Below are 56,708 nucleotides of genomic sequence, written 5' to 3'. Positions count from 1 at the left end.
CAGGCTCCCCCGGCGCCGCTTCATGACGTGCGCGGTCTGCCAGGTGCGCAGCACGACCTCGCCGATGCGGCCCATGGCCTGGGCGTCCGAGGCGATGATCGAGATGGCGCCGAGGTCGTGCAGTATGTCCTCCGCCGCGATGGTGGAGGGCCGGATCCGGGACTCGGCGAAGGCGAGGTCCTCGGGGACGGCGGGGTTGAGGTGGTGGCAGACCATCAGCATGTCGAGGTGCTCCTCGACGGTGTTGACGGTGTGCGGCCGGGTCGGGTTGGTGGACGCGGCGAGCACATTGGGCTCGGAGACCATCGCGATCATGTCGGGCGCGTGGCCGCCGCCCGCGCCCTCGACGTGAAACGCGTGGACCGAGCGGCCGGCGATGGCGGCGAGGGTGTCACCGAGGAAGCCGGCCTCGTTCAGCGTGTCGGTGTGGATGGCGAGCTGGGCACCGCTCTCCTCGCAGACGCCCAGGCACGCGTCGAGGACGGCAGGCGTCGCGCCCCAGTCCTCGTGAATCTTGAAGCCGAGGATGCCGGCGCGCAGTTGGTCACGCATCGAGGCGACGGACGTGGTGTTGCCCTTGCCGAGCAGTCCGACGTTGACGGGCAGGGAGTCCATCGACTCGAAGAGCCGGGCGATGTGCCAGGCCCCGGGGGTGATCGTGGTGGCCTTGCTGCCCTCGGCGGGCCCGGTGCCGCCGCCGATGAGCGTGGTGACACCCGAGGCCAGGGCCTCGTCGACCTGCTGGGGGCAGATGAAGTGGACATGGGTGTCGATGGCGCCGGCCGTGAGGATCTTGCCGTTGCCCGCGATGATCTCGGTTTCCGGACCGATGACGAGGTCGGGGTGGACCCCGTCCATCGTGTCGGGGTTGCCCGCCTTGCCCAGGGCGGTGATCCGGCCGTCGCGGATACCGACGTCGGCCTTGACGATGCCCCAGTGGTCCAGCACCACCGCGCCGGTGATCACGGTGTCGGGGGTGCCCTCGGCGCGGGTGGCGCGGGACTGGCCCATCGATTCGCGGATCACCTTGCCGCCGCCGAAGACGGCCTCGTCGCCTGCCCGTCCGGGCCCTCCCGAGCGGTCCTCGGTGATCTCGATGACCAGGTCGGTGTCGGCGAGGCGGATCCGGTCGCCGACGGTCGGTCCGAAGAGGTCGGCGTACGCCTGGCGGGTCAGCTCAGCCATCGAGGGTGCCTCCGGTCTCGCCGCGCAGACCCACGACGATCCGCTTGCCCCCGAGGGGGACGAGTTCGACTTCGGTGGGGATGCCGGGCTCGAAGCGCACGGCGGAGCCGGCCGCGACGTTCAGCCGCTTGCCGTGCGCGGCCGCGCGGTCGAAGTCGAGACCGGGGTTGGCCTCGGCGAAGTGGTAGTGGGAGCCGACCTGGACGGGGCGGTCGGCGGCGTTGAGGACGGTCAGGCGCGTACGGGGGAGGCCCTCGTTGAGGCGTACCGGCTCTTCGGCGGGAAAGATCTGTCCCGGGATCATCGTCTGGTCTCCCGCGGTCAGTTGATGGGCTCGTGGACGGTGACGAGCTTGGTGCCGTCCGGGAAGGTGGCCTCGACCTGCACGTCATGGATCATCTCGGGCACCCCTTCCATGACGTCGTCGCGGCCGAGCACCTTGCGCCCCGAGGACATCAGCTCCGCGACCGTACGACCGTCCCGCGCGCCTTCGAGGATGTGTGAGGTCAGCAGCGCGATGGCTTCCGGATGGTTCAGCTTCAACCCCCGAGACCGTCGCTTTTCAGCCACGTCCGCCGCCACATGGATCATCAGGCGTTCCTGCTCATGCGGGGTCAGTTGCATACGGTTCACCTCACAATTATTCCCGCCCGGACGCATTTGCCCAGGTCACGGGCGTGGGCACACCCGTATCGATAGATGTATCACACAGTAATTAAAGGAGGAGCAAACCGGTCACCAGCGCCTGGCCATCAATCGTCCCCACCACCGGAGGCTAGTTCGGCGGGATTTCAACGGCGTTACATCCGGGGACCTCTGTGCACCTCTTCTTACGCCCGCCGTAACACGGCGTCCACGACCGCCCGTTACGGCGCGCCGGGCGCCCATATCCCCTCGGGCCGCAGACCGAGTGCCCCCGGCGCAACGCGGTGGCGTATTCCGTTCCACGGAGAGCCGTAGCCGCCCGGCGCACGCAGAGACGCACGCCACCCGGGCGGACCTGTCCCCGCAATCCGGACATGCCCCGCTCTGCGAACGCCGTTGTCCGGTATCCGCTCTTGACGAGGCCGGACGCGATCGCAATTCTCATGTGCGCGTCAAATCACGCTCCGCACCACCCCCCACACATGTATCGGAGCCCCACCGTGATTCGCTCACTTCGTCCTGCCCGCCGCGTGGTCATCGCCGCCGGCGCCTGCACGGCCGTGGCCGCCCTGCTGGGCACCGCCGCCGTGGCCCAGGCCGACAACACCCAGCCGCTCGCCGCGCCGGACATCCCGATAGCCGGCGTCAAGGGACACCTTGACAAGCTGCAGTCCATAGCCGACGCCAACGGCGGCAACCGCGCCCACGGCCAGCCCGGTTACAAGGCGTCCATCGACTACATCAAGGGCAAGCTGGACGCGGCCGGCTTCACCACCAAGGTCCAGGAGTTCGACTACAGCGGCAGCAAGGGCTACAACCTCATCGCCGACTGGCCGGGCGGCGCGGAGGACAAGACCGTCATGGCCGGCGCGCACCTGGACTCCGTCGAGGACGGGCCCGGCATCAACGACAACGGGTCCGGCTCCGCCGGCATTCTGGAGACCGCGCTCGCCGTCTCCCGCGAGGGCCTCAAGCCCACCAAGCACCTGCGGTTCGGCTGGTGGGGCGCCGAGGAGTACGGCATGGTCGGCTCGAAGAACTACGTCGAGAGCCTCGGGGCCGACACCTCGAAGATCGACTCGTATCTGAACTTCGACATGATCGGCTCGCCCAACCCCGGCTACTTCGTCTACGACGACGAGCCCCGCCTGGAGAAGGTCTTCAAGGACTGGTACGCGACCAAGAACATCACCACCGAGATCGAGACCGAGGGCGACGGACGCTCCGACCACGCCTCCTTCAAGGACGCCGGCGTCCCGGTCGGCGGGCTCTTCTCGGGCGCCGAGTACGAAAAGTCCGAGGAGCAGGCGAAGGCGTGGGGCGGCACGGCGGGCAAGCCCTTCGACTCCTGCTACCACGCCTCCTGCGACACGGCGAAGAACATCGACGACACCGCTTTGGACACCAACAGCGACGCCATCGCCAACGCCCTCTGGGAGCTCAGCTCCTGACCCGCACGCAGTACTGAACGGTCAGCTCTCGCGACCCGGCCGCCGATCCCCGGCGGCCGGGTCGCGGTGCTCTGCCGCGATGCCGAACCGCCGCCGTTCGCCCGGAGCGGACGGCAACTGCCGCACGGCGGAGACCGTGCTGATCACCTGCTCCTCCTCCGCGCCCTCCTCGCGCTTCCCCAATTCCTCGAGCAGTTGCAGGTCAGCCGCGGATACCAGCGCCACCAGAGGCTTGCCGTGGCGCGTGACGACCACGCGCTCACTGCCGTAGACGACGCGGTTGATCAGATCCGCGAGCTCTGCCCGGGCTTGCGTCACCGGAATTTCGTAGGCCATGCTCCCATTCTAACGGGATGTACGTCCTGTACATTTTTTACGGAAGAGAAGGAGCAGACATGCTGCGACCGACGGCCCGCTATGTCCTTCCGGAGTTCACCGAACGCACCTCTGCGGGAACCCGCACCCTCGATCCGTACTCCAAGCTGCTCAGCGAACGCATCGTCTTCCTGGGCACACCGGTCGACGACGCCTCCGCCAACGACGTGATGGCGCAGTTGATGCACCTCGAACACGCCGCGCCGGAGCAGGACATCTCGCTCTACATCAACTCCCCCGGCGGCTCCTTCACCGCGATGACCGCCATCTACGACACGATGCAGTTCGTCACCTGCGACATCGAGACCGTCTGCCTGGGGCAGGCCGCCTCCGCCGCCGCGGTCCTGCTGGCCGCCGGCGCCCCCGGCAAGCGGCTGGCGCTGCCCGGCGCCCGGGTACTGATCCACCAGCCGTCGTTCAGCGAGCCGGTCCAGGGGCAGGCCACCGACCTCCAGATCCAGGCAGAAGAACTGCTGCGCACCCGCGACCTGCTGGAGGAGATGCTGGCGCGGCACACCGGGCAGCCGCGGGCGCGGATCGCCGCGGACATCGAGCGCGACAAGATCTTCGATGCCCCCGCCGCCGTGGAGTACGGCCTGATCGACGCCCTCACCCGCAACCGCAAGCAGTCCTCCGCCGCACTCGGCGCACGGTGAGCGGCGGTGCTGCCTCCCGAACTCCCGCCACTGCCCGCGCTGACGCGGGCCGAGGGTGAGCTGATCGACCGGTACCTGGAGGTCGTGGACCTGCTGGCCCGCATCAACCCGGCACGCGGCGGCTCCACGTACGGCGGCCTGCGCGCCGCCCAGGCCCTGGTCAGCAAGAGCGCCGAACTGCGGGACGCCCTCACCCTGATGCACCAGCGAGGGGAGAACGAACTGCATCACGAAACGCTCACCCGGGCGCTGCGGGTCCTGGACGGCGAGCGCCGCGCACGGCTCGTCGCCGTGCCGCCGCCACCCCCTTCTTGACGCGAACTCCCCTCTCCTGACGTTCGCGGACCCCTCTTCCGACGTTCGCCGACCCCACGTGGCGTTCGCCGGACCGCTCTCGGCGCGACACGAGCCGGCCTTGCTCGCACGTACGGCTCAGCGTCGACACCGATTGCGGGGAGGCGACGAATTGCGCCGAGCACCGCCCCCTTCCCGCGGCGCTCGGCGTTTTCTCCCTGGTCCCGACCCCGTCGACCGTCACAGCGTTCGCGACAAACACCCCCAAATCACCATTTAGCCGGTATGTGGCGAATGTCACATACGGCAATTTCAACTCGGAATTCGGCTGGTGGATGCGTGACGATCCCTTCGACGACAAGACCCCGCCACAGCGACGGGGCGGTTCGGGCGGGCGCCTAATCCTGCCGCCGTCCGGATGTCCGGTCGACGCTGCTTGGACCGGCAGGAGCGGAGGACCCGAGCACGACGGGGCCCCGGCCATCACGGCCGCGGACCCCTTGGGGTGAAGCCGTACGCACGGCCGGGCATCTTCGCCTGCCCGAACCCGACAGGTCTTCCTTCGCAGGCGGCTGACGAAGGGTTGCGCATGAACGTGCGCAGGAATGTCGTGAATCTGCCGGCACGTGCCGGCATCATCTGCGCCCTGGCTCTGATCACCGTCGGAGGCACGACGCTGGTACCAGGAGCGGCCGAGGACGCCGAGGCCGCGCAGCGCTCCACCAGGGCGTTGCGGATCGCCGCCTCCAAGCAGGGCTCCCCGTACCAGTACGGCGCTCAAGGGCCCTACCGCTTCGACTGCTCGGGCCTGACACGCTATTCGTTCAAGCGTGCGGGCAAGGTGCTGCCCCGCACCGCCGCGCAGCAGTACCGCCACACCGAGCGCATCTCGGCGGACGTCCGCAAAACCGGTGACCTGGTCTTCTTCCACTCCTCACGAGGCATTTACCACGTCGGTATCTACGCGGGCCGCGGCAGGATCTGGCACGCACCCAAGGCAGGCGCGGTGGTGCGGCTGGAGAAGATCTGGAGCCATGCCGTTCGCTACGGGCGGGTGGGCTGACCTGCACCGTTATACGACAACCTGTCAACTGTCGGTGACCGTCGCGCAGGTGACCGGGTGAGACGAGTCGTCTCCTGCCCGGTCCCTGCGGTGGGTTCGCCCGGCGACCGCGGGCTTGGGACGGTGCGTGCCCAGGCCCTCTGCGTGGGCCGTGGTGGGTGGGATGGTGGCCGGTTCAGGCGGCGAGTGCCAGCTCTACGAGCAGGATGCCGCCCAGCGCGGTCAGCAGGGCCCCGGTGGCGACCTCCAGGGCGCGGGTCACCCGCGGCCGGCGCAGCCAGGTGCCGAGGCGGTCGACGAGCAGTGCCACGGCCGGGAACCACACCAGCGCGAGGCCGACGACCATGGTCGCGAGCAGCAGGGTACGCGGCAGTGCCGGTTCGCCCGCGGGAACGAACTGCGGAAGCAGGCTGAGGAACAGTACGGGCGCCTTGGGATTGAGCGCGTTGGTCAGGAAGCCCTGGCGCAGGCTGCGTGCGGTGCCGTGGTGGGCAGCCGCGCCTCGGGGGGCGCCCTTGGGTGCCCGGGAGCCGGCCGAAGCGCTCGCCTCGCCTGCCGGGGCGGGGCGGCGGAAGGCCGCCCCCAGCGCGCGGACGCCGAGATAGAGCAGGTACCCGCCGCCGAGGAGTTGAACGGACTCGAAGAGCGCGGGCACGGCGACGAGCACCGCCGCGAGTCCAGCGACCGCCAGCGTGGTGTGCACCAGCAGCCCTCCCGCGACGCCGACCGCGGTCGCCACCCCCGCCCGGCGCGAGTCGAGTGCGTTGCGCACCACGACCGCGAAGTCCGCGCCCGGCATGGCAACCATGCCCGCGGCGACTCCGGTGAAGGTGATCAGCTGTCCGTCCATGGGATCAGCTTCGCCCGTCCGGGCCTTTAATGGGTATTGGCAATCTTCTGGGCCTGCCTGAAGAGGTTCTTATGTACGACCCCACGCGGCTGGCTGCGCTGGTAGCGGTGGCGGAAGCCGGTTCGATCACCCGGGCCGCCGCCCGACTGGGCTATACCGCGCCCGCGCTCTCCCAGCAGCTCGCCAAGCTGGAGCGGGAGGCGGGTGCGGCGCTGCTGGTGCGCCACCACCGCGGGGCGCGGCTGACCGCGGCCGGCGAGCTGCTGCTCGTACGGGCCCGGCGGGTGCTGGACGAGATGGATCTGGCGCGGCACGAGCTGGCCCGGCTGACGGGGCTGTCCGGCGGCCGGCTGCGGGTCGGCACCTTCATGACGGCGGGCACGCATCTTCTGCCGCCCGCGCTCAGCGCGTTCCGGCGCGCCCATCCCGATGTGGAGCTGAGCGTCACGGAGTACCTACCGCCCCAGGGGATGGTGGCGGTCGCGCTCGGCGAGGTCGATCTGGCGCTGACGCATGCGTATGTGCCGGGCGATCCGATGCCGGCGCCGGACGGGGTGAGCCTGGAGCCGCTGCTGACCGAGGAGCTGGTGCTCGTCACGGCGCCCGGCCATGCGCTGTCGTCCGCCACCGGTCGGCTGTCGCTGACCGAGCTGGCCGGGCAGCCGCTGGTCAGTATGGCGCCGGCCAACCCCAACCGGCGCGGGGTGGAGGCGGCTCTGGTGGCAGCGGGGGCGAGCGTGGCGGTGCGCTGCGAGTCGCCCAGCTATGCGGTGGTGTGTGCCTTGGTGAGCGCCGGCCTCGGAGTCGCGGTGGTGCCGGAGATGATGGCCGAGGGCTCGGTGACTCCCCTGGGGGTCCGCCGGCTGGAGCCCGGCGACCTGCGGCGCACGATCTCGGTGGCCTGTCGGACCGGGGGCGGCGCACCGGCCGCGGACACCTTGCGGGCGTTGCTGCGCGGTGCCTTCACCCGGCATGCGGGGGCGGCCGCGCAGGCGACGCCGGCGTCGTGAGGGGGCAGGCCCTCAGGCGACGGTGACCGTCCACGGCATGGTGATCCACACGGTCTTGCCGCCGCACTCGGTGGGTACGACCGTGAGCCGGCCGCCCGCTTCCGCGGCGAGGTAGCGAATGATGACCATGCCGCGGCCGTTGTCCTGCTGTACCGCGGCCGGCAGCCGCCGCGGCCAGCGGGGATGACTGTCGGTGACGCCGATGCGCAGGTGTTCGTCGCGGTCCAGCCGCATCTCGACGGTGAAGGTCGGCGACTGGCCGAAGGTGTGCTGGACGGCGTTGGTCGCCAGTTCGGAGACGATCAGGCGGAGCGAGTCGGCGATGTCGGCGTCGGCGGGCAGCCCCCATTCGCCGAGCACTTCGAGGACGTATCTGCGGGCGGCGGTGACCGAGGCCGGGTCGCTCGGCAGGGTCAGTGTGGATTCCTGGTGGTCTGCCATGCGCGACGCCGTCCTTTTCCCACCGAGCTCCGGCTCCGGCGCACTGCCCAGGGAGCCGAGATGCCGATCGGGATACCGATGGGCCTCGGGCTGCTGCTTGCGACAGCCTGCCATCCGCGATGCGGTGGAGTGGGCGATCCACCAAGATATGGATATATCTGTCGCTCGAAGCAGTGAACTCTGCTAAGTGGGAACGTATTTGAGCGACAGGACGGGTCAACGGGCTCTGCGGTAAACCCTCGTCCGCGCCCTCGGGCGGTGCGCCGACCAGCAGCGGAGTGGGCAGCCCCGCATCTCGCTCAGGAGACCGGAGCGGTCGCCACAATCGTGTCGACGGCCCTGGCGATCTGTGCGTCCGTCAGGTCCGCCCGGGCGGTGAGCCGGAGACGGGAGATCCCGTCGGGCACGGACGGCGGGCGGAAACAGCCGACCGCGAGTCCGGCCGCGCGGCAGTCGGCCGCCCACCGGAGCGCCTGTTCCGGCGACGGAGCCCGTACGGAGACCACCGCGGCGTCCGGTCGTACCGCCGCGAGTCCGGCCGCGGTGAGCCGGGCGTGCAGCTCGCCGGCGACCTGCCCTGCGTGGGCGGCGCGCTGCGGCTCGCGGCGCAGCAACCGCAGGGCGGCGAGTGCGCCGCCGACTGCCGCCGGCGCCAGTCCGGTGTCGAAGATGAACGACCGGGCGGTGTTGACCAGGTGCTCGATGACGCGGGCCGGGCCGAGTACCGCGCCGCCCTGGGAGCCGAGCGACTTGGAGAGCGTCACCGTGGCGACCACATCGGCGTCGCCCGCGAGCCCGGCGGCGGCCGGTGCGCCCCGGCCGCCCTCGCCCAGCACTCCCAGTCCGTGCGCGTCGTCGACGAGGAGGCCCGCGCCGTACGCCCGGCATGCCTCGGCGAGGCCCGGCAGCGGTGAGGCGTCGCCGTCGACGGAGAACACCGAGTCGGTGATCGCCAGCGCTCTGCCGTCGTGGCCGGCCAGGGCGGCGCGCACAGCCGCCGGGTCGGCATGCGGCACCACGGTGGTGCGGGCGCGGGAGAGCCGGCAGCCGTCGATGAGGGAGGCGTGGTTGCCGGCGTCGGAGACGAGCAGCGCGCCGGGGCCGCTGAGCGCGGTGACGGCGGCGAGGTTCGCGGCATAGCCGGAGGAAAGCACCAGGGCCGCCTCGAAGCCGCAGAACGCGGCGAGTTCCGTCTCCAGCCGGGCGTGCAGTTCGGTGCTGCCGGTGACCAGACGGGAGCCGGTGGCGCCGGCGCCCCAGAGCCGCGCCGCCCGGGCGGCGCCGTCCGTGATCTCGGGATGCCGGGCGAGCCCGAGGTAGTCGTTGCTCGCCAGGTCGAGCAGCGGGGACTCGGCGGGGCGGGGCCGCAGGGTGCGGACGAGTCCGGCGCGCCGGCGTTCGTCGCGCGCCGCGTCGATCCAGTCGAAGGCCGCGCCGCCCGGCCACGGGCCCGGGGCGGCGGGCGGCTCGGCGGGTGCGGCCGGCACGGCCTGGCGCGGCAGCGGCGGCGCGGAATCCTGCGGCATCGGCTTCCTTCTCGATTGTCGGCTGTCGATAGACGTTAGCGGTCGTTCCGCCCACACACGGTGTGGCGATACACACACCCCGATCGGCCCTCGTTGTGGGAATCCTCCTTGGCCGAGGGCGGTGGCGTACGTCAGGATCAACGCCATGGACCTGCTGAACACACTGGTGGACAAGGGACTGCGGCGCGAGTTGCCGACCCGCGAAGAGGCACTCGCCGTGCTGGCGACCTCCGATGACGAACTGCTCGATGTGGTGGCCGCGGCCGGGAAGGTCCGCCGCCAGTGGTTCGGGCGGCGGGTCAAGCTCAACTACCTCGTCAACCTCAAGTCGGGCCTGTGCCCCGAGGACTGCTCGTACTGCTCGCAGCGCCTGGGCTCCAAGGCCGAGATCCTCAAGTACACCTGGCTCAAGCCCGATGACGCCTCCAAGGCGGCCGCCGCCGGGGTGGCCGGCGGCGCCAAGCGGGTGTGCCTGGTGGCCAGTGGCCGCGGGCCCACCGACAAGGATGTCGACCGCGTCTCGGAGACCATCTCGGCCATCAAGGAGCAGAACGACGGCGTGGAGGTGTGCGCCTGTCTCGGGCTGCTCTCCGACGGCCAGGCCGGCCGGCTGCGCGAGGCGGGCGCCGACGCGTACAACCACAACCTGAATACCTCGGAAGCCACATACGGCGACATCTGCACCACTCACGACTTCTCCGACCGGGTCTCCACCGTCCAGCAGGCCCAGGCTGCCGGCATGTCGGCGTGCTCCGGGCTGATCGCCGGGATGGGCGAGAGCGACGCCGACCTCGTCGATGTCGTCTACGCGCTGCGTGACCTCGACCCCGACTCGGTCCCCGTCAACTTCCTGATCCCGTTCGAGGGCACCCCGCTCGCCAAGGAGTGGAACCTCACCCCCCAGCGCGCGCTGCGCATCCTCGCGATGGTCCGATTCGTCTGCCCGGACGTCGAGGTACGCCTGGCCGGCGGACGCGAGGTCCACCTCCGCAGCATGCAGCCGCTCGCTCTGCACCTGGTCAACTCCATCTTCCTCGGTGACTACCTGACCAGCGAAGGCCAGGCGGGCAAGGACGACCTCGCGATGATCGAGGACGCCGGGTTCGAGGTCGAGGGAACGGACACCACCACCCTGCCGCAGCACCGCGCGTCCGCCGAGGGCGACGCCGACGCCGGCCAGGACGGCGCGGCCGCCGAACCCACCGCGACGGTGCCCGCGCCGGCACCGGTCGACGAGACCCGCCGGGACCTGGTCTCGGTGCGCCGCCGCGGCGCCGGCACCGACCTCCCGCCCAATGCCTGAGCCGCTCACTCCCGACGCACTGCTCGCCCTCGACCGGCAGCATGTCTGGCATCCGTACGGGCCGATGCCCGGCCGCGCCGAACCGCTGCTGGTCGAGTCGGCGTCCGGCGTACGCCTTCGCCTGGCCCAACCGGTCGAGGGCAACACCGAGTTGGTGGACGGCATGTCGTCCTGGTGGTCGGCGGTGCACGGCTACAACCACCCGGTGCTCAACGACGCCGCGCGCGGCCAGCTGGAGCGGATGAGCCATGTGATGTTCGGCGGGCTCACCCACGAGCCCGCCGTGCGGCTGGCCAAACGCCTGGTCGACATCACCCCGGAGCCGCTGCAGCATGTCTTCCTCGCGGACTCCGGTTCGGTGTCGGTCGAGGTCGCCGTCAAGATGTGCCTGCAGTACTGGAGGTCGGTGGGAAAGCCGCGCAAGCAGCGGCTGTTGACCTGGCGGGGCGGTTACCACGGCGACACCTGGCAGCCGATGTCGGTCTGCGACCCCGAGGGCGGGATGCACGAGCTGTGGCAGGGGGTGCTGCCGCGCCAGATCTTCGCGGACGCGCCGCCGGCCGGCTTCGACGCCGCGCCCGACGAGGCGTACACCGCGCAGCTGCGCGAGCTGATCGGCCGGCACGCCGAGGAGCTGGCCGCGGTGATCGTCGAGCCCGTGGTGCAGGGCGCGGGCGGGATGTCCTTCCACTCCCCCGCGTATCTGCGGGTGCTGCGGGAGGCGTGCGACGACCACGGCGTGCTGCTCATCTTCGACGAGATCGCGACCGGGTTCGGCCGCACCGGCGCGCTGTTCGCCGCCGAGCACGCCGGTGTCGCACCCGACGTCATGTGCCTCGGCAAGGCTCTGACCGGCGGTTATCTCACGCTGGCGGCGACGCTGTGCACCGCGGCGGTCGCGGAGGGCATCTCGCAGGGTGAGCTGCCGGTGCTGGCGCACGGGCCCACCTTCATGGGCAACCCGCTCGCCGCGGCCGTCGCGGACGCCTCGATCGACCTGCTGCTGTCGCAGGACTGGGCGCAGGAGGTCAAGCGGATCGAGGGCGGCCTGCGGACCGGCCTGGCGGCCGCGGAGGGCCTCCCCGGCGTACGCGAAGTCCGGGTGCTCGGCGCGATCGGTGTGGTCCAGCTGGACCACGAGGTCGACATGGCCGCCGCGACCCGGGCCGCGATCCGGGAGGGGGTATGGCTGCGCCCGTTCCGGGATCTGCTGTACACCATGCCGCCCTACATCACCGGCGACCACGATGTGGCGCGCATCTGCGCCGCGGTGTGCGCCGCCGCCCGCGAGGGCTGAAAGCCGAGGTGTCCGGGCGGGCCGGAACGGCCCGCCCGGACACCCCCACAGGTCCATATCTTTCAACGCGCCGCCATCGGCGCGGAGTTCGGAGGCACACCATGTCGGTGCTGTTCGTGACAGGCACGGGCACGGAGATCGGCAAAACCGTCACCACCGCCGCGATCGCCGCGACGGCGCTCGCCCGGGGCCGTTCGGTGGCCGTGCTCAAGCCGGCCCAGACCGGGGTCGGCGCGCAGGAACCGGGCGACGTGGCGGAGGTCGAGCGGCTGGCCGGCCCGGTCACCACCGTCGAACTCGCCCGCTACCCGGAGCCGTTGGCGCCCGCGACGGCCGCGCGGCGGGCGGGCCTGCCGCCGGTGCTGCCGCACGACATCGCCGAGGCCGCGGCCAAGCTGGACGCCTCGCACGACCTGGTGCTGGTCGAGGGCGCGGGCGGCCTGCTCGTGCGCTTCGACGCGGAGGGCCACACCCTCGCCGACGCCGCCCGGCTCGCGGACGCTCCCGTCCTTGTCGTCGCCCAGGCCGGTCTCGGCACCCTCAACGCCACCGCGCTGACCGCTCTCGCGCTGCGCTCGTACGGCCTCCGCTCGCCCGGCGTCGTCGTCGGCAGCTGGCCCGCCGCGCCGGATCTGGCGGCCCGCTGCAACCTCGCGGAGTTCGCGGAGGTGGCCGGCGCCCCGCTGCTGGGCCTGGTACCGGAGGGCTCGGGCGCGCTGCCCCCGAGCACCTTCCGCGCCACAGCCCCCGACTGGCTGGCCGACGAACTCGGCGGCACGGGAGCCTTCGGCATCACGGGCTGACGCCCGACGCGGGTGCCGCCGTCAGCGGCGGCCGTACGCAGATGCCGTGAACAGGACGGCGGGCGCGGCGGGCGGTGTCAGGTCCCCGCGACCAGTGTGGAGTATGCCCACTCCAGGCCCTGCGTGTACCCGGCCCCCAACTCGACGTAGACATGGCCGCCGGCCGCACACGCTTCACGCAGGGCAGTGCTCTGGTCCCTGACCCACCCGGCGATCTCCCCGTAGGTGGCGTCATCGGCTCCCTCGAGCCAGTCCGGGGCGGCCCGCAGGCGTTCGGGGGTCAGCTTCGTATTTCCGAGGAACACGGCGGTCAGCGGCAGCCCGAGACCGGCGGCAGCCGTGGCGGCCGCCGGTGTGACGATGTCGCCCTCGACCACGTAGCCGTCTTCGGGATCGGAGTCGTCGAGAGCCTCCGCAGCCGCACGGATGAACTCGACCAGGAACGGCTGGGCGGGCACGGCCTTGTCCGGATGCGTGCCGTGCCGCACGCCGTGCTCGGGGGCAACGCGCTGCAGCATCGACACCAGAGCGTCGGTCGGGCATCCCGGGAGGCCCGCTCGGTCCAGCAGCATCCACGCGAGGGTGCTCTTGCCCACCCGTGGCGGGCCACCGATCAGGTAGATCACCCGAAGACCGTATCTCGGGCGACGACTTGGGGCCCTGGAATATCACCGGACATCATCACGGACGCCGGGCCGCGCCCCGCTCCGTGAGCCGCGCGGAGGCGGGCGCGGGGTCGCGAGGGGGCGGGGCCTGCGCCGCTCAGACCGTCCAGGTGCGCAGTTCGTCCGCGATGGCGTGCACGTCGGCGTCGCCTTCCTTGACGAGGCGGGCGAGGTCGCGGACTTGCTCGGGGGAGGTGGCTATCTTCAGCCCGCTCGCGACGAGGTAGCCGTAGGCCACGGCGGTGGCGAACATGGCGTTCGAGCGCTCCAACGCCGGCACCCGGAGCAGGAGTTGGAGAAGCGCCGCGGCGCGGTCCTGGGGTTCGGTGTAGACGGGGACGCCGAATATCTCCGCTTCGTGGCGGCCCACGGCGGCCACCAGCGCGCCCCAGTCGGTGACCTGGGGGTCTCCTGGGGTGTGGTGTTCGGCGATCAGAAGGAGCCAGGCGAGATCGATGCGCAGTGTCACGTGGTGCCCGGCTGTCCTTCCCGGTCGGTGGTGGCGGCTCTGCCGCTGCCCGGTTCCAGGCCGAATTCCTCGGCGAAGACCCGTTCGTACTGCTTCATGAAGTCGGAGGCGGCCTCGACGAAAGTCTGGCCGACCTCTCCGGCGTCCTTCAGGACGAGCTCCTCGATATAGCGGTTCACGCTGACTCCCCGCTGCAGGGCGCGCTCCCGCGCCGTCTCGGCGGTGGCTTCGTCCACACGGACGTTCAACTGTGTCTTCGCCACCCCTTCACGCTAGCGCGCAACCGCTAGCATCGGCAAGCGCCACCGTCCGCTTCATCCCTTTCGCCCGGCCAGTGCCGCAGCCCGCGCAGCAGGTCGAGAAAGGCACGCTCCGCGGGCGAGAGCAGACGGTCCCGGCGACGCACGAGGCTGATGGGGCGCGGCTGCGGGGCCGGTGCGGCGGGCAGGGTCAGCAGGGTCCCGGCCCGCACCTCGTGGACCACGGCGTGCTCGGAGATCAGGGCGAGGCCCATGCCCGCGGCCACACACTGCTTCACCGCCTCAGGACCCCAGATGTCCGCCCGCGGCGCCTCGCCGAGGCCCCACTCCGCCAGGACCTGTTCCTGCAGCTCACGCGTCTGGGAGCCGGGCTCGCGCAGCAGAAAGCGGGCACCGGTGAGGTCGTCCGGGGCGATCGTGGCGCGGTCGGCGAGCGGGTGACCGGGCGCGGCGATCAGGACCAGCCGCTCGTCCAGGACGGATTCGACGACGAACCGGTCGCCGTGCGGGGTACCGGCCACCACCGCGACGCCGATACCGCCGCCGAGCAGCTGTTCCTGCACGGTCTCGTTGTTGCCGACGAAGACATCGCAGTCGATCCCCGGGTACCGGCGCTGGTAGCGGGCCAGCAGGGCGGGCAGGAGGTAGGTCCCGACGGTGGTGGAGCCGCCGATCAGCAGCCGGCCGGCGACCAGGCCGCCGACCTGCTGGACGGCGGCGACGGCCTCCTCGGCGAGCAGGAAGACCCGCTTGCCGTACTCGGCGAGGACCTCCCCCTCGGCCGTCGGTCTGGCGCGGGTGCCGGAGCGGTCGATGAGCGTGACCCGCAGCGACTGCTCCAGCCTGCGCACCTGGTTGGAGACCGAGGGCTGACTCATGTAGAGCTTCTGCGCCGCCGCGGAGAAGCCCTGGTGCTCGACGACCTGCATGAAGATCCACAGTCGGTGGAGGTTGAGTTCCACGGCCCTCCCGCGATGGTCGGCGGCCGGCGGCCCGCACCGCGCGGCAGCCCATGATCGACAGCGCGGCGAGCCTAGCCGGGTACGTCCTCGGTGGACAGGGGGCGGGCGCATCCCGACGAGCAGCACCAGCACCACTCCGCTCCGCAGGGCCATCGAACGAGACGACCTGCTCGCCCCGCCGAGCCCTGTACATCGACGACTGCCGACACCGTGAACTCCGTTGCCGGCTGGGCGGGTTGGAGATCGTGGGTGAGGTTCGCCCGGTCGGCATGATGCTCGCCGTCGAGCTGGTCGCCGACCGCGACACCCGCGCGCCGCTACCGATGCTGCCGGAGGGGATGCCGCACGATGTGATCGGCGTGAGACCGGGGTGATCGTGCGGGAGGCGCGGCGCACAACATCGTGCTCTCACCGCCGCTGGTGACGACCGAGGCGGAAGCGAAGGAGACCGTCGGCGCGCTGCGTTCCACTCTCGCCCGCACCCGCCCCACCTGCGAGATCAGCGGCTGACCGGACCGCTCGCCCCGACCGCTGCGACCTCAGGAGGCCCACTTTCGTGTCCGTCCCAGCCCCCGTCCCCCATCTGAAGCGCAGTCTGCGCCGCTTCGACATCATGGCGATGGGCGTCGCCGCCGTGATCTCCTTCGACGTGATCGGGCAGATCGCCACCGGCGGCGGCGAGGCCGTCACCTGGATCGCCGTCGTCGCGGTGACCTTCCTGACTCCCTACGCGCTGATCTTCGCCGAGACCGGCGCCGCCTTCCCGCAGGAGGGCGGCCCGTACGTCTGGGTGGAGCTGGCCTTCGGCCGGCTCGCGGCCGCCCTGACCACGCTGTTCTACTGGGTCACCAACCCGGTCTGGCTCGGCGGCTCCCTGGTGTTCATCGCCGCCCAGGCCTGGGACGGCTTCGTCTCTCCGCTCGGCTCCGGCACGGTGGCCGACTACGCCTTCAAGCTGGTCTTCATCTGGACCGCCATCCTCACCGCGGTCGTCTCGCTGCGCCGCGGCAAATGGATCACCACGGCCGGCGCCGGGGCCAAGGTCCTCTCGTTGGCCTTCTTCACCGGTACCGCCGTCGCGTACGGCGTCCAGCACGGCTTCCCGGGCCTGGACGACGCCGGGTTCTCCCCCACCGGCGCCGGATTCCTCGCGCTGGTGCCCGTCCTGCTCTTCGCCTTCGTCGGATTCGAGGCGCCCAACGCGGCGGGCGACGAGATGCACGACCCGCAGCGCGACATCCCGGTCGCGATCGGCGCCTCCGGGCTCATCGCCACCTGCTGCTATCTGCTGCCGGTGCTGGCCATCCTGTCCGCCGCGCCGGCCGGACGGGTCACCGGCATCGGCGGCTTCCTGGAGGCCTCCCGGCTGGTCTTCGGGGTGTACGGGGACTGGCGCGGCCCGCTGCTGACCACCGTCGCGGTGCTCTTCGTCTTCGGGCTGTTGACCCAGGGCAGCGCATGGATGATCGTCGCCGACCGGATGCAGGCGATGGCCGCCGCGGACGGCGGGTTCTTCAGCCGCCGGCTCGGCGAGTTCCATGCGCGGCTGGGCACGCCGGTGCTGATGAACCTGCTCTCCGGGGTCACCGCAACCGTCTTCATGGTCGCCGCGATGCAGCTGGCGAGCGGGGACACCGGCGCCATCTTCGGTGTGGTGCTGACCGTCGCGATCACCACACTGCTGCTGTCCTACCTCGCCGTGGTGCCGTCGCTGCTCGCGCTGCGGCTGCGAATGCCGGAGGTGGACCGGCCCTACCGCGTCCCCTTCGGCACCCGGGGTTTCACGGTGGCCACACTGCTGGTCTACGCCTGGATCCTGCTCGGCTCCTGGGTGGCGCTGTTCCCCGGCACCCTGGAGCCCGTGGTCGGCATCGAGTACGACTTCCGGGACACCTGGGGCGTCTCCAGGGCCGCCTTCGAATCGTTCACGCTCGGCACCGTCATCCTGCTGCTGGCCGTCGGCGCGGTCGGCTACCTCACGCAGCACAGGCGCCGCCGGCTCGACGCCGAGCGCGGGACCGGGCCGACCGAATAGCGGGCACACGCGACGCGCGCCGAGCCGTCCGGGGGGCACGGCCGACGGTCCGGCGAGCGAAGCTCCTTGCCGGTGCACCGGCAGGCGGCCGGGCCGCGCGCAAAAAGCTATGGCCGGTATAGCGATTTCGGTGGTTCTGCGGCGCTGACGGCCGGTGCTACCCATGAGGGGCGGGCGGATCGGACCGCCCGGCGACATCGACCTCAGGGGTGGATCCGTACATGAACGTAGCCGGTGCCGAGCAACTGCGGGTGAACGGCCGCGACTACGCCTGGCCGCAGCGCCCGGTCGTCGTGGTGTGCATCGACGGCAGTGAGGACGCCTATCACGAACGGGCCGTCGCGGACGGCCGGATGCCCTTCCTGGAGCGGATGCTCCGCGCCGGCAGCGATCTGCGCGCGGACTGCACGATGCCGTCCTTCACCAATCCCAACAACCTCTCGATCGCGACCGGCGTGCCGCCGTCCGTGCACGGGATCTGCGGCAACTACTTCTACGACCCGGCGGCGGACGCCGAGGTCATGATGAACGACCCCGCGCTGCTGCGCGCCCCGACCCTCTTCTCGGCGTTCTCCCAGCAGGGCGCGCGGGTCGCGGTCATCACCGCGAAGGACAAGCTGCGGCGGCTGCTGGGCCAGGGGCTCCATGGCGGGATCTGCTTCTCGGCGGAGAAGGCCGACCAGGTCACGGAGGCCGAGCACGGCATCGACAAGGTGCTGGAACGGGTCGGGATGGAGCTGCCCTCGGTCTACAGCGCCGAGCTGAGCGAACTGGTGCTGGCCGCCGGCGTCGACGTCCTGGAGCGGGACCGCCCGGAGCTGATGTATCTGTCGCTGACGGACTACATCCAGCACAAGCACGCGCCCGGGTCGCCCGTCGCCAACGACTTCTACGCCATGCTCGACCGCTACTTCGCGCGGATCGACGCGCTCGGCGCCGTCCTGGTGGTCACCGCGGACCACGGGATGAACGCCAAGAGCGACGGCGCGGGCGAGGCCCAAGTGGTCTTCCTGCAGGACCTGTTGGACCGTGCGCTGGGCGCCGGCGCCGCGCGGGTGGTGCTGCCGATCACCGACCCGTACACGGTGCACCACGGGGCGCTCGGCTCGTACGCGACGGTGCATCTGCCGGCCGCGACCGACGCGGCGGCCACCGCGGCGCTGATCGCCGAGCTGACCTCCGTGCCGGGCGTGTCGACGGTGCTGACCCGGGACGAGGCGTGCGCACGCTTCGAGCTGCCGGCTGACCGGATCGGTGAACTCGTCGTGATCGCCGAGCGGAACACCGCACTGGGCACCACACCCGACCGGCACGACATCTCCGGCTTCACCGAGCCGCTGCGCTCGCACGGCGGACTGACCGAGCAACGGGTGCCCTTCCTGGTGAACGCGCCGACCGGGCCGCTGCCCGACGGGCACCGGTTGCGCAACTTCGACAGCTACTGGGTGGGGACGGCGCTTGCCGCGGGACGGCCGCTGACCGGCTGACGGTTCCGTTCCGTTCGGCAGCGTCCTCCCCCTCACCGTCCTCCGCGCCCCCTCCACCGCTCCCCCGGCCCCGGCGTGCCGCCGAGGCGCGCGCCGGGGCCGAGCCATGTCCGTTCCTCCCCCGACCCTCCACCCAACCCCCCGCGCTGCCTCCCGACCCGTCACGCCGAGGACAGGACGCCACGATGGCCGACCTCGCACCGCAGCCCGTTCCCCACGGTCCACCGCCGCCGACCAGCACCCGCGACGCCCTCAGGAGGACCCTGCACTGGCGCCGCCGTATCTTCGCGATCACCTGGCTCGCCTACGCGGGCTTCTACTTCGTCCGGCAGGCGTTCTCCGTCGCCAAACTGGGGATCCTGGACGACCCCGCCGTCCATACCGTGCTGACCGAGCAGGTGCTCGGGGTGATCGACGCGGTGTATCTCGCCGCCTACGCCGTGGGGCAGTTCCTGTGGGGGATGTGGGCCGACCGTTTCGGACCGCGGGTGGTGGTGGTCGGCGGCATGATCGGGGCGATCGCCGCGTCCTGCCTGATGGGTATGAGCAGCGCCCTGCTGGTGTTCGGCGGCGCCATGGCCGTCCAGGGACTCGCGCAGTCGGCGGGGTGGGCGCCGCTGTGCAAGAACATGGGCAACTTCTTCCCGGTGCGTGAACGCGGCCGGGTGCTCGGCGTCTGGAGCAGCAACTACGCCTTCGGCGGGCTGGCCGCGCCGCCCTTCCTTGGCTGGTGGGCCTATTCGGTCTTCGACAGCTGGCATGCCGCGTTCCTGGCCGGGGCGGCGACGCTGGCCGTCGTGCTCGCCGCCTTCCTGGTCTTCCAGCGCGACACTCCACCGGACGCCGGGCCGGCCGACCTCCGCCCGGCAGACACGGAGGTCCGGCCAGGGGATACGCATGCCGGTCCCACGGAGGCAGGCTCTGCTGACGCCCACCCCTCGGGCCCCACACGTCTCGCCGAGGAGCCCCCGGCTTCGCGGCCGGGCGCGAGGCGTGCGCCGCTCGCGCTGTACCGGGAGACGCTCCAGGACCGGATGGTGCTGACCCTCGGCGCCGCCTACTTCCTTCTCAAACCGGCCCGTTACGCGATTCTGCTGTGGGGGCCGGTGATCGTCAGCCGACGGCTGCCCGAGGTCGGCAACCTGGGCGCCACCCTCATCCCCGTCGCCTTCGGCGTGGCCGGCGTGCTGGCCCCGGTGCTGATCGGCTGGCTCTCCGACTCCGTCTTCGGGTCGCGGCGGGTACCGCCGTGTGTGCTGGCGCTCGGGCTGCTGACCGTGGCGCTGGTCCTGTTCATGCCGCTGACGGCGACCGGCAGTGCGGGCGTGATGATCGCCGTGCTCGCCATGATCGGCCTGTCCGTCTACGCCGCCGACGCGATGATCTCCTGCGTCGCCGCCGTCGACTTCGGCAGCGCCGGCGGTGCGGGGACGGCCGCCGGGCTGGTCAACGGCTGCGGCTCGGTCGGCGCGATCCTCGGCGGTCTGCTGCCCGGCTTCCTCTCCGGCACCACTCTCTTCCACGGCTTCGCGGGTGCCGCGCTGCTGGCCGGTCTGCTGATGCTCCCTCAGTGGAACCGCGTTCCGGCCCCCGCCTGACGCCCGGCCGCCGTCTTTGTGCCACCCCCTCGCTCCTGGAGTGGCATCTCTTCGTGACCACCTGCCCGCGTTTCAGAGAGGGATACACCCAATGGCGATCACCCATGTGGACACCGCCGTCGTCGGCGGCGGCATCGTCGGCCTCGCGCACGCCCTGGCCGCCGCCCGGCGCGGCGACCGGGTCGTGCTCTTCGAGCGCGACGAGCATGCTGTCGGCGCCTCGATCCGTAACTTCGGCATGATCTGGGCGGTCGGGCAGCAGCGCGGCGCGATCTACCAGCGGGCGCTGCGCAGCCGCGAGATCTGGCAGGAGATCAGCGACCGGACGGGGCTGTGGGCGGCGCCCACCGGCTCGCTGCATCTGGCCCACCACCCCGACGAGTTGGCGGTCCTGGAGGAGTTCGTCGCGACGACCGCACCGGCCCGCGAGCGGGGCGCCGCCATGATCACCGCGGCGGAGGCGGTCAAGCGCGGCCCCGCGGTGCGCGAGGAGGGGCTGCTCGGCGCGATGTGGAGCCCCACCGAGGTCAATGTCGATCCGCGGCGGGCGATCCCGGCGGTCGCCGGCCATCTCGCCGAGGACTACGGCGTGGACGTCCGGTTCGGGACGACCGTGCGCGACATCGCGGCGCCGCACCTGTCCACCACCGCCGGGCAGTGGCGCGCGGACCGCATCCTGGTGTGCAGCGGCAACGACTTCGCGACGCTGTATCCGCAGGTCTTCGCGGAGAGCGGACTGGTGCGCTGCAAGCTGCAGATGCTGCGGACCGGGGTGCAGCCCGGCGGCTGGCAGCTGGGGCCGATGCTGTGCGGCGGGCTGACGCTGCTGCACTACGCCGCGTTCGCGGACTGCACTGCGAGGGCCGCGCTGGAGGCCAGGCTCGGTGAGGAGCTGCCGTTCCACCGCGAGCACGGGATCCATGTCCTGCTGTCGCAGACCGCGGACGGCCGTCTGACGATCGGCGACAGTCACGCCTACGCCGCCACCCACGATCCGTTCGCCGGCGAGGAAATCAACGAGGCGATCCTCGGCTATCTGCGGACCTTCGCGCGGCTGCCCGCCCCGCGCATCACCGAACGGTGGACGGGCTGCTACCCGTCGCTTCCGGACGGCCGCACCGAACTCGTCGTCGATCCGGAGCCCGGTGTGACGGTCGTCAACGGCGTGGGAGGCGCGGGCATGACCCTGTCGTTCGGGCTGGCGGAGGAGGTGGGCGCCGGTTGCGCGGCCCCGCCCCCGCCCGGCCCCCGGCCGCCGTCCGGCGGCCGGGGCCCGGTCGTGCGCGGGTCAGTAGCTGATGCAGGCCGAGTGCCATTGGGTGTAGAAGTCCCAGACCTGCGGGGAGCATTCGGGCGGGCCGTACTGGGATGCCTTGGCCCCGACGTGCGGCAGGTGGGCGTACGCCCCCACACCAGGGCGGTTGACGTGCAGCATGCCTGCCTCGAAGCGGTCCACGGCCTCGAAGGCGCGGGCCTGGGAGGCGGTGAAGATGGTGCCGGACATCCCGTACCTGACCGAGTTCGCGATGCGCATGGCGTCGTCGAAGCCGTCCGCGTCCACGACCGCCAGGACCGGCCCGAAGACCTCTTCCTGTGCCAGCTCGCTGTCCCAGGGCACATCGCGGATGACGGTCGGCCGAACGTAACAGCCTTCCGGCAGCCCAGGGTCGTCGGCGCGCTCCCCGCCGCACAGCACCTTCCCGCCGTCCCGCCGCGCCCCGGCGACGGCGCGCAGCGCGGCCTCCATCCGGGCGGTGTCGACCACCGGGCAGATCTGCGACGCGGGGTCGTCGCCCGGGCCCACACGCATCGCCGCCACCCGGTCGACGAGCCGGTCGAGGAAGGCGTCCCGCACCCGGTGGTCGACGACGGCGCGGCTGGTGGCACTGCAGCGCTGCCCGGCCTGGCCGAAGGCGCCGAGCACCACCGCGTCCACCGCCCGGTCCAGATCGGCGTCGTCCAGCACGATGACCGCGTTCTTGCCGCCGAGTTCGAGCTGGGTGCGCAACAGGCGAGGGGCGCCGCCGGTGTGGATGGCGGTCCCGACGGCGAGCGAGCCGGTGAAGCTGATACCCGCCACGTCCGGGTGCGCGACCAGCGCCTCACCGGCCGCCGCGTCGCCCTGGACGAGGTTCAGCACGCCGTCGGGGAGACCGGCCCGCCGCCCGGCGTCGACGAGCAGCGCCGCGGTCAGCGGCGTGAGCGGGGACGGCTTGAGGACCGCGGTACAGCCGGACAGCAGGGCCGGCGCGACCTTCCACACCGGGATGGCGAGCGGGAAGTTCCACGGCGAGACCAGTCCGACGACGCCGATCGGGCGGCGGAAGGTGTAGGCGAAGGTACGGTCCTCCTCGGCGGGTGCGGTGACCCCGCCGAGGAGCCGGGCCTGGCCGGCGGTGAAGTCGAGCACCGCTCGAGCGCGGGCCACCTCGCCCCGTGCCTCGCTCAGCAGCTTCCCCTGCTCGCGTGTGATCGACGCGGCGAACTCCTCGCTCCGCTCGGCGAGTTGGCGACCGATCTCGGTGAGGTACGCGGCCCGGCGGATCGGCCCCAGCGCCCGCCAGCCGGGCAGGGCGGCCGAGGCGGCCGTCACCGCCCGGTCGGTGTCCTCGCCTCCGGACTCGGCGAACTCCCCGAGGCGGTCGTGGAGATCGGCCGGGTTGATGTTGGTCCGGGTCTGCCCCGACTCGGCCGGCGTCCACCGGCCGTCGATGAAGTTCAGCAGATGGTGCGGCGCCACTGGTGGCCGCTGCGGAACGTAGGCCATGTCCTGCCCCTTCGCCGGTCGACTCGGTCCCGGCCAGGCTCGCCCAGGCCGTCGGCGGACACCATCCACTGATTGCGAATGCGGGCGATAGCCGGCGGCTATCGGGGCTCCGACGTGGCGAGGGCACGGTGGCGGCTCGGGTCGTGGGGGGGGCGGCCACGATCACCGCTGCGCGAGGCGGAGGCCGTTCCGTCGCGCAGCGGGCCCCGCATCACGGCGAGGGCGCGCCCGCAACGACGTTGATGTTGAAGGCGTGGGTTCCCAGGCTGCTGGCGATCCCGATGAAGAGCAAGGCGAAATGTTCCTGGCCGCGTGCGGTGATCGGGCCGCCCATGCCGTCTGGGAGGACCGGGGCCGGCCCAGGTCGTCGAGCAGCAGGGCGGTGGTCTTCTTGGCCTCGGCGTGGTCGCCGGACAGGAAGACGGTGCTCGGGCCACCCAGTGCCCCTGGCTGCGTCATCACGGAAGCCTCCATGGTGCACAGCGTCTTGACCAACGGAGTCTTGGGGAACTCCTGTTGAATCTGCTCGCTCAGGCTGCTGTCGGGGTGGGAGATTCCGGTGAAGTCTTCGGAGATGCCCACGCCGATGTCCACCAGCGTCTTCCCTGCCAGGACCGACGCCCCGATCGCGTGCAGGACGTCCAGGGACGCCGTCCCCCAAGTCGCGTTGACCACTGCCTCCGCGTGCGTTGCGGCCTCGATGAGACCCACGACGGGGAAGCGTCGATCTTCACGGTTCTGCGGTTGTCGCGACCCGAGAACGACATCGTGCCCCGCCGCGGACCAGCCGGCCGCCAATGCCCGGGCGACGTTGCCTGTGCCCAATATCCCTATACGCATGGTGTGACGCCAACGGCGTCCCGCGCTCCGGCGGATCGGGCGGCGGCCCGAGATCAGGGCGGCACCAACGACGTAGGCCGGTGGTTCCTTGACACGGGCGGTTCGAGCGGCATGGGGAGCCGCGGTTCCCTCCGCATCGCCGCCGGATGCGTAAGCCGGGGCCCGCGGCCCGACCCTGAGGCTTCAGAGACCGATCGCCCCGTCGATCCGCTCACGGAGCAGGTCCGCATGTCCGTTGTGTCGGGCGTACTCCTCGACCATGTGGAGGAGCACCCACCGCAGCGACACCGCCCCGCGCCACGAGTCGTGGCCCACGAGGTCGAGGTCGGGTGCCTCGGTGACGAAGTGCTCGGCGAACGCCACCTCGGCACGCCAGGCTCTCCACGCGGCGGCGACGACCGAGGGGTCGGACACCGCACCGTCGAAGTCGCCGTCGGGCTGCGCCGTCGAGGAGAACAGCGACGGCGCCTCCTGCCCGGCCAGCACCCTCCGGAACCAGCGGCGCTCCACATCGGCGAGGTGCCGGATGAGGCCGAGAAGGGACAGCGTGGACGGCTCCACGGAGCGTCGGGACAGGTCCGCTTCCAGGCCCGTGCACTTCCGCTCCAGCGTCGCGCGCTGCGCCCCCAGGAAGTCGACGAGCATGCGCCGCTCGCCGCCGGTCGCGGGACCGCTGAACCGAGGATCCTGCTCTGCGGCGACGGACATGTCGGCTCTTCTACCGGGACCGGCCATACCCACCATCCTGAACCACGTCGGTGTGGGCGGGAATCCGCGGGCGCGGGCAGGGCCTGCCGCTCTTGTCGGCGGATGCCTGGGCCGCAGAGGTGCCCCCCGGTCCGGCGACCCTCCCGAGATTCGTGATGACATGTCCGGAGTGGGGGCCACCGCCAGGGAACTCTTCACGGAAGCGTCACAAGATTCTCTCGCCGCCTTCGGTGTGTGTCGTTAGCGTTACTGGCCGCTCGGTCTTGCGTGCGAATGTGAACAGGTCTCCGGCGCCCCTGGCGGCGCAGTCAGCAGAAAGATCACCGATGGACTACTGCTCGTCGTGCCGCCGGAACCTCAATGGGGCGCTCATGTGTCCGGGATGCGGTGCTTATGCCCCGGACATAGCCCCGCCCGGCTACCGTCCCGATGACACGTCGGGTGCCGCCGCGACGTGGGAGGCACAACACGCCCAGGAGGCGGCTGCCCCGGGGCTCCAGCACGACCCGTTCGGCTTCGACGTCTCGCCGTTCGGTGTCAGCGGCGCATCTGAGAACACCACGGTCGACAGGGCGGATGCGGCCGATCCGGCAGGTGACGGTTCGGCCGGCGGCTTCGCGACCTCCTCCCCCACCGGGCAGGGCCGGGCCGCTCGGCGTCGGCAGCTGGCCCGTTGGAAGAAGCACCGGCGCCGGGCCGCGGCCGCGGCGACCTTCGCCATCGCCGGGGGCGCCCTGACCGTCTCTCTGCTGCCGAACAAGCCGTCCGCCGGCCATACCCAAGCAGCCGCGGCGTCGCCGGACCCGGAGCGCAAGGTCACCGACACGAAGCCGGAGCGGCCGGACACCCGGGCCTCGCGGGACAGCGATACGCGCAAGCCCAAGTCCGCCGACCGCGCGCAGCACACCGACGCCACGACGCCCCCGGCGACAACGAGCCGGCAGCCGTCAGCCGCTGCCACCGGCCATCCCCGGGCGGCCCCGAGCGCGAAGCCGCACACCGCGTCCACGATGTCCAAGAGGACGCACACCGAGAGCGCGAGCACCGAATCCGCACCGGCGACGAGCGCGCCCTCCGCGGCCAAGCCCTCCGACGCGAGCACCCCGTCCGGGAGCCAGGAGGCGACTCAGCCGACGCCTTCGACGCCCTCGGCGACATCGCCTTCGACAACTGAGCCCACCTCGCCGACACATCTGTGCCTGCTGGGCCTGGTGTGCGTTGAATGACGGCTGAGCCGTCATCGGGCGGCCCTCAAGTGGTCGCCGCACTGTGAAACAGGGGGATGACGGCGTACGGCCCCCGCCCGTGCACCAGCTCGGGCGGGGGCCGGTCAGTTCAGCTGCCGGTACGCGTGAGGGCTCACCTCAGAGCAATCGCCTCAGAGGAAACTGACGTTCTGGGCGAGCGCGAGGTTGCTGGAGTAGTTGATGGTGTTGGTGGCCGGCCGCATGTAGGCGCGCCAGGCGTCGGAGCCGGATTCACGGCCGCCGCCGGTCTCCTTCTCACCGCCGAACGCGCCGCCGATCTCGGCGCCGGAAGTGCCGATGTTGACGTTCGCGATGCCGCAGTCGGAGCCCTCGGCGGACAGGAAACGCTCGGCTTCCTGCTGGTCGCGGGTGAAGATGCTGGAGGACAGGCCCTGGGGGACGTCGTTGTGCAGGGCGATGGCCTCCTCCCACGTGTCGTAGGTCTGTACGTACAGGATGGGGGCGAAGGTCTCCTCGCGGACGACGTCGTTCTGTGCGTCGACCCGCACGATTGCCGGCTCGACGTAGCCGGCCTGCGGGGCGGCGTCGGCCAGTCGGCGATTGCCGCCGGCGAGGATCTTGCCGCCTTCGGCCTGGACGCGGGTGAGGGCGTCCTGCATGGTGTCGAGGGCCTTGGGCGAGATGAGCGGGCCGACGAGGGTGCCCTCGTCGAACGGGTCGCCGATGGGCAGCTTCCGGTAGGCGGCGGTGAGCCGTGCGACGAGAGTGTCGGCGATGTCGCGGTGGACGATGAGGCGGCGCAGGGTGGTGCAGCGCTGTCCGGCGGTACCGGCCGCGGAGAAGACGATGCCCTGGACCGCCAGATCGAGGTCGGCGGACGGCGCGACGACGGCGGCGTTGTTCCCGCCGAGCTCCAGCAGGGTGCGTCCGAACCTGGCGGCGACGCGGGGGCCGACCTCCCGTCCCATCCGGGTGGAGCCGGTGGCGCTGACCAGGGCGACGCGCGGGTCGTCGACGAGCTTCTCGCCGACCGTGCGGTCCCCGAGCAGCAGACGGTGTACGTCGCGGGGGGCGCCGACCTCTTCGGCGGCCCGGTCCAGTAGCCGGTCGCACGCCAGGGAGATCAGCGGGGTGAGTTCGGACGGCTTCCAGACCACGGTGTCCCCGCAGGCGAGGGCGACAGCGGTGTTCCATGACCAGACGGCGGCGGGGAAGTTGAAGGCGGAGATGACGCCGACCACGCCGAGCGGGTGCCAGGTCTCGGCGAGGCGGTGGCCGGGGCGCTCGGAGGCGATCGTGCGGCCGTAGAGCTGGCGCGACAGGCCCACCGCGAAGTCGCAGATGTCGATCATTTCCTGGACCTCCCCGAGCGCCTCGGAGCGGATCTTTCCCGCTTCGATGGTGATGAGGTCGGCCAGATCGCCCTTGTGGTCGCGCAGCAACTCACCCAGCCTGCGCACCAGTTCACCTCGGCGGGGGGCGGGTGTGGTGCGCCAGACGAGGAAGGCCGCGCTGGTGGCGGCGAGGGCTTCCTCGGTGTCGGTGGCGGTGGCGGCCGTCAGACCGAAGAGGTCTTCGCCGGTGAGAGGGGTGCGGGCCTGGAAGTCGGTGCCTTCCTGGAGGGTGACGCCGATGCGCTCCAGGCCGGCGCGGGCGCGGACACGCAGTTCCTCGGTGGTGGGCAGGGTGGTGTTCGTCATGATGCTCCCTTGGGGATTCAGGAGGCGGATGGGGTGTCAGTCGCGTCCGTCGTCGAGGTGCAACTCACGGGCGACCTGGGCGATGGAGCGGTTCTGCTGCTGCTCATAGAGGCTGAAGGGGTCCAGGACCTCACGGCCGATGGCCTGAGAGAGCCATGCGCTGTCGTAGGCGGTGCCCTCGTGCGCGTTGTTCCTGGATCCTTCGCCGCTGAGGTTGGACTGGAAGATGCCTGCGGCGGAGCGGGGCAGGAAGTCCTCGTAGACGATTGGTTCGGCCCGGACCCATCCCTGCCGCAGGAGATCGCCGATGGCGGTCGGCGGCCGGCTTCCGTCACGGGGCCGGTCGGCGGCGAGGTGGTAGGTGAAGTAGGCCAGACCCTGGAGGGCCAACTCGCGTTCGCTGTCCGGGAAGTGCTCGGCCCACAGGGCGCCGGCGAGTTCGGTGCGATCCGCCTGCGGATGAAGGCCGGCCTGCTCGTCGAGACGGGTGAGCAGGTTGTCGTAAAGAGCGCGGCCATGGCGGGTGAGGGCGATACCGCGGGCTTCGACCTCGCCGAAACGCACCCGCAGCGCCCCGCTGATGACGCTGCCGTCCCGGGTGCGCAGGGTGCGGGTCTCGGCAAGCGCGCGGAAGGACGTCTGACGCAGCAGCACGTCGGGGCCCTGCCACCGGGGCGGGCCCTGGATGGCGTCGATCATCTCGATGCCCCGGTCGGTCATGCGCCGGTAGAGGTCGTCGATGTCGAGTACGCGTGGGGTGAGGTGGTTGACGTGTGTGCTGCCCACGCCGCCGATGTCGGCTGCGACGGCGGACACCTTCTCCAGGGTCTCGTACCACTCCTGGTCGACCGGCTCGGCGGACAGCTCGAAGGCCCGGACGGCGAGTTGGAGGAAACGCTCGGCGTCGGTGGCGGACAGTCCCTTGTCCGCCTCGGCACGGTCGGCGAGCGTCAGCAGCTCGGCGGGGAACAGTTCCCGTCCGGCGAGGAAGGACTCCAGGCGGGCGCGGAGGTCGGGGTCGAAGAACCGAGGGTCCGCGGGAGTGAGCAGGGAGGTGAAGACCCGGAAGGGGTTGCGTGCCAGCTCGTCGCTGTCGACGGGGCGGAAGGCGGTGGACACGACGGGGACGGCGCTGGCGGCCGCTTCCCGCAGATCGTAGAAGCCGACCGGGTACATGCCCAGGGCCCCGAAGATCCGGGCGACCTGCTGCAGTTCGTCGGGCGTGCCGACGCGGATGGCGCCGTGCCGTTCAGCGGTGACGCGGCTGATGGACCCCAGGCGTTCCGCATCGGCGCCCTGCGTGCGCAGGACCTGTTCGTTGACCTCGCGGGAGACGTCCACCAGCGTGGTGTAGGCGGGCACCTCCTTTCCGTACATGTCCGAGAGGCGTTGTGCGAACGAGGCTCGCAGTTGCCATGGGCTGATCATTGGCCGGCCTGCCTTTCCGGTCGGGTGTTCACACCACGTGGGCTTCGGGTCGGATGTCGGCGCCGGCCGTGAAGCGGTCGGCGCTGAAAGCGGTGACATCGACGAAGGGTGCGCGGTCCAGATACAGATCGCGCACGATCTCGCCGACGGCCGGGGCCTGGAGGAAACCGTGGCCGGAGAATCCGGTGGCGTACAGGAAGTTGTCCAGTACTCCGGAGCGCCCGATGAGCGCGTTGTGGTCCGGGGTGACCTCGTAGAGTCCGGCCCAGCCGGTGGCTATCTCCATGTCGGCCAGTTCCGGGGCCCTGCGCCGCGCCGCGGTACGGAAGAGGTCGAGCCATCGCGGGGTCCAGGTGGTGTCGAAGCCGACTTCCTCATCGGGGTCCGCGAGGCCGAAGAGCAGTCCGTCATCGCTGTTGTGGAAGTACCCCGACGAGGAGAAGTCGATGGTGAAGGGGATGCGCGGGGCGGGAGGCCGCAACGGCTCGGTGAAGGCGAGCTGCCGCCGGACGGGGCGTACGGGCAGGTTGACGCCCACCATGTCGCCGATGGTGGCGGACCAGGCGCCGGCAGCGCAGATCACCGTGGAACAGGAGATCGTGCCGCTGTCGGTGTGCACGGCCGTAACCCGGTCGGACGCCGTGTCGATGCCGGTGACCGTGGTGCGGGTGGCGAGGACGACGCCGGCCTTCTCCGCCGCGTGCGCGTAGCCGCGGACCACGAGCTTGGGACGGGCGTGTCCGTCGGTGGGTGAGTACACGGCCGCCACCAGGCCCTCGGTGCTGACATAGGGGCACAGCGCGCGAGCCTCCCGGGGACCGATCATGCGGCTGGGCACGTCCAGACTGTTCTGGACGGCGACACTGCGCTCGAAGTCCGCGGCCTGCTCCTCGCTGTCCAGCAGGAAGAGATATCCGACGGTGTCGAGGCGGATGTCCGCGCCGGGCCGGTCCGGGAAGTTCTCGTAGGCACGCAGGCTCCTGCTGCCCAGTTCGATGTTGAGCGGGTCGGAGAAGTGAGCACGCACTCCGCCGATCGGCTTTCCGGAGCTGCCGCAGGCAAGGTCGCCGCGCTCCACGACGACGATGTCCCGCACTCCTGCCTCGGCGAGGTGGAAGGCGATGCCGGCACCCATCACGCCGCCGCCGATGATCACGACATCGGCTGTCGGCGGCACGGTGCGGAAGAACGGTGAGGTGGACAAGAGGCCGATCCCTTCCAGAAGCCGACCCGGAGCCGAGGAGAGATCTTCCAGGGCCCGGCTCGGGCTGTCCTTGCGTGGGGAGACGCTGATCAGCTGTCTGGTCCGTCATCGTGCAGCAGATCACCATTGACGTCCATGAACAGTTTCTGGCCTCGATTAATTAGGATCTCTATATGGACTGGACGAGTGCGCAGCTGCGTTCCCTGGTGGAGCTGACCAGGCGTGGCACGGTGACCGCGGTCGCGGCGGCGCTCGGATACACGCCGGGCGGGGTCTCGCAGCAGATCACCGCCCTGGAGCGAGCCACCGGCATGGAGCTGCTGCGGCGGGTCGGCCGACGGGTGGAGATGACGGATGCCGGCCTGACGCTGGCCCGTCATGCCGAGCGGATCCTGGCCACCGAGGCCGAGGCGGTCGAGGCTCTGGAACGCAGCCGCGACGAGATCTCCGGGGTGCTGCGGGTGGGGCTCTTCGCCACCGCCGCCGTCGAGATCCTTCCCCGGGCCCTGCAGCGGGTGCGGATCAGCCATCCGCAGCTCACCGTGCGCAGCCAGGACATGGATGTCGACGACATCTACGACGCGGTGGCCACCGGCGATGTGGACCTCGCCCTCGGACTGGACTATCCGGACGTGCCCATCCCGCGCGATCCGACGCTGTGTGTGCGCAAGCTGTACGGCGAGCGCTTCTCCCTGGCGGTGCCGGCCGGGACGATGGAAGGCCGCGAGGTGGTCGGTCTGGCCGACACCCGCGATCTGACCTGGATCCTCCCCTCGGCCGAGAGCTACTACGGCCGCGCCGTGCGGACCGCGTGCAGACGGGCCGGCCTCGAACCCGATGTCCAGCACGTGGTGACCGACACCGCAACGACACTGGGCCTGGTGGAAGCGGGCATCGGCGTGAGCACCGTGACGGATCTGATGCTCAAGCTGCGGTCCTCGCGCTTCGATGTGGTGGCACTGCGGGAGACCATCGAGCGGCACATCGTCGTGGTCTTCCGCGCCTCCGCCGAACACCGCCCCTCGATGCAGGCGCTGGTCGACATCCTGCAGACCGTCCCGGGGGCCGGGCAGGGCACTCCCGAGTAGGACACGCGCTTCGTCACCGGGCACCAGCTCCGCTTGCCCTGAGAGCGGCAACTTGTCGTGGTGGAGAGTCTTCTGCCGACCGCGCCTCGTGAGCGAGGGTTCCGAGCCAGTGGTGACCCTCACCACTGCGGCAGCCCTCTCGTTCCTGCCGTTCGCAGACAGGGAGCGATGCGATGTCCCCCAGCCCTTCGTCCACATCTCGCCTGACCGCGTTGCTGGGCAGAGGCCCGCAGGGAGTCTTCAGGAGAACCCTTCCCCACGAGCAGCCCTCCGGCGCGCGCATGGTGCGCACACTCGGTCTCACCCAGCTGACCATGATCGGCATCGGCGCCATCATCGGAGCCGGCATCTTCAGCCTGGCGGCGGCCGTCGCCCGCGACGTCGCCGGACCGGCCGTCCTCATCTCGTTCCTCGTGGCCGGCGCGGCGTCACTGTGCGCGGCCTTCGCCTACGCCGAGTTCGCGGGAATGGTGCCGAAGGCCGGATCCTCCTACACCTACTGCGCGGCGGTCCTGGGGGAGGTCGTGGGCTGGATCGTCGGCTGGGACCTGCTGCTGGAGTACACGGCGATCGTCGCGGTCGTCGCGATCGGCATGTCGGGCTACCTGGATTTCCTGCTGAACGCGGTCGGACTGCACCTGCCCACGTGGGCACTGGGCGCTCCGGGTACCGGGTCGGGCCACCGGATCGACCTGCTCGCCGTGGCGATCTGCCTGGGAGTGGCCTGGCTGCTGAACCGGGGCACCCGTACGTCGGCCCGGGTGGAGACGGTCCTCACCGTCATCAAGATCGCGATCGTGCTGCTCGTGATCGTGGTGGGGTTCACCAAGGTCGACACGCAGAACCTGCAGCCCTTCGCCCCCTTCGGATTCGGCGGGGCGTTCACCGGCGCCGCGACGGTCTTCTTCGCCGTCTTCGGCTACGACGCGCTCAGCACCGCGGCGGAGGAGTCGGTGGAGGCGCGCCGCAAGCTGCCCAAGGCCATGATGCTCTCCCTGGCCGTTTCCATGGTGCTGTACGTCCTGGTGTGCGTGGTGCTCACAGGGATGCAGCACTACAGCGAACTCAACCCGAAGAGCGGCATATCCAGCGCCTTCCAGAGCGCGGGACTGAGCGGGCTGGCCAATGTCATCGCGCTGGGCGCGGTCATCGGCATCGTCACCGTGACCTTCTCGTTCATGATGGGCGCTTCCCGCCTGTGGTACGCCCTCAGCCGTGACGGTCTGATGCCCACCTGGTTCGGTGCCGTCCACCCCAAGCGCAAGGTTCCGCACCGCGCCACCTGGCTGATCGGCATCGTGTCCGCCGTGATGGCGGGCCTCATGCCCATCAACGCCGTCGCCGAACTCACCAACATCGGCGTCCTGCTGGCGTTCGTGGTGGTCTCCGCCTCCGTGCTGATCCTTCGTTACCGCAAGCCCGGCCTCAAGCGCGGCTTCCGGTGTCCGGGAATGCCCGTCGTGCCGGTCCTCGGCATGATTTTCTCGGTGTGGCTCATGTCGTTCCTGGCGTGGGAGACGTGGGTGCGCCTCGCCGGGTGGCTGGTGGTCGGGTTGGTGATCTACGGCTGCTACGGCTACCGCCGCACGCGGCAGGTCATGCCGGGTGGTTCCGTGGACCTCGACGCCCTCAATGAGATGCCGGACTCCGACGAGCCCGAGCCGGTGACCACCACCGTCCGGTAGTTCCGGCGGGAGCCTCACCGGTTCCGCCGGAGCGAGGCTCCTCGGAGCGTGCCCCCGAAGCGCCGGGGTACCGCTGCGGGACGCGGCACGCCGGGCGCTAGGCGGAAGCCGCAGGATGCAGGTACCGCTCGTCGCGGGGTACGGCGGTGCGCAGCGTCCGAAGTGTCGCGCCGAGCAGCGGATTGCTGTTCTCCCTGCGGTGCAGGGCCATGACGGTGCGGTGGGCCGAGGGCCGCTCCAGTCGAACGGCGTCGATGCGGTCACTGGGCTTGTGCCCGAGGGCCGGCACGACGGCCACTCCCAGACCGGTACTGACCAGTTCTCGCACCACGTCGTAGTTGTTGCTGCGGAAGGCGACCTGGGCGTCGAATCCCGCGGCGGCGCACAGTCTCGTCAGGGACAGCGCACCGGCGGTGCCCTCCCGGCTCGTGATCCAGCGCTGCCCCGCCAGCCCTGGCAGGTCCGCGCTGATACCGCTGCCGGCGGCACGCAGCAGGACAAGGTCCTCCCGCAACAGGGGGTACCGGGCAAGGCTGTCGGGCCACTGCCGGGGGCTGAGCCCGTACTCGTACACCAGGGCCACGTCCAGCTCCCCCTCGGAAAGCGCCGAGAGGAGTTCGTCCGGCTCGCCTTCCTCCAGCTGGATCTGCGCCCGCGGGTGCGTCGAGGCGAGGGCGGACAGCGCGGAAGGCACCAGGCACACACCGGCGGTGGGGAAGCTGCCGAGCGCCAGCCGGCCGGTGGTGCCTGTCGCCAGTTCCAGGACCTGATGGTCCAGGTCGTCCAGCGCGGTCAGCACCCGGGTGCTCAGATCGACCAGATGACGGGCCGCGGCAGTCGCGCGGATGCCGTGCGCCTCCCGCTCGAACAGCACCAACCCGGTGTCCCTCTCCAGCGCGGAGATCTGTTGCGAGATGGCGGACGCGGTGTAGCCGAGATCGCGGGCCGCGAGAGCGAAAGAACCCGTGTGCACAACGGCTTTCAGGGTGAGCAGATGCGGAGGTTTCAGCAAGGCCGGCTCCTGTCGTCGCCACGTGCCGCGAGGATAAGCAGTGCTTGCCCTGAAGTGTCAAATGTTTCGTCCTGCTGGCCCTTGTTGGGCCCCCGGGCAGCGCACATCGTGGACACGGCCAGGTCGATCGTGACCTGTCATCCGAAGGAGCGAGCAGAGTGACCACGACAGCACAGGGCAGCAGCGCGCTCGACGCGGCAGCGGTGGCCGATGCCCTGAGCCGAGAGGACTGCGGAGAGGTCGCCGGTGACGCCGGCCGCCGGGCCCAGTATTCGGCCGACGCGTCCAACTACCGTCAGGTTCCGCTGGCGGTCGTCTTCCCGCGCGAGCGGCAGCACGTCCTCAACGCGCTGAAGGTGTGCCGCCGCCTGGGCGTACCCCTCACGTCACGGGGCGCCGGCACCAGCACGTCCGGGCAGGCCGTCGGCTCAGGCGTCGTCCTCGACTTCTCCCGCTACTTCAACCGCCTGATCGCGCTCGATCCGCAGGCACGGACCGCGACGGTCCAGCCCGGCATCGTGCTGGACGACTTGCAGGCGGCTGCCTCCGAGCACGGCATGCTGTTCGGGGCCGACCCCTCCACCCACAGTCGCTGCACGCTGGGCGGCATGATCGGCAACAACGCCTGCGGAACGCACTCCGTCGCCTGGGGGCGCACCGCCGACAACGTCACCGCACTCGAAGTGGTCACCTACCGCGGCACCGTCATACGGCTCGGCGAGATGACGCGGGCCGAGATCGACGAGGCCATCGCCGCGGACGACGAACGCGCACATCTCATCGGCTCCCTCCACCGACTCGCCCAGGCGAACCTTGAGCCGCTGCGCACCGAGTTGGGCCGGTTCCCACGGCAGGTCTCCGGCTATGCGCTGGAGCACCTGCTGCCGGAGAACCGCTTCAACCTGGCCAAGGCCTTCGTCGGCAGCGAGGGAACCCTCGCGGTGATCCTCTCCGCGACCGTACGCCTCATCACCCCACCACCGGCGCGCGCCCTGGTGGTACTCGGTTTCCACGACGCCTGTGCCGCCGCGGACGCGGTACCGGAACTGCTGCGGCACCGGCTGCTGGCACTCGAAGGTCTCGACCACGCCCTGACCGACATCGTCACCCGCCCCGAAACCCGGGCCGCCATCGACACCCTGCCCGCCGCACAGGCATGGCTGTTCGCCGAACTCGGCGGTGCACGCGACGAACTCCCCGAGCTGGCCTCGGCGCTGTCCCGAAGCGCTCAAGGGGCATCGGGATTCACCGGCAGCGAGGTCATCACCGATCCGGCGCGGGCACGCCGCCTGTGGCGGATCCGCGAAGACGGAGCAGGGCTGGCCACACGGCTGCCGGACGGCTCCGAGGCATGGCCGGGCTGGGAAGACGCCGCCGTCCCACCCGACCAACTGGGCTCCTACCTGCGGGGGTTCACCCAGCTCCTCGACCGGCACCAACTGCGAGGAGCCGTCTACGGACACTTCGGCGAGGGCTGCCTGCACGTACGCATCAACTTCGACTTCACCACGGAGCAAGGCACCGGCGTCTTCCGCGCCTTCGTCACCGAAGGGGCCGAACTCATCGCGGCACACGGCGGTTCCCTCTCCGGCGAACACGGCGACGGGCAGGCGCGGTCCGAGCTGCTACCGCTGATGTACGGGCCCGACGTCATCGCCCTGTTCGAGCAGTTCAAGAACATCTGGGACCCCGACAACGGCCTCAACCCGGGCATGATCGTGCACCCGCTGCCCGTCGACGGAAACCTTCGCGTCAGCCCCGGCCGCACGTTCCTTCCCCTGGAAACCGTCTTCCCCTTCCACACCGACGGCGGGGACTTCGCCAAAGCCACCCGCCGGTGCGTCGGCGTCGGCAAGTGCCGCTCCGCCGGCAACCGCGGCGACGTGATGTGCCCCAGCTACCGCGTCACCCTGGACGAGAAGGACTCCACCCGAGGACGCGCACGCCTCCTGTACGAGATGACCCAGGGCGACGTCATCACCGACGGCTGGCGGTCCACCGAGGTCCGTGACGCCCTCGACCTGTGTCTGTCGTGCAAGGGGTGCAGCGCGGACTGTCCCGTCGGGGTCGATGTGGCCACCTACAAGTCGGAGTTCCTCCACCACCACTACAAGCGACGCATCCGGCCGGCCTCGCACTACACCATGGGCTGGCTGCCGCTGCTCTCACGCCTCGCGGCCCGGATGCCCCGGCTGACGAACTTCGTCACCGGCTCACGGCTCGCCCCCCTGCTCAAGCGTCTCGGCGGGATCGCCCCACAGCGGGACATCCCCCGCTTCAGCGACCGGACGTTCCTCAGCTGGTTCCGCCACCGCGCCCCCTCAGGTCCCGGCAGCCGCGGACCGGTCATGCTGTGGGTCGATTCCTTCAACAACCACTTCACTCCCGAGGTCCTCCGGGCCGGTGTCACCGTCCTGGAAGACGCCGGCTACCGCGTGCACGTCCCCGACGGCACCCAGTGCTGCGGACTGACCTGGATCACCACCGGCCAGCTCGGTATCGCACGCCGCATCGCCGAGCGCACCGTCGCCGCCCTGGAGGGCGCGGTCCACGACGGCATGCCGGTCGTCGGCCTCGAACCCAGCTGTACCGCGGCGCTCAAGAGCGATCTGCCAGAACTCCTCGACGGCAGCGAGGCCGCCCGCGCCCTGGCACGCGCCACCGTCACCCTCGCCGAACTCCTCACCGGCGATGCCCCCGACTGGCAGCCCCCGCGCGTCGAGGCCCGCTCCCTCAGCCAGACCCACTGCCACCAGCACGCCACTTCCGGCTTCAGCGCGGACAGCGCTCTGCTCCACCGCATGGGCGTCGACAACAACAGCCTGGATTCCGGCTGTTGCGGCCTGGCGGGGAACTTCGGTTTCGAACGTGGCCACTACGACGTATCCGTCGCGGCCGGCGAGCAGGTGCTGCTGCCGGCGGTACGGGCAGCGGCACCCGACACGGTCGTCCTCGCCGACGGCTTCAGCTGCCGTACCCAGATCGCCCAGCAGACCGACCGCCGCGGCACTCACCTCGCCGAACTGATCGCCCGTGCCCTGCCTTCCCGTACCGGCGCCTGACCGCTCCCACAGACAAGGACACACCGTGACTGACGCACTCGCCCTCGTGGACGACTGGGGCCCCGAAAAGATCGTCGTCGTCTCCCACCGGCGGTCCGGCATGAAGGGCGTCCTGGTCATCGACAACACGGCGCGCGGCATCGGCAAGGGCGGGACCCGTATGAGCCCTGGCGTCTCCGTCGGTGAAATCGCCCGCCTGGCCCGCGTCATGACATGGAAGTGGGCGAGCGTCGACCTCTTCTACGGCGGCGCGAAGGCCGGAATCGTCGCGGACCCGACGTCCCCCGACAAAGAAGCCGTCCTACGGGCCTTCGCCCGGTCCCTGTCCAACGAGGTGCCCCGCGAATACGTGATGGGCCTGGACATGGGGCTGACCGAGAACGACGCCGCCATCATCCAGGACGAACTTGGCGACAGGGGTGCCGCGGTCGGCACCCCCGAGCACCTCGGCGGTGTCGCCTACGACAAGCTCGGGGTCACCGGCTACGGCGTCGCCGAAGCCACCGACGCCGCCGCCGCACAGAGCCTGGGACTGCCGACGGCCGGATCCCGGGTCGCCATCCAGGGCTTCGGCGCCGTGGGGAACGCCGCAGCCGCGCGGTTCGCCGAACTCGGCGCGACCGTCGTCGCCGTCTCCACCGCGAAGGGCGCGCTGCACGACCCCAGCGGCCTGGACGTCCCCGCCCTGCTCGCCGCCCGCGAGGAGTACGGCGACGACTTCGTGAACCACTACGAAGGTGCCCGCATCGGGCCCGGCCAGGAACTGACCGTCGACTGCGACATCCTGGTCCCCGCCGCGCTCCAGGATGTCGTCGACGACGAGACGGCCCACCGGATCAAGGCCAAGCTCGTCGTGGAAGGCGCGAACCTTCCCACCTCCCCCCGGGCGCAGAGCATTCTCGCGCAGCGCGGCATCGCCGTACTCCCCGACTTCGTCGCCAACGCGGGCGGTGTCGTCGCCGCCGCATTCGCCATGGATGCCCGCTACTCCGGATTCCGGCCCGACACCCCCACCATTTTCGAGACCATCTCCAGCCGGCTGCGCGCCAATGCCGTCACCGTCCTCGAAGAGGCACAGCGCCGCAGCACCACCCCCCACACCGCAGGCCGCAGCCTCGCCGAGGAGCGCGTCCGCACCGCCATGCGCAGCAAGGGGCGCCTACCCCTCTGAGCCGCAGCCTTCGCAGCCGTCGCAGCGGTCCAGCGCACCGGGTGGCCCGCACATGCGCCGCAGCCTCGGACGACGCCGTCAGGCGTCGTATTCGTCGGGCAGGCGCATGGCGGGGCCGCCGACCTGCAGGCCCAGCGGGACCGCGCGGCCGTTCGGCTCCTCCCACGCCTCCTGGCGGCCGAGCGCGGTGAGGTCGAGGTAGCGGTAGCCGTTGTGGAACTCCTCGATGCCGCGGCCGAACGTGGCGTAGGTGTGGAAGACCTCGTCCCCGACCCGCAGGAAGGCGCTGATGCCCGGCCAGTCTCCGCGCATGCTCTTTGACCACGGCATGCCGGCCTCGGCGAGATCGGCCTCGGTGCGGTGCCAGATCTGCACGGGGGCGACCCGTTCGTCGACGGTCGCGTGGAAGTCGTAGTTGAAGTCGCTGCCGACCGAGGAGTACCAGGGGAATGTCCAGCCCATCCGCTCGCGGTACGCGGCGAGCTTCGCGTACGGCGCCCGGGTCACCGCGGCCACCGTGGTGTTGCGGACGTGCAGCTGCCTGAGCCCGCCGATCCCGTCAGCCGCGGAGGAGCAGCTGGGGCAGCCGGTGTCGCGGGGATGCTCGGCGCCGTCGGCGTCGATGTCGAAGGTCCACATGAAGTGGTGCATGACCAGCTGGGACCGCCCGTCGAACAGGTCGAGCAGGCCGACCGTCCCGTTCGGTCCTTCGAAGGTGTACTGCTTGTCGATGCGGACCATCGGCAGCTGCCGACGGAGCGCGTTGACCCGGTCATGCGCCCGCGTGAGCTCCTTCTCCTCCGCCAGAAGCTCCTTGCGGGCGGCGAACCACTCCTCCCGCGACACCACCTCGGGCAGGTTCGACATCGTCATCTCCACGCTCCCAGCTGCTTGCGTTGTGCCGTCGGGCGAAGCGGGCCACACCTCCAGTCTGCGTCGGGCCCGGTCAACTGGCGCGCCCATGCCGCGTGTCGCCCAAGAAGCGTTGCGCGTCTCGCATGCCGAAAAGCGCTGGCCGGGCCTGTCGGCGCTCTGCTTGGCTCACTCCATGAGTGATCTTCATATCCGCTTCGCCACCCTCTCCGACATCGACGCCGTGCTGCGTTTCTGGCGCGAGGCCGCGGAAGGGACGAGCATCAGCGACGACCACGACGGGGTGGCCAGGCTCATCAACAGGGACCCCGAAGCCCTGCTCCTCGCGGAGCGCGACGGCGTCCTCACGGGGACCGTGATAGCCGGCTTCGACGGATGGCGATGCTCCGCCTACCGGCTGGCCGTCCACCCGGACTGCCGTCGGCAAGGCATCGCCTCCGCCTTGATGGAAGCGGTGGAGCAGCGATTCCTCGCGCTGGGCGGTCGACGGGTCGACGCCATGGTTCTCGAAGCCAACGAACGCGCACAGCACACCTGGGCCGCGGCCGGCTACCACCGCGAGGACCACTGGCGACGCTGGGTCAAGTCGCTCTGAACGCGGCCGGCCGAGCCGGAGGGCCACACACACCGCGACCCTTTGCCGGTCCTTTACCATGGTGGTTCCCTCTACCCAGTGAAAGGTGTGTGAGCGTCCAGCCATGGGCGAGCCCCCCAGTAGTCGAGCAGCCTCCCGACATAGCGCGAACCTCCCGATCCTGTTCGATCATGGGACGGAGGTGACCCGATGACCGAGCTGCTCCTGCTGGCCGTAGCGCTCTGCCTGACCGTGGCCTGTGGTGTCTTCGTCGCGGCCGAGTTCTCGCTGACCACCGTCGAGCGCAGCGATCTGGAGCGCGCCGTCGAGCGCGGTGACCGTGGCGCGGACAGTGCCCTCAAGGCCGTGCGTGGTCTCACCTTCCAGCTCTCCGGCGCCCAGCTCGGCATCACCGTCACCGGCCTGGTCATCGGCATGCTGTCCAAGCCGGCCATCGCCACCCTGCTGGCCGGACCGCTGGACGCGATCGGCCTGCCGCGCTCCGCCGCCGACTCGGTGGCCCTGGTCCTCGGTACGGCGATCTCCACCGTCGTCCTGATGGTCGTCGGCGAGCTGGTCCCGAAGAACTGGGCGATCTCCAGTCCGCTGACCATCGCCAAGAAGGTCGCCACCGCGCAGCGCGGGTTCAGCGCCGCTTTCAAGCCGCTCATCGGGCATCTCAACACCACCGCGAACCACATGGTCCGCCGGATGGGCCTGGAGCCGGCCGAGGAGCTGGCGTCCGCCCGCGGGCCGCAGGAGCTGGTCGCGCTGGCGCGGCACTCCGCCAAGGAGGGCGCGCTGGAGCCGGACACCGCCGAGCTCTTCGTCCGTACCCTCACGCTCTCCGAGCTGACCGCCGAGAACGTCATGACGCCGCGGGTGCAGGTCATCGCCCTGGAGGTGCAGTCCACGGCGGAGGACGTCGCCAACGCGACCCGGGCGACCGGGCTGTCACGCTTCCCCGTCTACCGCGGCAGCCTGGACAGCGTCGTGGGTGTCGTCCACATCAAGGACGTGCTGAGGGTCACCGCCGAGCGCCGCCCCCGGCACCCCGTCTCAGAGCTGCTGCGCGAGCCGCTGCTCGTGCCGGAGACCCTGCCCGTGAACCATCTGCTGGACCGGCTGTCCGGCAAGCGGACCATGGCCGTGGTCATCGACGAGTACGGCGGCACGGCCGGTGTGGTGACGTTGGAGGACATCGTCGAGGAAGTCGTCGGCGAGGTCCGCGACGAACACGACCCGCAGGAGACGCCCGACCTCGCGCCTGCCGGTGTCGACGCCGACGGCCGCAGCGTCTACCAGGCAGACGGCGCCGCCCGCACCGACCAGCTCCAGCGGATCGGCCTTCACCTGCCGGAGGGCCCGTACGAGACCCTCGCCGGCCTGGTCGCCACCGAACTGGGCCGGATCCCCGTGGACGGCGACGTCCTGGAGGTCGAGGGCTGGTCGATGGATGTGCTGGACGCCACCGGCCACCGCGCGGCCCGTGTCCTGCTGCACGCGCCGCTGCCCGGCAGTAGCCAGGACCATGACGCGGAGGCCGGCCGATGACCGCACTCCAGCTTTTCGTGGGCCTGCTGACCCTGGTGGTCAACGCCTTCTTCGTGGGGGCCGAATTCGCGCTGATCTCGGTGCGCCGCAGTCAGATCGAACCGCACGCCGAGAGCGGCGACCGCCGCGCCCGCAGCGTCCTGTGGGGCCTGCAGCACGTCTCCGCGCTGCTTGCCGCCGCCCAGCTGGGCATCACCCTGTGCACCCTGGTGCTGGGCGCGGTCGCCGAGCCGGCCATCGCCCATCTCCTGGAGCCGGTCTTCCAGGCCGTGGGGATCTCGCACGCGCTGATCCACCCGATCTCGTTCGTGATCGCGCTGTCCCTGGCGACCTATCTGCACATGCTCTTCGGCGAGATGGTGCCGAAGAACGTGGCGCTGGCCGAGCCCGTGCGCACCGCCTTGGCGCTGGGGCCGCCACTGGTCGCCCTGACCCGCGCGCTGCGCCCGGTCATCTTCGCGATCAACGCCCTGGCCAACGCGCTGCTGAAGCTGATGCGGGTGGAGACCAGGGACGAGGTGGCCGCGACCTTCTCCGACGATCAGCTCGCGAAGATGGTCGAGGACTCCCGGGACGCCGGACTGCTCGACGACCGGGCCAAGGAGCGGCTGCGGGACGCCCTGGAGCTGGGCCGCCGCCCGGTCAGGGACGTGGTGCTGCCGGCCGAGAAGGTGGTCTCCGCGCGCATAGGGGTCACCCCGGAGGGGCTGGAGCGGCTGGCCGCCGACTCCGGCTTCTCCCGGTTCCCGGTCGTCGACGACACCCGCCGCATCCTCGGCTATCTGCACGTCAAGGACGCCCTGGACGCCGCCCCGCGCCATGTGCCGTTCCCGGTCTCCGCGCTGCGCCCGATCGCGCGCGTCAAGGCCGCGACGCTGCTCGACGACGTCCTGACGGCGATGCGCGGCTCGCGGACCCACCTGGCCGCGGTGATCGGCGACGACGGGACGCTGGCCGGGCTGGTGTCCATGGAGGACGTGCTGCGGGAGCTGGTGCTGCAGCGGCCGCCCGCGGCGTGAAGCGCGAGCGCGACGGCGAAGGCTTCGGACCCTGAGCCGCGGCCGGTGGGCCCACGGGGGTCCACCGGCCGCTTTCGTCCGCCGAAGGGGAGGTGGCCCCGCTTCCGCACTCCGGCCGACGCGCCGCCTGTGCCACGGGATAAGATCTCCGCGCCATGGAGATGAATGCCCACTACACCAGTTTCGTCGCGGTCGGCGACAGCTTCACCGAAGGCATGTCGGACGCCCTGCCGGACGGCTCCTACCGCGGCTGGGCCGATCTGCTCGCGGCCCGGCTCGCGGCACGACAGCGCAGCCACACCGACGGACCACCGCCCGCATTCCACTACGCCAACCTCGCGGTGCGCGGCAAGCTCATCGGGCAGATCCTCGACGAGCAGTGCGGCCCCGCGGCCGCGATGGGCGCCGACCTCGTGACGCTGGTCGGCGGGCTCAACGACGTGCTGCGGCCCAAGTGCGACGTGGACACCGTCTGCGCGCAGCTGGCGGCGGCCGCCGAGCGGCTGGCCCAGGGGCCCGGTCAGCTGGTGCTGATGCGCAGCCCCGGCCGGCAGGGGCCGGTCATGGAGCGGTTCCGCTCGCGGATGGAACAGCTGTTCGCGCACATCGACGCGCTGGCGGAGCGGCACGGCGCGGTGGTCGTCGATCTGTACGACTCGCGTGCCCTGTCCGACCCGCGACTGTGGGCGGACGACCGGCTGCATCTGAACGACGAGGGTCACCGCCGGGTCGCGGAGGCCGTCTGGCAGGCGCTCGGCCTCGATGCCGAGTCCGACTGGGACGCGCCGCTGCCCGCCGCCGTGCCCCCGGGCTGGGGCGCGCGGCGTGCCGCGGATCTGCGGTTCGCCCGCGAGCACCTGGTGCCGTGGATAGGCCGCCGGCTCACCGGGCGGTCCTCCGGCGACGGCCGGCCGGCCAAGCGCCCCGAACTGCTGCCGTACGACGGCTGATGCCGGGGCGCCCGCCGCGGTCGGCGGGCTTGGAGGAAAGCACAGCCGGGGCCGGGGCGCTGGCCTGCGTAAATCGCCAGTAGACTCTGGCCACGTGACTGCTGTGTCTGCGAAGCCTCGCATCCCCAATGTCCTGGCCGGCCGCTACGCCTCCGCGGAGCTGGCCGTGCTCTGGTCCCCCGAATACAAGGTCAAGCTGGAGCGGAAGCTCTGGCTCGCCGTGCTGCGCGCGCAGAAGGACCTGGGGGTGGAGGTCCCCGAGCAGGCCCTGGCCGATTACGAGCGGGTCCTGGAGAACGTCGACCTGGCCTCCATCGCCGAGCGCGAGAAGGTCACCCGGCACGACGTCAAGGCCCGGATCGAGGAGTTCAACGCCCTCGCCGGCCACGAGCAGGTCCACAAGGGCATGACCTCCCGCGACCTGACGGAGAACGTCGAGCAGCTGCAGGTGCGGCTGTCGCTGGAGCTGATGCGGGACCGCGCGGTCGCCGTACTGGCGCGGCTCGGCTCGCTTGCCTCCCAGAACGCCGAGCTGGTCATGGCCGGCCGTTCGCACAACGTCGCCGCGCAGGCCACCACGCTCGGCAAGCGTTTCGCGACCGCCGCGGACGAGCTGCTGGTCGCGTACGGGCGGCTGGAGGACCTGCTGTCGCGCTACCCCCTGCGCGGCATCAAGGGACCGGTCGGCACCTCGCAGGACATGCTCGACCTGCTGGGCGGGGACGCCTCGAAGCTCGCCGAGCTGGAGCAGCGGATCGCCGGGCACCTCGGCTTCGGGAGTGCCTTCACCTCCGTCGGCCAGGTCTACCCGCGCTCGCTCGACTACGACGTGGTCACCGCGCTGGTGCAGCTCGCCGCGGCGCCCTCCTCGATCGCCAAGACGATCCGGCTGATGGCGGGGCACGAGCTGGTGACCGAGGGCTTCAAGCCCGGCCAGGTCGGCTCCTCCGCGATGCCGCACAAGATGAACACCCGCTCCTGCGAGCGCGTCAACGGCCTGATGGTGATCCTGCGCGGCTACGCCTCCATGGCCGGCGAGCTCTCCGGTGACCAGTGGAACGAGGGCGATGTGTCCTGCTCCGTGGTGCGCCGGGTGGCCCTGCCGGACTCGTTCTTCGCGCTGGACGGCCTGCTGGAGACGTTCCTGACGGTCCTCGACGAGTTCGGCGCCTTCCCTGCCGTCGTCGCCCGGGAGCTGGACCGCTACCTTCCCTTCCTCGCCACGACCAAGGTGCTGATGGGCTCCGTGCGCGCGGGCGTCGGGCGCGAGGAGGCCCACGAGGCGATCAAGGAGAACGCGGTCGCGTCGGCGCTGGCCATGCGGGAGCAGGGCGCCGAGCGCAACGAACTGCTCGACAAGCTGGCCGCCGACGCGCGGATCCCGCTGGACAAGGCCCAGTTGGACGCCCTGATGGCGGACAAGCTGTCCTTCACGGGCGCCGCGGCCGACCAGGTGACGTCCGTCGTCGGTCGCATCGAGGAGATCACCAAGCAGCACCCGGAGGCCGCGGCGTACACGCCGGGCTCGATTCTCTGACGTGGGTTTCACACCGGAGGAACTGCAGGCCGCTCGCGACCGCCTCGTCCCTGACGTCGCGGCGAGCGGCCTGCGGGTGCTCTTCTGCGGGATCAATCCCGGGCTGCTGTCGGCGGCCACCGGCCATCACTTCGCCCGGCCGGGAAACCGGTTCTGGCCGGTCCTGTACGCCTCCGGATTCACGCCCCGACTGCTCAAGCCCGCCGAGCAGGACGAACTGCTCGCGCACGGTGTCGGCATCACCAATGTCGTCGCGCGGGCGACCGCGAAGGCCGACGAGCTGACGGCGGAGGAGCTCCGCGAAGGCGGGCGGCTGCTGGAGGAGAAGGTCGCACGGCTGCGCCCGGGCCGGCTCGCCGTTGCGGGCGTCACTGCCTACCGCGTCGCCTTCGGCGACAAGCGCGCCACCATCGGACCGCAGGAGCGCACCCTGGGCGCCACCCGCATCTGGGTGCTGCCCAACCCCAGTGGCCTCAACGCGCATTGGACGCCCGCCACCATGGCGGAGGAATACGGCCGGCTGCGCGAGGTGGCCTTCGCCGAGCACCCCTGAGCCCCGGCGCCGACCCTCCACACCCCCTACGGCTCTCCGTCGCCGTCGCCCGGTCACCTTCAGCCTCCCGGTACCGCCCCCGCTCCGATCGCCACCACCACTTGGTACGGCAGCTCGATGCCGCCCTGACCTGCACCGATACCCACCCAACGGTCCCCCGCGCGCCAGGTGTGCAGCCGCGGCACCAGCCCGCACAGCAGGTCCAGTGGCGGCCCGACCGGCAGGCCCATCGCCACCCGCTCCAGCCGGCCCGCGAGGTCCAGCTCGGCGGGCTCACCCCACCGTAAGGACAGCACGGTGGTCAGCGCCGCCAGCTCGGCGGCGCAGTCCTCGCCCACCTCCTGGGCGTCCGCCGCGTCCACCTCCCGGAGCGCGGCGCTCTCCCACAGCTGTGCCACATGGAAATCCGGTCCGCTCTCACCCCTGGCGAAGCGCTCCCTGCGCACCGGGAACGCACGCGCCAGCAAGGCGTCGATCAGCGCCACCTGCTGCGCCGTCGTGGTCAGGGCGGTACCGCTCGCGGCGGCGGTGCGCGCCGCCGCGGTCGGGGGCTGCTCTCCAGACGTCATACCGTCAGTAAACCGCCGGGGTCTGACAATTGGCCGCCCGTCAGGTGCGGACGAGCGCCGGGAGCACCCCTGGACCCGGCGCCGCCCGCCGCCCCGCCCCGCGCGCGGTGGGCTTTCGGGGCTCGCCGCACACCCGCTGACCGGCTACGATCCGCCAGACACGCAACGCGAGGGAGACGGACGTTGGGGCGGCTCACCGGTGGGGACCCCTCCCTGCTGCGACGTATCAACTCCGCGGTGGTGCTGCACGCACTGCGCGCCGCGGACTCCCCCACGCTCACCCACCTCGTCCAGGTGACGGGCCTGTCCCGCCCGACGGTCGAGGGCGTGGTCGAGGGGCTCATCGAGACCGGCCTGGTGGTCGAATCGGCCGCCGAGGAGGGTGAAGCGCGCCGCCAGGGCCGGCCGGCCCGCCGGTTCCGCTTCCGCACGGAGGCCGGACATCTGCTGGGCATCGAGATCGGGCCGCACCGTGTCTCGGCCCTGCTCTCCGACCTCAGCGGGCGGGTGCTGGACTCCGCGCAGCGCCCCGTGGCGGAGACCGCGCCCGCCGACGAACGGCTGGAGCGGGTACGGACGGTGGTGGCCGACCTGCTGCGCCGCGCGGGAGTGGCGCGCGGGTCCCTGCGGGCCGTCGGCGTGGCGAGTCCGGGCATCGTCGAGGCGGACGGGACCGTGCGGCTGGGCACCGCGCTGCCCGGCTGGACCGGCCTCCCGCTGGGTGACCGGCTACGGCGGTCCTTCCGCTGTCCGGTGCTGGTCGAGAACGACGCCAACGCCGCGGCGGTGGCCGAGCACTGGAAGGGTGCGGCAACCCGGTCCGACGACATCGTGTTCGTGCTCGCGGGGCTGAGTCCGGGGGCCGGTTCGCTGATCGGGGGACGGCTGCACCGCGGGTTCGGCGGTGCGGCCGGGGAGATCGGCGCGCTGCATCTGCTGGGACGCGAGGCGACCCCCGAGACGCTGCTGTCGACGACGGGCGAGCCGCTGCACCCGCTGGACGAGGCGCAGGTCGCCAAGGTCTTCGCGTTGGCACACGACGGGGACGTACGGGCGCGCCAGGCCGTCGACCGCTTCATCCAGCGGCTGGTGCACGACGTCGCGGCGCTTGCGCTGGCGCTCGACCCGGAGCTGGTGGTCGTCGGCGGCTGGGCGGCGGGGCTGGCCGGCGTACTGGAGCCGCTGCGCGGGGAGCTGGCGCGCTACTGCCTGCGCCCGCCACAGGTCGCGCTCTCGGTGCTGGGCGAGGCGGCGGTGGCGACCGGGGCGCTGCGTCTCGCCCTGGATCACGTCGAGGCCGAACTCTTCGCGGTGGAGGGCACGGTGACGGGCCGCCGCTGACGCGCGACCACGTCACGAAGGGCCCGCGCCGTCCTGGACGCGGGCCCCGGGGCGGAGCTGTCTCAGCCGGCGAGCAGGGAAACCGGGTCGCTCTCACCGAAGGTGAGGCGGCAGGTGTCCGCGCGGTAGGTGGAGACCGCGACCGCGGTGGTCCGGCCCTCGGAGACATAGCGGGTGGTGACGACCAGCACGGGCGCACCCGGCAGCCGGTCCAGCTGCTTGGCGTCCTCCGCGCGGGCCGACCCCAGCTCCACGGTGCGGTCCCGGCCCTCAAGTTCGAGCGCCTGCAGCTCGTGCAGCACGGCGCGGGCGTGGGCCGTGGCGCTGACCGGCGCCACTCCGGAGCAGCCGGGAACCGCCGCGGCGAGGACGTACAGCAGCTCGGCGGCGACCGGCTGGCCGCCCGTGACCCGGCTGCGGCGCACGAGGTGGACCCGGTCACCGGGGGCGGTCTCCAGAAGGGCCGCCACCGCGGCGGGCACCGCGTCCGTCTCGACGGCGTCCACCGGCTGCCAGGCGTCGCCGGGGGCGCCGGGCCAGGTGTCGCGGGCGGGGTCGACCGCGACACCGACACGCGGCGGTGCGACCGTGGTGCCCACACCGCGCCGGCGCTGCAGCCTGCCTTCCAGCTCCAGTTGCTCCAGCGCCTGCCGGAGCGTGGCCCGCGCGACGCCGAACCGCGCCGCCAGCTCACGCTCGTTGGGCAGGATCTCGCCGACGGAGAACTCCGAGTCCAGCGCGTCGCTGAGCACGGTCTTGAGGTGCCAGTACTTCGGCTCCGGCACCGTTTCGAGCTGCGTGGTCCCCACCCTGTCCTCCGCACTGGCCGTTGCCCCGCGGGGCTCTGCCGTCAACCGGACACGGGCTCGCCCCGGAGCCCGAAATATGAGCACTTCTTTATTAAAGGTTGTTGCAGTATCCCGACGATATGGCCGCCCTCACCCTTGGTCAAGACCAATGCCCCATCCGGTGGACAGTCCGCCCGGGCGCGACCGGGGCCGACCGCGCGACCTGCGACGACTCTCGCTACCCTCACCGCCATGCTCACCCTGCTGCACACCTCGCCCGTCCACGTCCCGGTCTTCGACGCGCTGCGCGACGAGGATGCCCCGGGGTTCGCGCTCCGCCACCTCGTCCACCCCGAACTGCTCGCCCGGGCAAGGGAGGAGGGCCCCGAAGCAGTGGCGGGGCAGGTCGCGGACGTACTCGGACGAGCGGTGCGCGACGGCGCCCGGGCGGGGCTGTGCACGTGCTCGACGATCGGTTCGGTCGCCGAGAGGGCGGGCGCGGCACTCGGGCTGCCGGTGCTGCGGGTGGACCGGCCGATGGCCGCGGCCGCCGTCGCCGCCGGCACGCGGGTCACGGTGCTCGCCACGGTGTCGAGCACGCTGGGGCCCACCGCGGATCTGATCGCGGAGGAGGCGGAGCGGGCCGGACGTACCGTGAGCGTGCGCAAGGTGCTGGTGCCGGACGCCTGGGAGCGCTTCGAAGCGGGGGACGAGGACGGCTATCTGACGACGGTGGCCGCCGCCGCGCAGGAGGAACGGGACACCGACGCGATCGTTCTGGCGCAGGCATCGATGGCACCGGCTGCCGCGCGGATGACGGACGCCGGCGGGAGCGGCGTGCCGGTGCTGTCGAGCCCGCGTTCGGGGCTGCGGGCCGCCGTGCGGGAGGCCGCCCGCACGGGGTCGCCGGTGGTCAGCTCGCCGTGAGCGAGACGAGCTTGTCGGGGTTGCGCACGATATAGACCGTCGTGATCCGGCCGTCCACGACATCGAGCTGGATGACGGTGTCCGGCAATCCGCCGTAGTGGGCCAACAGCGCGACCCCGCCGTTGAGTTCCAGGATGCTGAACTCCATGCCGGGCGCCTGCTTGCCGGCGACACCCACCAGGAACCGGGCGACCTTGTCCGCCGACCGGATGATGCGCAGCGGCGCCTTGGCCTTCCCGCCGCTGTCCCCGACCAGCCGCGCGTCGGCGGCGAGCAGGCGCAGCAGGCCCTTGAGGTCCTCGCCCGCCGCAGCGGCGAGAAACCGCTCGGTCAGCTCGCGCTGCCGCTCGGGGTTGACCTCGAATCGGGGCCTGCCCTCCTCCACATGCCGCCGGGCCCGTGCCGCCAGCTGGCGTACCGCCGCCTCACCGCGGTCCAGGACGGTGGCGATCTCGCCGTACGGATAGCCGAACGCCTCGCGCAGCACGAAGACGGCCCGCTCCAGCGGCGAGAGGGCTTCCATGACGACGAGCATCGCCAGTGTGACGGTCTCGGTGAACACCGCCCGCTCCGCGGTGTCGGGGGCGCTGCCTGCGGCCTCGGTGGCGAGGGGTTCCGGCAGCCAGGGACCCACGTAGGACTCGCGGCGCGACTGGACCTGCCGGAGGCGGTCGATGGCCAGTCGGGTGGTCACGCGCACCAGGTAGGCGCGCGGTTCGCGCACCTCGCTGCGGTCGGCCGCCGACCAGCGCAGCCACGCCTCCTGGACGACGTCCTCGGCATCGGCGACGCGGCCGAGCATGCGGTAGGCCACGGCGTGCAGCACCGGTCGGTGCTCCTCGAAGACTTCGGTCGCAAGATCCGTCAGCACTCTTCCATCCCACCGGTCCGCCGTCGCCTTGTCCAGCCGAAACGGCGGAGTGTGAGGCGCACGCCACGTGGCGTGCGGCACAGTTTCCGAGCGTGCTCCGGGCCCTGGCGGGCTCCGATCCCCCTCCCCCGTACCGCTCAGTAGCCATTCCTGGCATCGTGGCTGCCCACATCCGGCAACAACGCACGTCACGCGAACTCTTGAGGAGTCCCCATGGCCGCCCCGGTCTCCTTCGCCCGCATCACCTCCGCAGACCGGCCGCCGTGCACGGTGGCCTACGAGCGCAAGGGCGCGGGTGAGCCCCTCGTCCTGCTGCACGGCATCGGCCATCACCTCCAGGCGTGGCGTCCGGTCTGCGACATCCTCGCCGCCTCACACGAGGTCATCGCCATGGATCTGCCCGGCTTCGGCGCCTCCCCCGCCCTGCCCGGCGGTTGCTCCTACGACATTCCGACAGTGGTCTCGCTCCTCTCCGCGGCGTTCACGGAACTGGGCATCGAGCGGCCCCACGTGGCCGGGAACTCGCTGGGCGGCCTGCTGGCTCTGGAGCTGGGCCGCCGCAACGCCGTACGGTCGGTCACCGCCCTTTCGCCGGGCGGGTTCTGGACACCTGCGGAGCGTCGCTACGCGTTCGGTGTCCTGCGCGGCATGTACGCCGGCGCGCAGGCGCTGCCGGAGCCCGTCGTGGAGTCGCTGGCGCGGTCCGCCCTCGGGCGCGCCTCGCTGACCGGCACCATCTACGCCCACCCCGGGCGCCGTTCGGCCGATGCGGTCGTCGCGGAGACCCGGGCGCTGCGTACCGCCCCCGGATTCGCGCCGACCCTGGCAGCCGGCCGCGCGGTCCGGTTCACCGCCGATGTGCCGGACGTCCCGGTGACCATCGCCTGGGGCAGCCGGGACCGTCTGCTGCTGCGCCGCCAGGGGGTGCGCGCCAAGCAGGCGATCCCGGGCGCACGGCTGGTGCGCCTGCCGGGCTGCGGGCATGTGCCGATGAACGACGATCCGGCGCTGGTCGCCCGGGTCATCCTCGACACGATGGGCTGACGCCCGCGCCGGCTGCCGCTGCCCGGCCACCCGGTCCGGTGCGTCGGCCACACCCTTCAGGAACCGCCCGGGCCGGAACGACGTCTAGGCGATCGGCCCGCGCGCTTGCGACCATGGCCCGGACCGGTGGCCCGACGGACACGAGCACCGGCAGGTGTTCACCGCATGTTCGGCCGCGGGGCATCGGGCAGCGGTACGAACGGGACGTCACCGAGGTCGATCGAGCGATGGAGGTTCATATGGTGCCGGGATCCGGCAGGCGCTTCGGACGGCGGACACTGCTGCACGGCACGGCGGCCGGGTCCGCGGCGCTGGCGCTGCCCGCCCTGTCCTGTGCCGCACCGGCGCAGGCACGCAGCAACCGGCCGAGCGCCGAGTGGGGCGTACAGGTCGGGGATGTCACGACGTCCTCCGGGCTGGTCTGGGTACGGTCGGACCGACCGGCCCGGATGGTGGTCGAGACCGCCGCCACCGAGTCGTTCCGCGACGCCAGGACCTGGCACGGCCCGGTGATCGGAGCCGGCACGGACTTCACCGGCGTCACCTCGCTGCACGGGCTGCCGGACGGCGAGCAGATCCACTACCGGGTGCTGCTCGCCGACCCCGATGACCCGCGGCACACCGGCGAGCCGGTCACCGGCACCTTCCGGACCGCGCCCCGGCGCCGCCGCCAGGACGTCCGCTTCCACTGGTCGGGCGATCTGGCCGGGCAGGGCTGGGGGATCAATCCGGACCGCGGTGGCTACCGCATCTATGAGGAGATGCGGCGCCGCAACCCGGACTTCTTCCTGTGCAGCGGCGACAACATCTATGCGGACAGCCCGATCACCGCCGAGGTGACGCTGCCGGACGGCCGTATCTGGCGGAACGTCACGACCGAGGAGAAGGCGAAGGTCGCCGAGACGCTCGCGGAGTTCCGCGGCGCGTTCCGCTACAACCTGCTGGACGACAACCTGCGCCGGTTCAACGCCCAGGTGCCCACGATCGTGCAGTGGGACGACCACGAGGTCCACAACAACTGGTATCCGGGACAGCTGCTCGACGACGCCCGGTACACCGAGAAGGACGCGGATGTGCTCGCCGCGCGCTCACTGCGCGCGTTCGGCGAGTACTTCCCCGTCCGTACGCTGCGCGCGGACGGGGGCGGGCGGGTCTACCGCGTGGTGCGGCACGGCCCGCTGCTCGATGTGTTCGTGCTGGACATGCGGCGCTACCGCAACGGCAATTCGCCCGGACGGCAGACGGACGACCCGCAGGGCATCCTCGGCGCCGAACAGCTGCGCTGGCTCAAACGTGAGCTGTCCCGCTCGCAGGCGGTCTGGAAGGTGATCGCCTCCGATATGCCGCTGGGCCTCGTCGTCCCCGACGGCAAGACGAACTTCGAAGCGGTCGCCCAGGGCGATCCGGGTGCTCCGCTGGGCCGTGAGCTGCAGCTGGCGGAGCTGCTGCGGCACATCAAGCACCAGCGGGTGACCGGCACCGTGTGGCTCACGACGGACGTCCACTACACCTCGGCGCAGCACTACGCACCGGAGCGGGCGGCGTTCAAGGACTTCGCGCCGTTCTGGGAGTTCGTCTCGGGGCCGCTGAACGCCGGCGGCTTCCAGGCGCTCAAGCTGGACGGAACCTTCGGGCCCACTCAGGCGTTCATCAAGGCGCCGGACCGTGCCAACACCTCCCCCGCGGAGAGTCCGCAGTACTTCGGCGAGATCGACATCGACGGGGGCAGCGGGGAGCTGACGGTGCGGCTGCGGCAGGAAGGCGGCGAGGTGCTGTTCAGCAAGGTACTGCAACCTGGACAGGTGGGGCAGTAAAGGCCAATGCGTCGATTACGTCTTTTACCCGTCCGACACAATGTGTTGGCGATCAGGCAACACCGGTCGGCGAGGCTGTCTGCATGACTGAAGCATCCTCTGCCAACAGCTCCCGCCGCCACCACTGGCGCAGGGACGTCATCGAGCTGGCCGCCCTGATCACCGCCGTGGCGGTCGCGGACACCGTTGCCCACACCCTCGGCTTCTCGGGCCCGGCGCTGCTGTGCGCCGCGGCCGTCGCCCTGCTCGCCACCTCGGGCGTCATCTGGTGGTCACGCCGACACGAAAACGCCCCGCCGCCGACCGATACCGGCGCCACGGCGTCGTCCTCCGCCGCCGGGCCCGAGGCCCGCGGTCACGAGACGACGCTGTGGCGGATGCGGACCACGGTCCGGGACGAGCCGGGCAGCCTGGCCGCCCTGTGCACGGCACTGGCCGCGCAGCGGGTGGACATCCTCAGCCTGCAGACCCACCCCCTGTCCGACGGCACCGTCGACGAGTTCCTGCTGCGCGCGCCGACCGCGGTGCAGCCCGAAGAGCTGACCCGTGCGGTGTCCGGCGCCGGCGGCGCGCAGACCTGGCTGGAGCGGGCCGACGCCCACGATCTCGTCGACGCACCGACCAGGATGCTGGGGCTGGCGACACGCACCGCGCTGGACTCGGCCGAACTGCCCCTCGCCCTTCGGCAGTTGCTGGGCCGCTGCACCATCCACTCGGTGCCCGCCCGGTCGTTGAGCGGCCAGCCGCTCGCCGAGCGGGTGCCCGTCGAGGGCGTACTGGAGGAGCACCTCATGAAGTTCCGCGACCCCTCCGGGGGGTCTCTCACCATCGAAAGGCCGCAGTTGCCGTTCACGCCCACCGAGTTCGCCCGGGTGCGCGCGCTGACCGAGCTGGACAACCGGCTCGGTCAGCGGGTCCCACCGCGGCGGGATGTGCTGACGCTGCCCGAGGGCAACGAGATCACCATCCGCCGCGCCGGCCCGTCCGACCAGACCGCCGCCCGCGCGATGCACGACCGCTGCTCCTCCGGCACCCTCGCGCTGCGCTACCACGGCCCGGTCTCCGACGCGGACCGCTACCTCGGGCACCTGCTCAGCCCGCGGTTCGGCCGCACCCTGGCGGTGGAGACCGCATCCGGCCGCCTGGTCGCGCTCGGCCATCTGCTGTGGGACGGCGACGAGACCGAGGTCGCACTGCTGGTCGAAGACGCTTGGCAGCAGCGGGGCATCGGCGCGGAGCTGCTGCGCCGGCTGGTGGTGATGGCGGCCGAGGCGGGCTGCGACAGCGTGTACGCCATCACCCAGGCGTCCAACACGGGCATGGTGGCGGCGATGCGGGGCCTGGGGCTGCCGCTGGACTACCAGATCGAAGAGGGCACGCTCGTGATCACCGCTCGTCCGGCGCCCGTCCCGGCCCGCCGGGAGGCCCGGGAGATCATCCGGGTGCAGGACGGCTCCGGCCGTCGCTGAGCTGCTGCCGCCCGTCCCGCGCGGGCGTATTGACGCGCGCCGACCGCCGGGGTGCCGAGCGCACCCCGGCGGTCGGCGCGTACCGGGCGGCCACGCGCGGCCGGCACCGAGGTCCCCCGGATCGGGCCACCGTTTCGTAAAGTGACAGGAACGTCCGGCTGAATGATGGTGACGCGGCGGGGCATCCGTACGAGGATGGCCCGCATGTCCAACACCACTTCTTCCGGCGGCGGCCCGCTGCCCCGCCAGGTCGCCGATGCCTATGTCGACGCACTCGTCGACCTGGACCCGATCACCGGCACCTTCCTCGGCATCGCCGAGAGTTCCGGTCAGCTCCCCGACTTCTCGCCGACGGGCCAGGAAGCGGTGGCGCAGCTCGCCCGTACGACGCTGGAGCGGCTCGCCGAGGCCGAGGCCCGGCCCGGCGCCGACAGCGCCACCGAAAAGGTCTGCGCCCGGCTGCTGCGCGAGCGGCTGACCGCCGAACTCGCCGTGCACGAGGCGGGCGAGGGCCTGCGCACCGTCAGCAACCTCAGCTCGCCGCTGCACCACATCCGCGAGGTCTTCACGATCACCCCCGCCGAGACCGACGAGGACTGGGCGGCGATCGCCCGGCGGCTGCGCGCGGTACCCGCCGCGCTGGAGGGCTATCGCGCCTCGCTGGAGGCCGGTCTCAAGCGGGACCTCCCCGCGGGACCGCTGCAAGTCGTCACCGTCGTCGGGCAGTTGACCGAGTGGATCGGCACGGACCGCAGCTGGTTCGCCGACTTCACCGACGCGGGCCCGCAGGCACTGCGCGCCGAGCTCACCGAGGCGGCCGGGGTGGCCACCGGCGCCCTGGTCGAGCTGCGTGACTGGTTCCGCGACGACTACGCCCCCGCGGTCGCGGACGCACCGGATGTCGTCGGCAGGGAGCGCTACGCCCGCCTGGCACGCTACTTCAACGGCGCCGACCTCGACCTGGACGAGGCGTACGCCTACGGCTGGTCGGAATTCCACCGGCTGCTGGCCGAGATGGAGACCGAGGCCGAGAAGATCCTGCCGGGCGCCGAGACCCCGTGGGAGGCGCTGGCCTGGCTCGACGACAACGGCGAGGCCGTCGAGGGCGTCGAGGAGACCCGGCAGTGGCTCCAGTCGCTCATGGACGAGGCCATCGACGCCCTGGACGGCACGCACTTCGAGCTCGCCGAGCGGGTGCGGCGGGTGGAATCGCGGATCGCGCCGGTGGGCAGCGCCGCCGCCCCGTACTACACCCAGCCGTCGCTGGACTTCTCCCGTCCGGGCCGCACCTGGCTGCCGACGATGGGCGAGACCCGCTTCCCGGCCTACGACCTGGTTTCCACCTGGTACCACGAGGGCGTGCCGGGCCATCACCTCCAGCTGGCCCAGTGGGCGCATGTCGCCGCGGACCTCTCGCGCTACCAGACGACCGTGGGCATCGTCAGCGCCAACGCGGAGGGCTGGGCGCTTTACGCCGAGCGCCTCATGGACGAGCTGGGCTTCCTCAGCAACGCCGAGCGGCGGCTGGGGTATTTGGACGCGCAGATGATGCGGGCGGTCCGCGTCATCATCGACATCGGCATGCACCTGGAGCTGGAGATCCCGGCGGACTCGCCCTTCCACCCGGGTGAGCGCTGGACGCCCGAGCTGGCGCACGCGTTCCTGTCGAGCCACTGCAGCAGGCCCGCCGACTTCGTCCAGAGCGAGATCATCCGCTACCAGGGGATGGCCGGGCAGGCGATCGGCTACAAGCTCGGCGAGCGTGTCTGGCTCAAGGGCCGGGAGGCGGCCCGTGCCCGGCACGGCGCGGCCTTCGACCTCAAGGCATGGCACATGGCGGCCCTCTCGCAGGGCTCGCTCGGCCTGGACGACCTGCTGAGCGAGCTGTCGGCGCTCTGACGTCCGACGGGTGACCGGCCGAGGGCCGGCGGCAGGGCGGAGCGGTGGCCCGGCCGCCGGCCACCCACCGGCCGTCGGTCCCGCGCGTTCGGCGGGCCCGCCTCGTGTTGTGGCCGCCCGTAACCGTCCGTAGGGTCCGCTGACATGACAGTGGGCTCCGCGGCGGACAGGCCGCTCATTCTGCTCCCCGGCGATCCGCTGCGCGCGCGGCGTACCGACCCGCACTTCGCCGCGGAGGCGGCGGCGGCGCAGGCGGCCGGAACGGCGACCGCGGTGCTGGATCACGAGGCGCTGCTCGCCGGGGACGACGCAGGCGCGGTCGCACGGGTGCCGCGCGACGCCGGCCCGGTCTGGTATCGGGGCTGGATGCTGCCCGCGGAGCGCTACGCCGCGCTGGCCGCGGCCCTTTCGGCACGAGGCTGTCATCCGCTGACCTCTCCCGACGGATACCGCACCGCCCATGAACTCCCCGGCTGGTACGCGACGTTCAGCGCCTTCACGCCACTCAGCGCGTGGCTGCCCTGTCCACCCGGCAGCCCCCCAGGGGAAGCGGAACTGGCGCGGCTGGCCGAGCCGTTCGGCGGCCGGCCGCTCGTCGTCAAGGACTGGGTGAAGTCCCGCAAACACGAGTGGGCGGAGGCCGCCTACGTCCCCGACGCGGCCGACACCGCCCGGCTG

Annotated in this window: 51 protein-coding genes, 2 pseudogenes and 1 riboswitch (2 of these 54 cut by a window edge); of the genes and pseudogenes, 31 read left to right on the top strand and 22 right to left on the bottom strand. The window is 71.4% G+C overall.

The window, feature by feature from the left end; translation table 11 throughout:
• The 3 genes in view from ACH4FH_RS19415 to ACH4FH_RS19405 are tightly spaced (at most 17 nt apart) and all read right to left on the bottom strand, a layout consistent with a single transcriptional unit that may run on beyond the window.
• A protein-coding gene (locus tag ACH4FH_RS19415) for an urease subunit alpha (protein WP_398557079.1) crosses the window boundary here: on the bottom strand, positions 1-1,185 show its 5' portion. It extends 537 nt beyond the left edge of the window; 1,185 of the gene's 1,722 nt are visible here — the first part of the coding sequence; the start codon lies at positions 1,183-1,185; its stop codon lies off the left edge, out of view.
• Positions 1,178-1,489 carry an urease subunit beta gene (locus ACH4FH_RS19410; protein WP_398557078.1) on the bottom strand — a complete coding sequence of 104 codons (312 nt, stop codon included), beginning with the start codon at positions 1,487-1,489 and terminating at the stop codon, positions 1,178-1,180. The genes ACH4FH_RS19415 and ACH4FH_RS19410 overlap by 8 nt, the downstream gene beginning before the upstream one ends.
• A gap of 17 nt (positions 1,490-1,506) precedes the next feature.
• Entirely contained in the window at positions 1,507-1,809 is a 303-nt protein-coding gene (locus ACH4FH_RS19405) for an urease subunit gamma (protein ID WP_398557120.1), read from the bottom strand.
• Positions 1,810-2,312: 503 nt separating this feature from the next.
• On the opposite strand from ACH4FH_RS19405, the gene ACH4FH_RS19400 reads away from it, so the two are divergent.
• Positions 2,313-3,281: a M28 family metallopeptidase gene (locus tag ACH4FH_RS19400; RefSeq protein WP_398557077.1), complete on the top strand. Its 969-nt coding sequence runs from the start codon at positions 2,313-2,315 to the stop codon at positions 3,279-3,281.
• A gap of 21 nt (positions 3,282-3,302) precedes the next feature.
• On the opposite strand, the gene ACH4FH_RS19395 is transcribed toward ACH4FH_RS19400, so the two are convergent.
• The gene (locus ACH4FH_RS19395) at positions 3,303-3,617 is read right to left on the bottom strand and encodes a type II toxin-antitoxin system Phd/YefM family antitoxin (RefSeq protein ID WP_398557076.1); all 315 of its coding nucleotides are present in this window, start codon (positions 3,615-3,617) and stop codon (positions 3,303-3,305) included.
• Between the two features lie 59 nt (positions 3,618-3,676).
• Between ACH4FH_RS19395 and ACH4FH_RS19390 the strand changes: the two genes are divergently transcribed.
• From ACH4FH_RS19390 to ACH4FH_RS19380, 3 genes are all read left to right on the top strand, one after another.
• Entirely contained in the window at positions 3,677-4,312 is a 636-nt protein-coding gene (locus tag ACH4FH_RS19390; protein WP_398557075.1) for an ATP-dependent Clp protease proteolytic subunit, read from the top strand.
• Between the two features lie 6 nt (positions 4,313-4,318).
• Complete coding sequence (locus ACH4FH_RS19385) at positions 4,319-4,627, top strand: hypothetical protein (RefSeq protein WP_398557074.1); 309 nt, start codon at positions 4,319-4,321, stop codon at positions 4,625-4,627.
• Between the two features lie 399 nt (positions 4,628-5,026).
• Positions 5,027-5,192, top strand: a riboswitch (cyclic di-AMP (ydaO/yuaA leader).
• Between the two features lie 3 nt (positions 5,193-5,195).
• On the top strand, positions 5,196-5,669 hold the full coding sequence (locus tag ACH4FH_RS19380) for a C40 family peptidase (protein WP_398557073.1): 474 nt from the start codon (positions 5,196-5,198) through the stop codon (positions 5,667-5,669).
• Between the two features lie 175 nt (positions 5,670-5,844).
• Here ACH4FH_RS19380 and ACH4FH_RS19375 read toward each other — a convergent pair whose 3' ends face one another.
• Positions 5,845-6,519 (bottom strand): LysE family translocator, encoded by a 675-nt coding sequence (locus ACH4FH_RS19375; RefSeq protein WP_398557072.1) that lies wholly within the window; start codon positions 6,517-6,519, stop codon positions 5,845-5,847.
• Positions 6,520-6,590: 71 nt separating this feature from the next.
• Here ACH4FH_RS19375 and ACH4FH_RS19370 point away from each other — a divergent pair, with 71 nt between their 5' ends.
• Positions 6,591-7,529, top strand: coding sequence for a LysR family transcriptional regulator (locus tag ACH4FH_RS19370; protein ID WP_398557071.1), 939 nt, complete (start codon positions 6,591-6,593; stop codon positions 7,527-7,529).
• A 12-nt stretch (positions 7,530-7,541) separates the two neighbouring features.
• Here the strand turns inward: ACH4FH_RS19370 and ACH4FH_RS19365 are convergent, their stop codons facing one another.
• Together ACH4FH_RS19365 and ACH4FH_RS19360 are read right to left on the bottom strand one after the other, a co-directional pair.
• Complete coding sequence (locus ACH4FH_RS19365) at positions 7,542-7,970, bottom strand: ATP-binding protein (RefSeq protein WP_398557070.1); 429 nt, start codon at positions 7,968-7,970, stop codon at positions 7,542-7,544.
• A 299-nt stretch (positions 7,971-8,269) separates the two neighbouring features.
• The gene (locus tag ACH4FH_RS19360; protein ID WP_398557069.1) at positions 8,270-9,496 is read right to left on the bottom strand and encodes an 8-amino-7-oxononanoate synthase; all 1,227 of its coding nucleotides are present in this window, start codon (positions 9,494-9,496) and stop codon (positions 8,270-8,272) included.
• A 145-nt stretch (positions 9,497-9,641) separates the two neighbouring features.
• On the opposite strand from ACH4FH_RS19360, the gene bioB reads away from it, so the two are divergent.
• The 3 genes from bioB (at position 9,642) to bioD (ending at position 12,899) form a co-directional block, all read left to right on the top strand.
• Positions 9,642-10,799 carry a biotin synthase BioB gene (bioB, locus tag ACH4FH_RS19355; protein WP_398557068.1) on the top strand — a complete coding sequence of 386 codons (1,158 nt, stop codon included), beginning with the start codon at positions 9,642-9,644 and terminating at the stop codon, positions 10,797-10,799.
• The gene (locus tag ACH4FH_RS19350; protein WP_398557067.1) at positions 10,792-12,096 is read left to right on the top strand and encodes an adenosylmethionine--8-amino-7-oxononanoate transaminase; all 1,305 of its coding nucleotides are present in this window, start codon (positions 10,792-10,794) and stop codon (positions 12,094-12,096) included. Before bioB ends, ACH4FH_RS19350 begins: the two co-directional genes overlap by 8 nt.
• A gap of 101 nt (positions 12,097-12,197) precedes the next feature.
• Complete coding sequence (gene bioD, locus ACH4FH_RS19345) at positions 12,198-12,899, top strand: dethiobiotin synthase (RefSeq protein WP_398557066.1); 702 nt, start codon at positions 12,198-12,200, stop codon at positions 12,897-12,899.
• Between the two features lie 77 nt (positions 12,900-12,976).
• Here the strand turns inward: bioD and ACH4FH_RS19340 are convergent, their stop codons facing one another.
• The 4 genes from ACH4FH_RS19340 to ACH4FH_RS19325 form a co-directional block, all read right to left on the bottom strand.
• Positions 12,977-13,525 carry a hypothetical protein gene (locus tag ACH4FH_RS19340; protein WP_398557065.1) on the bottom strand — a complete coding sequence of 183 codons (549 nt, stop codon included), beginning with the start codon at positions 13,523-13,525 and terminating at the stop codon, positions 12,977-12,979.
• A 136-nt stretch (positions 13,526-13,661) separates the two neighbouring features.
• Positions 13,662-14,033 carry a fic family toxin-antitoxin system, toxin component gene (locus ACH4FH_RS19335; RefSeq protein ID WP_398557064.1) on the bottom strand — a complete coding sequence of 124 codons (372 nt, stop codon included), beginning with the start codon at positions 14,031-14,033 and terminating at the stop codon, positions 13,662-13,664.
• Positions 14,030-14,296: a hypothetical protein gene (locus ACH4FH_RS19330; protein WP_398557063.1), complete on the bottom strand. Its 267-nt coding sequence runs from the start codon at positions 14,294-14,296 to the stop codon at positions 14,030-14,032. The genes ACH4FH_RS19335 and ACH4FH_RS19330 overlap by 4 nt, the downstream gene beginning before the upstream one ends.
• A gap of 23 nt (positions 14,297-14,319) precedes the next feature.
• Positions 14,320-15,255, bottom strand: coding sequence for a LysR family transcriptional regulator (locus ACH4FH_RS19325; protein WP_398557062.1), 936 nt, complete (start codon positions 15,253-15,255; stop codon positions 14,320-14,322).
• 245 nt (positions 15,256-15,500) lie between these two features.
• Here ACH4FH_RS19325 and ACH4FH_RS19320 point away from each other — a divergent pair, with 245 nt between their 5' ends.
• The 5 genes and pseudogenes from ACH4FH_RS19320 to ACH4FH_RS19300 form a co-directional block, all read left to right on the top strand.
• A complete protein-coding gene (locus ACH4FH_RS19320; protein WP_398557061.1) occupies positions 15,501-15,629 on the top strand; it encodes a hypothetical protein in 129 nt (42 codons plus the stop codon).
• A gap of 182 nt (positions 15,630-15,811) precedes the next feature.
• A complete protein-coding gene (locus ACH4FH_RS19315) occupies positions 15,812-17,290 on the top strand; it encodes an APC family permease (protein WP_398557060.1) in 1,479 nt (492 codons plus the stop codon).
• A gap of 221 nt (positions 17,291-17,511) precedes the next feature.
• Entirely contained in the window at positions 17,512-18,777 is a 1,266-nt protein-coding gene (gene phnA / locus ACH4FH_RS19310) for a phosphonoacetate hydrolase (protein ID WP_398557059.1), read from the top strand.
• Positions 18,778-18,962: 185 nt separating this feature from the next.
• Positions 18,963-20,375, top strand: coding sequence for an MFS transporter (locus ACH4FH_RS19305; RefSeq protein WP_398557058.1), 1,413 nt, complete (start codon positions 18,963-18,965; stop codon positions 20,373-20,375).
• Between the two features lie 91 nt (positions 20,376-20,466).
• A pseudogene (locus ACH4FH_RS19300) lies at positions 20,467-21,528 on the top strand (TIGR03364 family FAD-dependent oxidoreductase); the annotation flags it as partial.
• A gap of 135 nt (positions 21,529-21,663) precedes the next feature.
• Here ACH4FH_RS19300 and ACH4FH_RS19295 read toward each other — a convergent pair.
• The 3 genes and pseudogenes from ACH4FH_RS19295 to ACH4FH_RS19285 all read right to left on the bottom strand — a co-directional run bounded on the left by ACH4FH_RS19295 (position 21,664) and on the right by ACH4FH_RS19285 (position 24,690).
• Positions 21,664-23,142 (bottom strand): aldehyde dehydrogenase family protein, encoded by a 1,479-nt coding sequence (locus ACH4FH_RS19295; protein ID WP_398557057.1) that lies wholly within the window; start codon positions 23,140-23,142, stop codon positions 21,664-21,666.
• Positions 23,143-23,353: 211 nt separating this feature from the next.
• Positions 23,354-23,982: pseudogene (locus tag ACH4FH_RS19290) on the bottom strand (NADPH-dependent F420 reductase).
• Positions 23,983-24,165: 183 nt separating this feature from the next.
• Positions 24,166-24,690, bottom strand: coding sequence for a DinB family protein (locus ACH4FH_RS19285; RefSeq protein WP_398557056.1), 525 nt, complete (start codon positions 24,688-24,690; stop codon positions 24,166-24,168).
• Between the two features lie 371 nt (positions 24,691-25,061).
• On the opposite strand from ACH4FH_RS19285, the gene ACH4FH_RS19280 reads away from it, so the two are divergent.
• The gene (locus ACH4FH_RS19280; protein ID WP_398557055.1) at positions 25,062-25,916 is read left to right on the top strand and encodes a hypothetical protein; all 855 of its coding nucleotides are present in this window, start codon (positions 25,062-25,064) and stop codon (positions 25,914-25,916) included.
• A gap of 152 nt (positions 25,917-26,068) precedes the next feature.
• Here the strand turns inward: ACH4FH_RS19280 and ACH4FH_RS19275 are convergent, their stop codons facing one another.
• From ACH4FH_RS19275 to ACH4FH_RS19265, 3 genes are read right to left on the bottom strand one after another with little or no spacing between them, the layout of a single operon-like run.
• On the bottom strand, positions 26,069-27,598 hold the full coding sequence (locus ACH4FH_RS19275; RefSeq protein ID WP_398557054.1) for an aldehyde dehydrogenase family protein: 1,530 nt from the start codon (positions 27,596-27,598) through the stop codon (positions 26,069-26,071).
• Between the two features lie 36 nt (positions 27,599-27,634).
• Entirely contained in the window at positions 27,635-29,026 is a 1,392-nt protein-coding gene (locus tag ACH4FH_RS19270; protein ID WP_398557053.1) for a VOC family protein, read from the bottom strand.
• Between the two features lie 28 nt (positions 29,027-29,054).
• Positions 29,055-30,230 carry an NAD(P)/FAD-dependent oxidoreductase gene (locus ACH4FH_RS19265; protein WP_398557052.1) on the bottom strand — a complete coding sequence of 392 codons (1,176 nt, stop codon included), beginning with the start codon at positions 30,228-30,230 and terminating at the stop codon, positions 29,055-29,057.
• Between the two features lie 173 nt (positions 30,231-30,403).
• Between ACH4FH_RS19265 and ACH4FH_RS19260 the strand changes: the two genes are divergently transcribed.
• Together ACH4FH_RS19260 and ACH4FH_RS19255 are read left to right on the top strand one after the other, a co-directional pair.
• Positions 30,404-31,318, top strand: coding sequence for a LysR substrate-binding domain-containing protein (locus ACH4FH_RS19260; protein ID WP_398557051.1), 915 nt, complete (start codon positions 30,404-30,406; stop codon positions 31,316-31,318).
• Positions 31,319-31,599: 281 nt separating this feature from the next.
• The gene (locus ACH4FH_RS19255; RefSeq protein ID WP_398557050.1) at positions 31,600-33,003 is read left to right on the top strand and encodes an amino acid permease; all 1,404 of its coding nucleotides are present in this window, start codon (positions 31,600-31,602) and stop codon (positions 33,001-33,003) included.
• Positions 33,004-33,100: 97 nt separating this feature from the next.
• Here the strand turns inward: ACH4FH_RS19255 and ACH4FH_RS19250 are convergent, their stop codons facing one another.
• Positions 33,101-34,015, bottom strand: coding sequence for a LysR substrate-binding domain-containing protein (locus ACH4FH_RS19250; protein ID WP_398557049.1), 915 nt, complete (start codon positions 34,013-34,015; stop codon positions 33,101-33,103).
• A 158-nt stretch (positions 34,016-34,173) separates the two neighbouring features.
• Between ACH4FH_RS19250 and ACH4FH_RS19245 the strand changes: the two genes are divergently transcribed.
• Together ACH4FH_RS19245 and ACH4FH_RS19240 are read left to right on the top strand one after the other, a co-directional pair.
• On the top strand, positions 34,174-37,077 hold the full coding sequence (locus tag ACH4FH_RS19245) for an FAD-binding and (Fe-S)-binding domain-containing protein (RefSeq protein ID WP_398557048.1): 2,904 nt from the start codon (positions 34,174-34,176) through the stop codon (positions 37,075-37,077).
• A gap of 25 nt (positions 37,078-37,102) precedes the next feature.
• Positions 37,103-38,248: a Glu/Leu/Phe/Val dehydrogenase gene (locus tag ACH4FH_RS19240; RefSeq protein WP_398557047.1), complete on the top strand. Its 1,146-nt coding sequence runs from the start codon at positions 37,103-37,105 to the stop codon at positions 38,246-38,248.
• Between the two features lie 78 nt (positions 38,249-38,326).
• Here the strand turns inward: ACH4FH_RS19240 and ACH4FH_RS19235 are convergent, their stop codons facing one another.
• Positions 38,327-39,121 (bottom strand): DUF899 domain-containing protein, encoded by a 795-nt coding sequence (locus ACH4FH_RS19235; protein WP_398557046.1) that lies wholly within the window; start codon positions 39,119-39,121, stop codon positions 38,327-38,329.
• Between the two features lie 175 nt (positions 39,122-39,296).
• Between ACH4FH_RS19235 and ACH4FH_RS19230 the strand changes: the two genes are divergently transcribed.
• From ACH4FH_RS19230 to mug, 6 genes are all read left to right on the top strand, one after another.
• Positions 39,297-39,716, top strand: a complete 420-nt coding sequence (locus ACH4FH_RS19230) for a GNAT family N-acetyltransferase (protein ID WP_398557045.1) — start codon at positions 39,297-39,299, stop codon at positions 39,714-39,716.
• A 189-nt stretch (positions 39,717-39,905) separates the two neighbouring features.
• Positions 39,906-41,249: a hemolysin family protein gene (locus tag ACH4FH_RS19225; protein ID WP_398557044.1), complete on the top strand. Its 1,344-nt coding sequence runs from the start codon at positions 39,906-39,908 to the stop codon at positions 41,247-41,249.
• Complete coding sequence (locus ACH4FH_RS19220; RefSeq protein WP_398557043.1) at positions 41,246-42,268, top strand: hemolysin family protein; 1,023 nt, start codon at positions 41,246-41,248, stop codon at positions 42,266-42,268. The genes ACH4FH_RS19225 and ACH4FH_RS19220 overlap by 4 nt, the downstream gene beginning before the upstream one ends.
• A gap of 155 nt (positions 42,269-42,423) precedes the next feature.
• The gene (locus ACH4FH_RS19215; RefSeq protein ID WP_398557042.1) at positions 42,424-43,218 is read left to right on the top strand and encodes an SGNH/GDSL hydrolase family protein; all 795 of its coding nucleotides are present in this window, start codon (positions 42,424-42,426) and stop codon (positions 43,216-43,218) included.
• A gap of 103 nt (positions 43,219-43,321) precedes the next feature.
• Positions 43,322-44,755, top strand: coding sequence for an adenylosuccinate lyase (gene purB / locus ACH4FH_RS19210; RefSeq protein WP_398557119.1), 1,434 nt, complete (start codon positions 43,322-43,324; stop codon positions 44,753-44,755).
• A gap of 1 nt (position 44,756) precedes the next feature.
• Positions 44,757-45,308, top strand: coding sequence for a G/U mismatch-specific DNA glycosylase (gene mug / locus ACH4FH_RS19205; protein WP_398557041.1), 552 nt, complete (start codon positions 44,757-44,759; stop codon positions 45,306-45,308).
• A 59-nt stretch (positions 45,309-45,367) separates the two neighbouring features.
• Here mug and ACH4FH_RS19200 read toward each other — a convergent pair whose 3' ends face one another.
• Complete coding sequence (locus ACH4FH_RS19200; protein WP_398557118.1) at positions 45,368-45,754, bottom strand: hypothetical protein; 387 nt, start codon at positions 45,752-45,754, stop codon at positions 45,368-45,370.
• Positions 45,755-46,060: 306 nt separating this feature from the next.
• Here ACH4FH_RS19200 and ACH4FH_RS19195 point away from each other — a divergent pair, with 306 nt between their 5' ends.
• A complete protein-coding gene (locus ACH4FH_RS19195) occupies positions 46,061-47,218 on the top strand; it encodes an ROK family transcriptional regulator (protein ID WP_398557040.1) in 1,158 nt (385 codons plus the stop codon).
• Between the two features lie 62 nt (positions 47,219-47,280).
• Here ACH4FH_RS19195 and ACH4FH_RS19190 read toward each other — a convergent pair whose 3' ends face one another.
• Positions 47,281-48,027, bottom strand: a complete 747-nt coding sequence (locus tag ACH4FH_RS19190; protein ID WP_398557039.1) for a GntR family transcriptional regulator — start codon at positions 48,025-48,027, stop codon at positions 47,281-47,283.
• A gap of 231 nt (positions 48,028-48,258) precedes the next feature.
• On the opposite strand from ACH4FH_RS19190, the gene ACH4FH_RS19185 reads away from it, so the two are divergent.
• On the top strand, positions 48,259-48,933 hold the full coding sequence (locus ACH4FH_RS19185; protein ID WP_398557038.1) for an aspartate/glutamate racemase family protein: 675 nt from the start codon (positions 48,259-48,261) through the stop codon (positions 48,931-48,933).
• Here the strand turns inward: ACH4FH_RS19185 and ACH4FH_RS19180 are convergent.
• Positions 48,920-49,804, bottom strand: a complete 885-nt coding sequence (locus tag ACH4FH_RS19180) for an RNA polymerase sigma-70 factor (protein ID WP_398557037.1) — start codon at positions 49,802-49,804, stop codon at positions 48,920-48,922. The two genes, ACH4FH_RS19185 and ACH4FH_RS19180, sit on opposite strands and share 14 nt — an antisense overlap.
• 213 nt (positions 49,805-50,017) lie before the next feature.
• Between ACH4FH_RS19180 and ACH4FH_RS19175 the strand changes: the two genes are divergently transcribed.
• The 5 genes from ACH4FH_RS19175 to ACH4FH_RS19155 form a co-directional block, all read left to right on the top strand.
• Positions 50,018-50,848: an alpha/beta fold hydrolase gene (locus ACH4FH_RS19175; protein WP_398557036.1), complete on the top strand. Its 831-nt coding sequence runs from the start codon at positions 50,018-50,020 to the stop codon at positions 50,846-50,848.
• A 239-nt stretch (positions 50,849-51,087) separates the two neighbouring features.
• Positions 51,088-52,662 carry an alkaline phosphatase D family protein gene (locus tag ACH4FH_RS19170; protein ID WP_398557035.1) on the top strand — a complete coding sequence of 525 codons (1,575 nt, stop codon included), beginning with the start codon at positions 51,088-51,090 and terminating at the stop codon, positions 52,660-52,662.
• Positions 52,663-52,745: 83 nt separating this feature from the next.
• Complete coding sequence (locus ACH4FH_RS19165) at positions 52,746-54,131, top strand: GNAT family N-acetyltransferase (RefSeq protein ID WP_398557034.1); 1,386 nt, start codon at positions 52,746-52,748, stop codon at positions 54,129-54,131.
• A gap of 204 nt (positions 54,132-54,335) precedes the next feature.
• Complete coding sequence (locus ACH4FH_RS19160) at positions 54,336-56,030, top strand: DUF885 domain-containing protein (protein WP_398557033.1); 1,695 nt, start codon at positions 54,336-54,338, stop codon at positions 56,028-56,030.
• Between the two features lie 144 nt (positions 56,031-56,174).
• A protein-coding gene (locus ACH4FH_RS19155) for a GNAT family N-acetyltransferase (RefSeq protein WP_398557032.1) crosses the window boundary here: on the top strand, positions 56,175-56,708 show its start. Its footprint extends 894 nt past the window's final position; the window shows 534 of its 1,428 coding nt (coding positions 1-534); its start codon is at positions 56,175-56,177; its stop codon lies off the right edge, out of view.

Source organism: Streptomyces sp. NPDC017993, assembly GCF_044328065.1.
GTDB lineage: Bacteria > Actinomycetota > Actinomycetes > Streptomycetales > Streptomycetaceae > Streptomyces.
Note: the sequence above shows the minus strand (reverse complement) of the source record. Positions and strands in the feature narration are given on the sequence as shown.

Coding starts and splice junctions, on each gene's coding strand:
- ACH4FH_RS19170 (WP_398557035.1), top strand. CDS start 51,088: ATGGTGCCGGGATCCGGCAGGCGCTTCGGACGGCGGACACTGCTGCAC.
- ACH4FH_RS19405 (WP_398557120.1), bottom strand. CDS start 1,809: ATGCAACTGACCCCGCATGAGCAGGAACGCCTGATGATCCATGTGGCG.
- bioB (WP_398557068.1), top strand. CDS start 9,642: ATGGACCTGCTGAACACACTGGTGGACAAGGGACTGCGGCGCGAGTTG.
- ACH4FH_RS19410 (WP_398557078.1), bottom strand. CDS start 1,489: ATGATCCCGGGACAGATCTTTCCCGCCGAAGAGCCGGTACGCCTCAAC.
- ACH4FH_RS19295 (WP_398557057.1), bottom strand. CDS start 23,142: ATGGCCTACGTTCCGCAGCGGCCACCAGTGGCGCCGCACCATCTGCTG.
- ACH4FH_RS19305 (WP_398557058.1), top strand. CDS start 18,963: ATGGCCGACCTCGCACCGCAGCCCGTTCCCCACGGTCCACCGCCGCCG.
- ACH4FH_RS19350 (WP_398557067.1), top strand. CDS start 10,792: ATGCCTGAGCCGCTCACTCCCGACGCACTGCTCGCCCTCGACCGGCAG.
- ACH4FH_RS19365 (WP_398557070.1), bottom strand. CDS start 7,970: ATGGCAGACCACCAGGAATCCACACTGACCCTGCCGAGCGACCCGGCC.
- ACH4FH_RS19220 (WP_398557043.1), top strand. CDS start 41,246: ATGACCGCACTCCAGCTTTTCGTGGGCCTGCTGACCCTGGTGGTCAAC.
- ACH4FH_RS19275 (WP_398557054.1), bottom strand. CDS start 27,598: ATGACGAACACCACCCTGCCCACCACCGAGGAACTGCGTGTCCGCGCC.
- ACH4FH_RS19270 (WP_398557053.1), bottom strand. CDS start 29,026: ATGATCAGCCCATGGCAACTGCGAGCCTCGTTCGCACAACGCCTCTCG.
- ACH4FH_RS19375 (WP_398557072.1), bottom strand. CDS start 6,519: ATGGACGGACAGCTGATCACCTTCACCGGAGTCGCCGCGGGCATGGTT.
- ACH4FH_RS19185 (WP_398557038.1), top strand. CDS start 48,259: ATGCTCACCCTGCTGCACACCTCGCCCGTCCACGTCCCGGTCTTCGAC.
- bioD (WP_398557066.1), top strand. CDS start 12,198: ATGTCGGTGCTGTTCGTGACAGGCACGGGCACGGAGATCGGCAAAACC.
- ACH4FH_RS19160 (WP_398557033.1), top strand. CDS start 54,336: ATGTCCAACACCACTTCTTCCGGCGGCGGCCCGCTGCCCCGCCAGGTC.
- ACH4FH_RS19380 (WP_398557073.1), top strand. CDS start 5,196: ATGAACGTGCGCAGGAATGTCGTGAATCTGCCGGCACGTGCCGGCATC.
- ACH4FH_RS19390 (WP_398557075.1), top strand. CDS start 3,677: ATGCTGCGACCGACGGCCCGCTATGTCCTTCCGGAGTTCACCGAACGC.
- ACH4FH_RS19285 (WP_398557056.1), bottom strand. CDS start 24,690: ATGTCCGTCGCCGCAGAGCAGGATCCTCGGTTCAGCGGTCCCGCGACC.
- ACH4FH_RS19260 (WP_398557051.1), top strand. CDS start 30,404: ATGGACTGGACGAGTGCGCAGCTGCGTTCCCTGGTGGAGCTGACCAGG.
- ACH4FH_RS19255 (WP_398557050.1), top strand. CDS start 31,600: ATGGTGCGCACACTCGGTCTCACCCAGCTGACCATGATCGGCATCGGC.
- ACH4FH_RS19370 (WP_398557071.1), top strand. CDS start 6,591: ATGTACGACCCCACGCGGCTGGCTGCGCTGGTAGCGGTGGCGGAAGCC.
- ACH4FH_RS19165 (WP_398557034.1), top strand. CDS start 52,746: ATGACTGAAGCATCCTCTGCCAACAGCTCCCGCCGCCACCACTGGCGC.
- ACH4FH_RS19215 (WP_398557042.1), top strand. CDS start 42,424: ATGGAGATGAATGCCCACTACACCAGTTTCGTCGCGGTCGGCGACAGC.
- ACH4FH_RS19280 (WP_398557055.1), top strand. CDS start 25,062: ATGTGTCCGGGATGCGGTGCTTATGCCCCGGACATAGCCCCGCCCGGC.
- ACH4FH_RS19175 (WP_398557036.1), top strand. CDS start 50,018: ATGGCCGCCCCGGTCTCCTTCGCCCGCATCACCTCCGCAGACCGGCCG.
- ACH4FH_RS19360 (WP_398557069.1), bottom strand. CDS start 9,496: ATGCCGCAGGATTCCGCGCCGCCGCTGCCGCGCCAGGCCGTGCCGGCC.
- ACH4FH_RS19230 (WP_398557045.1), top strand. CDS start 39,297: ATGAGTGATCTTCATATCCGCTTCGCCACCCTCTCCGACATCGACGCC.
- ACH4FH_RS19395 (WP_398557076.1), bottom strand. CDS start 3,617: ATGGCCTACGAAATTCCGGTGACGCAAGCCCGGGCAGAGCTCGCGGAT.
- phnA (WP_398557059.1), top strand. CDS start 17,512: ATGAACGTAGCCGGTGCCGAGCAACTGCGGGTGAACGGCCGCGACTAC.
- ACH4FH_RS19400 (WP_398557077.1), top strand. CDS start 2,313: ATGTATCGGAGCCCCACCGTGATTCGCTCACTTCGTCCTGCCCGCCGC.
- ACH4FH_RS19235 (WP_398557046.1), bottom strand. CDS start 39,121: ATGACGATGTCGAACCTGCCCGAGGTGGTGTCGCGGGAGGAGTGGTTC.
- ACH4FH_RS19225 (WP_398557044.1), top strand. CDS start 39,906: ATGACCGAGCTGCTCCTGCTGGCCGTAGCGCTCTGCCTGACCGTGGCC.